Origin of the sequence: Streptosporangium sp. NPDC048047 (assembly GCF_040653115.1) — a bacterium.
Classification (GTDB): Bacteria; Actinomycetota; Actinomycetes; order Streptosporangiales; family Streptosporangiaceae; genus Streptosporangium.
This window is the reverse complement of record NZ_JBEZNH010000011.1, coordinates 57,672-115,133: the sequence shown is the minus strand read 5'-3', so window position 1 is coordinate 115,133 and position 57,462 is coordinate 57,672. Positions and strand designations below refer to the sequence as shown.

The window sequence follows — 57,462 nt, the reverse complement described above, 5'->3', positions numbered from 1 at the left end:
CCCACCTGTGGGAGCACGAGACCGGCTTCGGCGCGGGCGGCCCACGCCCGTTCTGACCGGCGCGGCCGTCCCCCGGGGCGCCTCCCCGAACGCCGCCCGTTCCGACCGGCGTCCCTGTCCCGCCCGGCCCGCGACACGCCCCGGCGGGGACACCGTCCGTGACGGCCCGGGGCGGTTCCGCCCGTGTCAGGGCCGCCCCACCGGGCAGATCTGCCGGTGTGAGGCGGCGACCGGCAGGAGGGGCCGATGATGTTCGTGGGGACCTCCGGCTGGCAGTACGCCGACTGGCGCGGGGAGCTGTACCCTCCGGGGCTGCCCCAGCGGCTCTGGCTGGAGCGCTACGCCGAGTGCTTCGCCACCGTCGAGAACAACAACTGCTTCTACCGGCTCCCCGCCCGTGAGACGTTCGAGGACTGGGCGGCGCGCACCCCCGCCGGGTTCGTCATGGCGATCAAGGCGAGCCGCTTCCTCACCCACGTCAAACGGCTCAAGGACCCCGAGGAGCCGGTCGGGCGCATGCTGGCGGCGGCCGGCGGCCTGGGCGACAGGCTCGGCCCCGTCCTGCTGCAGCTCCCGCCCACGCTGCGGGCCGACCCCGAACGTCTGGACGCGTGCCTGCGGGCCTTCCCGGCCGGGGTGCGCGTCGCCGTCGAGCCGCGCCACCCGTCCTGGTGGACCGAGTCCGTACGGGATGTCCTGTCGGCGCACGGCGCGGCGCTGTGCTGGGCCGACCGGCTGGGCCGGCCCCTCTCCCCGCTGTGGCGCACCGCCGACTGGGGGTATCTGCGCCTCCACGAGGGGCGCGCCCACCCTCGGCCGTCCTACGGCGACGCCGCGCTCCGCTCCTGGCTGCGCCGCCTGGAGCGGACGTGGGGCCGCGACCGCGACGTCCACGTGTACTTCAACAACGACCCCGGCGGCGCCGCCGTACGGAACGCGATACGCTACGCGGCGCTCGCGCGGGCCGGAGGATGGCCCGTGAGCCGCGCCCCCGGTGGTGTCCGCGACATCCCCGCCGGGGCGCGGGACGACGCCACCGGAGACGACGGCACCGGAGACGGGAGAGATCATGACCACACCCACGGGTGACGGAATCATCGACGTCGAGAAGGCCCGCGTGGACACGCCGGGCTGCGCGTCCGTCGCGCACCTCAACAACGCGGGGGCGGCGCTGCCGCCCGCCCCGGTGCTCGACGCGGTGAACGGGCACCTGCGGCTGGAGGCCGTCACCGGCGGTTACGAGGCGGCCGACCAGGCCCGGGAGCTGACCGAGGGGTTCTACGACGCGGTGGCCGGGCTGATCGGCGCCCACCGCGACGAGATCGCCTACGTGGAGAACGCCACCCGCGCCTGGGACATGGCGTTCTACGCGATCCCGTTCGCCCCCGGCGACCGGATCCTCACCACGACCAGCGAGTACGCCAGCAACGCCATCGCCTTCCACCAGGTGGCGAAGTCGCGCGGGGCGAGCGTTGAGACGCTGCCCGACGACGGCGACGGGCAGCTGTCCCTCGACGCGCTCGCCGCGGAGCTGGCCCGGGGCGGGGTGCGGCTCGTCGCGATCAACCACGTGCCGACGCACAACGGCCTGGTCAACCCGGCCGCCGAGGTGGGCCGACTGTGCCGGGGGGCGGGCGTGCCGTTCCTGCTGGACGCCTGCCAGTCGGTGGGCCAGCTCGCCGTGGACGTCACGGAGATCGGCTGCGACATGCTGTCGGCGACCGGGCGCAAGTTCCTGCGCGGCCCGCGCGGGACCGGATTCCTGTACGTGCGGCGCGACCTCGTCGGGGAGCTGGAGCCGCCCTTCCTCGACCTCCACTCGGCCGAGTGGACCGCCCCTGACCGCTACGAGATCCGCGGCGACGCCCGCCGGTTCGAGACGTGGGAGCGCTACGTCGCGGGCCAGATCGGGCTGGGCGTCGCCGCCGGCTACGCCGCCGCCCTGGGCGTCGCGGCCGTCGAGGAGCGGGTGACCGGCCTGGCCGCCCGCCTGCGCGATGAGCTCGCGGCGACGCCCGGCGTGACGGTGCTGGACCGCGGCGCCCGCCGCTGCGGCATCGTCACGTTCACCGTCGCGGGCCACGAGTCGGCCGGGGTGAAGGGCGTCCTGCGGGAGCGTGGGATCAACGTCAGCGTGACCGACCGGGCCCACCAGCGTCTCGACCCGAACGCCGTGCCGGCCGCGGTGCGCGCCTCGGTGCACTACTACAACACCGACGAGGAGCTCGACGCCCTGGTCTCCGCCGTCCGGGGGCTCGCGACGCGACACTGAACACTGTCCGTGTCGGAACCGTCACAGCGGGGATAACCGGGAAGGAGTCCGCCGATCCCGGCGCCGTGACGTTCCAGGGGGAGATATGGCTGCTCGAAGTGCCGGACCGGCCGCCGTGGCGATGGCCGCGCTGCTGACGGTCGCCCTGCTCGGCGGGTGCGGCGGCGACCGGCGGCCGGCCGCCCTGCCGCCCGAGGCCCCGGTGGTCGCCACCTCGTCGGCCGCGGCCGCTCCGCCGCCGCAGGCGGGCCCCGAGCTCGAGTACGACGGGGAGTGCCCCGCCGGGGCCAACGCCAGGCCGTTCGCCAAGACGCGCTTCGCGCTGCACGCGGGCCTCGCGCTGGGGGCGTTCTACCGCTACATCTACCGGCCGCTGCGCAGCGGCGGGTTCAAGGCCGGGGCGGAGAAGCGCAAGCGCACCTTCGTCAAGGCCGCGGTGGCGGGCCTGTTCACCGTTCACGAGCTGAAGGTGGCCCGCGGGTTCGCGCTCGCCAACCCGGGCCTGTGCCGGAGCGTCAAGGCGGTGACCGACCGCTTCGACGCGCTGACCGCCAAGCTGCGCAACGGCACGGCCACCGAGGCCGACCTGACCGCGGGCAGGCAGGCGTTCGACCAGCTCCAGCAGGGCGCCACGCAGAACGGCTACAAGTTCAAGGAGAAGAACGTCACCGTCCCCGGCGCGAGCTGACCGGCCCGGCGCTCCCGCGCGCCGCGGGAGCGCCGTACGGGCGGGGCGGGCCCGCGCGCCGCGGAAGCGTCGTGGGAGCGCCGGACGGACAGGGCGGCCAGAGGCCGTGTGAGTGCGGCGGGATTGCGGGGGGCGCGCGCGGGGAAGCGGTTCGCCGAGGGCGTCAGGCACCGGCCTGCGCCCGACCCCCGATCCCCCACCCCCGCGGGAGCTGACACGATGCCGAGCCGACGACCGGCCAAGGGACGCCGGACCGGGAGGAACCGGGCCGTCAGGAGGAAGGGCCGGCCCGGAGGGTTCGGGTGGACCGACCTGTTCCTGTGGGGTGTGGCCGCCGTGCTCGCCTACGCCGCGCTGCGGAGCGCGCTGCCGTTCGCCCGTGCGCACCTGCCGTGGTTCACGGCGGCGGCCGTCGCCGTGCTCGCCCTGGCGGCGGCCGTGCCGGTCGTCCGGGCCCGTACGGTGGCCGCGCGGCAGCGCCGGTGGTTCGAGGCGAACCTGGAGCTGGAGCGGGTCGACGGGCTGACCGGCCCGGAGTTCGAGGCGCTCACCGCCGGGCTGCTGCGACGGGACGGCTTCCGCCGGGTCCGGGAGCTGGGCGGCTCCGGCGACCGGGGTGTGGACCTCACCGCCGTCGGACAGGACGGCCGGCGTTACGCCTTCCAGTGCAAGCGCTACGCCGGCAATGTCGGCGCCCCGGAGGTCCGCAACTTCCTGGGCGCCCTGGCCCACGCGTTCGCCGGGCACACCGGTGTGCTGGTCACCTCCGGCCGGCTGACCCGCCAGGCCCTCGCCGAGGCCGGGGAGGCGGGCCTGATCCTCGTCGAGCGCGACCGGCTGGCCGGCTGGCTGCGGGGCGAGCCCCTCCCCCACGAGCCGCTGCGGTCCGGCTGATCCGCGCGGTCAGGAGCGCAGCTCGGGGAAGTCCTCGTCGCGCCACTCCGCGGGCCGCCCGCCCGTCTGCCCGGCCTTCTCCTCCAGACCGCGCAGCTCGACCCGGCGGATCTTGCCCGACACCGTCTTCGGCAGCTCGGCGAACTCCAGGCGGCGCACCCGCTGGTACGGCGGCAGCCTCTCGCGGGCGTGGCGCAGGATGGCCAGCGCGGTCCCGCGGTCCGGCTCCCATCCGGCCGCCAGGGCGACGTACGCCTTCGGCACCGCCAGCCGCAGATCGTCCGGCGCGGGCACCACGGCCGCCTCCGCGACCGCGGGATGCTCGACGAGCACGCTCTCCAGCTCGAACGGGGAGATCTTGTAGTCGGACGACTTGAACACGTCGTCGGTGCGGCCGACGTAGAAGACGTAGCCGTCGGCGTCGCGGACGGCGACGTCGCCGGTGTGGTAGTAGCCGCCGGCGGTCGCCCCGGCGTGGCGCTCGTCGTCGCCGCGGTAGCCGGTCATCAGCGAGACGGGCCGGCGGCCGAGGTCGATGCAGATCTCCCCCTCGTCGCCGGGCCGTCCGGTGACCGGGTCGACCAGCGTGACCGGCACGCCGGGCAGGGGCAGGCCCATCGAGCCGGGCTTGACCGGCATGCCGGGGACGTTGCCGACCGACAGGGTGGTCTCGGTCTGGCCGAAGCCGTCACGCAGGGTCAGCCCCCAGTGGCGGCGGACCTGCTCGATGACCTCGGGGTTGAGCGGCTCGCCCGCCGAGACGATTTCCCGCAGCCGGCCGGGACCACCGGACAGATCAGCTTTTATCAGCATCCGCCATACCGTGGGTGGGGCGCAGAACGTCGTCACCCCCGCGTCGCGGATCCGCTCCAGCAGCGCCCTCGGGTCGAACCTCCGGTAGTCGTGGACGAAGATCGTGGCCTCGGCGATCCAGGGTGCGAAGAAGCAGCTCCAGGCGTGTTTGGCCCACCCGGGCGAGCTGATGTTGAGGTGCACGTCGCCGGGGCGCAGGCCGATCCAGTAGGCCGTCGTCAGGTGGCCCACCGGGTAGGAGACCTGGCTGTGCTCGACCAGCTTGGGCCTGCTGGTGGTGCCGGAGGTGAAGTACAGCAGCAGCGGGTCGTCCGGCGCGGTGCCCGGATGCGGCGCGGGCGGCGCCGGGGCCGCGTGGGCCTCGGAGTAGTCGGCCCAGCCCGCCGGGGCGCCGCCCACGCAGATCCTCGTGTAACCTCCGCCCACCCCGTCGAACTTGGCGGCGTCGGCGGCGTTGGCGACGACGTGCCGCACCCCGCCCCGCTCCACGCGGTCGGGCAGGTCGGCCGGGCCGAGGGCCGTGGTGGCCGGGAGGATCACCGCCCCCAGCTTCATCACCGCCAGCATCGACTCCCACAGCTCGACCTGGTTGCCGAGCATCAGCATCACCCGGTCGCCCCGGGAGACGCCGTGGGCGGCCAGGAACGCCGCGACCGCGTCGGAGCGGCGGGCCATCTCGTCGAAGGTGAGACGGGTCTCCGAACCGTCCTCCCGGACCACCCGCAGGGCCGTGCGGTCGTTGCCCCGGGCGATCGCGTCGAACCAGTCCACGGCCCAGTTGAACGGGCCCTCGAAGCGGGGCCAGGTGAACCCCGCGACCGCTCCGGCGTGGTCGCCGCCCGCGCCCAGCAGTCCGTCACGGGCCCTGCGGTAGATCTCGGTGTTGCCGGTGGCGCCCATGGCGGCGGCTCCTCTCGGCGATCGCCCATCGGTGATCACCACACGGTACGCCCGCGCCGCCGCCTCCGGCAGCCCCCGGCGGCCTTCCGTCGCCCGCCGTCGGACCGCGCCGTGTGCGTACGGCCCCGCAGAAAGACCGATTCCGCATATTCCGCGGGCCCGAAAAGGAATTTCCCGCAGATTTTCCGGCAGCCTTTCGGATTTCCATTCCGGTGCGTTATAGAAGTAAGCATCCCCTCCGACATGTGGAGCTGATGAATTCGTGACAGGACGGCCGCTTCAGCTGGACGGTCTTTCCTGGGAGCACGGAGGAAGGATCTGCGCCCTGAAGCCGGGCCACCTGTCGGTCGCGGCAGGGCGGGTCGGGGTCGTGCTGGCCGAGGACGCCGATGCCGCGGACGCCTTCGCCGACGTGCTGCTGGGCAGGGCGTGGCCGGTCCGGGGCCGGATACTGAGCGGGAGGGAGGAGGTCACGAGGGAGGAGGTCACCTCGTTACCTTCCCGGGAACGCGGAATCGCGCTGGTTCCGGCCGGGGGCGGACTGCTGCCCCATCTGACGGTCGAGCAGAACATCGTTTTCGGGCTGCACGGCCGCGACGGAAAAGGATACCGGTACGGAAAGGATTTCCTACGAGGACAGGTGCGTTTCATCACCGACCGGCTCGACCTGGACGTACCGCTCGACCGCCGGCCGTACGACCTGTCGGCGGACCAGAGGCTCTGGGTGGCGTTCGCCCGCGCGATGTGCCACTGGAGGAGGCCGAACGCGGTGCTGGTGGAGGACCGCGACGGCCGGCCGCCCTGCCATTCCGTGGTGGGCAGGAGCCTGGCCGCCTTCCCCCACCTGCCGGTCCTGGTGGTCGGCGACGAGGGCGACCGGATCGAGACGCTGGGCAGCCCCTCGGCCCGCTGGGAGGTCGTCGATGCGGATGAACCGTAGACGGGCCCTGGCCGCGCTGTCGGGGCTGGCCGCGGCCGGGCTCACCGGCTGCTCCGCCGAACGGCCCCTGCGGGTCGCGGTGGTGTGGAGCGGCTGGGAGCTGGCCCGCTTCCGCCGGGTCCTGGAGGGCGAGCCGGTGACCGTCTACTCGGCGGGCAACGACATCGCGGCGCTGCTGCGCGAGCCGGTGGCCCCGGCGGCGACCCCCGACGTGGCGATCGTGCCGCAGCCCGGCCTGATCGGCGACCCGGAGATCTGCGCCCGGCTGCAGCCGCTCGTCTCGCAGGACCCGCCGTTCTGGCGGGACCTGGTGCGCTGCGCGGACGACGGGCGGGTCAAGGGGGTCTGGTTCAAGGTCGCCCACAAGTCGCTGGTGTGGTACCGGCCGGAGTCCGTGGAGACATCGCCCGGCTCGTGGGAGGCGTGGCTGGAGCTGTGCCGGGCCCGCGCGGCCTCGGGCCGCCCCCCGCTCTCCGTGCCCGCCGCCGACGGGTGGGCGCTCACCGACTGGTTCGAGAACGTCCTCCTCGGGCTCGCCCCCGACCTGTACGGCAGGCTGCACCTGCTGGACCCGGCGGACTGGGGGGACGAGCGGGTGGCGCAGGCGTTCATCCGGCTGGCGGAGCTGTGGTCCGTCCCCGGTCTGGTCCCCGGCGGAGGGCGGCGGGCGCTGGTCACCCAGTTCCACGACGCGATCCTCGACGTCTTCCGGTACGGCCGCGCCGACATGGTCGCCGGCCCCGACTTCGCCTGGCCGGTCATCGACCGCTACCGCGTCCCGGGCCGCGAGGCCCGCTGGTTCCGTTTCCCCTGGCCCGCGGGCGGAGAACGGCCGCCCGTGCTGGCCGGCGGGGACGCCGTGGTGGCGCTGGCCTCCTCCGGGGAGCGGGGCAGGCGGTTCGTGGCGCGGCTCACCGGAGGGGAGATGCGCGGGCCGCTGGCCGCCTGGGCCGGCGCCGGGGGGTTCCTGTCCCTCGGCGCCGGGCTGCGCGACCGTGACTACCCCGTGCCGGTGCGGCCGCTGGCGCACGAGCTCCGCGAGCTCGCCGCACCCTCAGGGCCCGGCGCCTGGACGCCCGGACGATCGATCGCGTTCGACCTGTCGGACCGGCTCGGCGGCGCCCTGGCCGGCGGGGACGGCCAGGGCCTCTGGCGTGTCCTGACCGACCTGTTCGCCGCGGTCGCCGTCGGCGGCCGGGGCGCCGAGGAGGCCGCGCGGGCCGCGCACGCCGCGGCGGTGGAGGCGGCGGCCTGGCGGAGTGGAGGATCATGAGCCGCGAAGACGCCTTCCTCTTCGAGGTGGCCCCGTACTACGACATGCGCGCGCCGGCGAGGTCACCGGGCCGCGGGCGGTGGGAGGCGTGGCGGCGGCTGCTGCCCGCCATCGGGCTGGTGGTCGCCGGTCTGCTCGTCCCGCTGGCCGCGACCGTGGTGACGAGCCTCACCGGGAACGGCGGCGCGCGGGCCTACCTGGACGTCGTGAACGACGCGCAGGTCAGGACGGCTCTGCTGAACAACGCCGTCTGGCTGGTGCTCGCGCCGGTGGTCTGCGCGCTCGGGCTGGGCCTGGCCTGGCTCGCCCGGGGCGTGGGGCCGCGCCTGCGCAGGCTGTTGCCGGCCGCGCTGACGCTGCCCGTGGTGACGTCCCCGCTGACCGCGGGCGTGACCTTCCGGATGATCTTCGCGCCCGATCCCGGGCTGGGCTCGGTGAACGCCCTGCTGCCCGAGCCGGTGCTCTTCACCGGCCCCGGCTGGATCTGGCTGGTCCTGGGCCTGGCGTTCGTCTGGCAGTGGACGGGGCTGGCGTTCCTGGTCTTCCATGTGGGCCTGGCCAACCTTCCCCGGGACCTGCTGCGGGTGGCCGGGGTCTTCGGCGCGGGGCCGCTGCGCCTCCTGCGCGCCGTGGCGGCGCCCGCGCTGTTCCCCACGGCCGCGGTGGCGCTGCTGATCGTCCTCACCGCCGCCGCCCGGGTGTTCGAGCTGGTCCTGGTGGGGGCGCCGGGCTCGGTCCAGCCGGAGGTGGACGTCGCCGGGCTGCTGTGGTGGCGTCGCCGTACCGTCCTCGGGGACGGGCGGGCGGCGGCGCTGGCGGTCCTGCTGACCGTGACGGCCGTCGCGGTGGCGCTGGCCGTGCTGTGGCGGCTGCGCCATGACCTGCCAGGGGCCGAGCGTCCGTGGCGGCAGCCGTTCCAGGTTGGGCCGGCCGCCCGCCGGACGCGGCGGGCGCCGGCCTCCCGGGGAGAGGCCCGGTGGCCGCGGCGGGTGGCGGCGGGGGCGGTCACCGCGCTCTGGGCGTTCCCCTTCGTGGTCCTGCTGCTCACCTCGTTCCGGTCACCGGACGCCGCGGCCACCTCCGGGTGGTGGACCGGCGGCTACGGGCTCGGCTCGTACGGCGAGGCGTTCGACGGCGGCTTCTTCGCGGAGGCGCTGTGGGCCACGGCGCAGCGCGGGCTGCTGACCGCCTTCCTCGTCGTGCCGGCGGCGGTGCCGGCCGCCTACGCCCTGACGCACGAGGCCCTCCCCCGCCGCGCGCGGCGGGCCGTCACCGCGGCGGCGGTCGTGCTGGCCGTACTGCCGCCGCAGGCGCTGGCCGCGCCGCTGGGCAGGGCGCTGGGCGGGTCACTGGGCAGCACGTTCGTCCTCAGCCTGGTGCACGCCGCGCTGCTGCTGCCCCTGGGGGTGCTGCTGCTGCGCAACGCGTTCATGTCGGTGCCGCGGCCGGCGACGCTGGACCGCTTCGCCGACGGCCGCTCGGCGATGACCCGGGTGGTGCGGGACGGCGCCCCCGCCGTGGCGGCGGTGGCGGTGCTGTCGTTCGTGCTGGTGTGGAACGACATGGTGGTCAGCCTGCTGCTCAACTGGCCGGCCGCCGACCAGGCGCCGCTGACCATGCTGCAGGCGTCACGATATTTCACGACCTCGGCCGGGGAGCTCGCGGCGCAGGGGGTGCTGATGACGGCGGTTCCGGCGGCGCTGCTGCTGGCGACGGGCAGGTGGCTGGCGCGGGGGCTGACACAGGGGATCCGCCGATGAGGTCCCGCGGGGCACGACGCCCCCGGGACAGGGAACCCGCGGACAGGGTGGTGGAGTTCATCGGGTGGTTCGGAGGAGCCACCATCGTCGAGATCTTCTTCAACAACTTCCTGGACGCGGTCCCGCAGTGGGGAGCGCTCGGCGGGGGGATGCTGCTGTACGGCGTGGTGACCGGCGTGCGGCGGCTGCGCCGGCGCGAGCTCCCCCCGCCCCCCAGGCAGGCCCGGGGCCTCCCCAAGCCGGTCGATCCGCTGTTCGGGCGGGACGAGAAGGTCGCCGAGGTGACCGCCCAGGCCGGGAAGCACCGGATGGTCCTGGTGCGGGGCATGGCCGGGGCCGGCACCAGCGCCGTGGCCCTCGCCGCGGGATGGGACCTGGTGTCCGGCGCCGAGCCCCGGTGCGACCCCGAGCACCAGTACTACGTGGACCTGCGGGGACAGGACCGGAACCGGCCGGAGAGCGCGCGGAGCGTGGCCGAGCGCGTGCTGCGCGCGCTCGGCCGCCCGTTGCGGGCGGCGACGAACCTGGAGGCGGCGGCGCAGGAGGTCGCCGCCGCCCTGGGGGATCCCGGCCGCCTGCTGCTGCTCCTGGACAACGTCTCCCTGTGGAGCCAGGTCAGCTGGCTGCCACGGAACATGCCGAAGGGAACGATCATCGTCGCGGGCGCCCTCGACGAGGACGTGAGGTACCCGTCCCTCGGGGACGTGGCGATCGTCCAGATCGACCTCCTGGACACCGCCGCCGTCGTGGAACTGCTGCGCTCACAGGCCTCCGCCGAACGGAGCGACGCCGACCCCGAGTCGTTGCGGGAGCTGGCGGGCCAGTTCCTGGGCATGCCCCAGGTCGTGATCGGAGTCGGCCGCTGGCTCGACGAGAATCCCAAGGTCCCGATCGCCACCCTGGTGGCCGACCTGAAGAGGCAGGGGGCCCATGACCTCGTCCTCCTACGGCTGTTCAGCATGCAGGTGGCGCGGATGGACGCGGCGGTGCGGCGGCTGCTGGCGCTGCTGGCGCACGCGCCGGTCGCCGAGCTCGGCATCGACGAGATCGTCGTGCTCACCGGCGGGCCGGAACGCGACGCCGGGCAGGCCATGGAGGAGCTGTGCCGGCACGGCCTGGTGGAGAAGGTGCGGGAGTCGCGGTTCCGGGTGACGGACGCCGCCCGCCCGGCCGTACGGAGACCGGACGGGCGGGACGCGCAGGCGTGGCGACGTCTGGCCGAGCACCTCGCCGACCGGGCCGGCTTCTTCGCCGAACGGTTGCCGGATGAGGACGCCCGCGGCTGGTTCGCCCTGGAGGACAGGACGCTGCTGCAGATCCTGCGGAAGTACCGGCCGGACCGGCATGGGAGCGGCTTCCCGCGGCCGAGGGCGCTCCGGCCCGACCCGGGCGACCCTCTGTGGCGGATCGCGGACGCCCTGGAGGTGTGGTTCACCCTCGAGCAGCGTGTCGAGGAGAGGCAGGAGACCGCCCTGGCCCTGGCGAGTGCGGCGAAGTCCCTGGGTGACGTGGCGGTCCGGGCCGACGCCGAGATGCGGCTGTGCCTGATCGCCCTGATGCGCAGTGATCACGGCGCCGCCGAGAAGCACTTCCGCGAGGCCGGGAGACTGCTGCCTGACCCGGAGTCCCGGCCCGCCTGGATGCACCAGGCGGAAGGGCTGATGCTGCTGGCAAGGAGCGACGAGTACGCCATGGCGGAGTCGTCGCTGGTGCGGTACGGCCAGGCGCTTCCCGGCGGGGACACCGTCGGCCAGGCCGCCCGGAAGCACAACATCGCCGCCCTGTATCTGCGTGGGGGGCAGGTCTTCGACTTCCAGGGGCGGGAGGAGGAGGCCCGGCACCTGTACGAGGGAGCGGGCGACCTGCTCATCCGGGCCCTCGACGGCGCCGCGTCCGCGGGTGACGCGCACCTCGAGGCGCACATCCGGAGCAACCTGGCGCTCGTCCACTGGTACCGGGACCAGGGCGACGAGGCGCTGGAGGGCTGGTCGAAGGCCGCCGAGCTGTACGAACGGTCCGGCGACGAGCTCGGCCGGCTCCGCTGCCAGGTGCACCGGGCGGCGGCGCTCCGGAAGACGCACCGCGAGGAGGCCGTGGGGCTGCTGCGTTCGGCGCTGCCGCGGCTGCCGGTGATCGGGATCATCACCGCACTGGCGAACCTGCACCTCGCCTGGCTCGACCCCGCGAGCGCGCCCGCGCGGCGCGGGGCGGGGCTGGCCGCGCTGGCGCCGTGGGACGGGATCTCCGAGCCGCTCCAGGTGACCGAGATCCGCAGGCTGCTGAAGGAGCTGCCGCCCGGCCCCTGAGAGGGCCCGGAACGCCCGCCGTCCCGTTCCCGGGAGGGAGCCGGTCCGCCGCACCGGCCCTCCTCCGGCGAAGGACCGCCACCGGCGGAGGAGGAGCCCGCGGCGCCGGGTGAGGCTTTTTCCGGCCGGCCGTGAAACATTCCGGCCCGGCGCGGCAAGTAGGGGTGACCGCCCGGACGGGTCCGCCTCCGGACCCGCCGTACCCCGACCAGGCGAGGAGAACGACGATGGACGCGCTGAAGGCCGTACGGCAGGCCACCGCACCGGCCGCATCGGAGAGGTCCGCCGGAGCGCGGCGGCGGCCCGGGACGTGTCCTCGGCGGCGGGCCGGGGGCTGACGGGCGTCGCGACGAGAGCCGGAAGCCGTCTGGACGCCGATGTCGTTCGCCTCCCCCCTGTTCCTGTGGTTCTTCATGCCCGCCACGCTGCTGGCCCATCTGCTGCTCCCGCCGCGCCACCGCAACGCGGTGGTGGCCGTGGCCAGCCTGTTCTTCTACGCCTGGGGCGCCGGAGCGCACACCCCGCTGCTGCTGTCGGCCATCGCCGTCAACTACGGGGCCGGCCTCGCGCTCGGCGGGGCGCGGCTGCGGGACCGTCCCCGGGCCCGGCGCGGTGTGCTGCTGGCCGCCGCCGGATGGAACGTGGCGGTGCTCGCGGTGTGGAAGTACGCCGGCTTCGCCACCGGCCAGATCGACGCGCTGGCGGACGCGCTGGGGCTGGGTCACAGCCCGGTCGTGACCCTGGCCCTGCCGATCGGGATATCGTTCTTCACCTTCCACCATCTCTCGTACGTGGTGGACGTCTACCGCGGCAGCACGCCCGCGCAGCGGAGCCCCGTCCGGTTCATCACCTACATCGCGATGTTCCCCCAGCTCGTCGCCGGGCCGATCGTCCGTTACCACGAGATCGCCGGACAGCTCGGCGAGGTCCCCCGGGACCGCCTCGGCGACCTCGCCGAGGGCTTTCCCCGCTTCGCCCTGGGCCTGGCCAAGAAGGTGATCGTCGCCGACTCGCTCGCCGCCGTCGCGGACGCGGCGTTCGCGCACGCCGGCGGCCCCCTCAACACCCCGACGGCGTGGCTGGGCGCGTCGGCCTACGCCCTGCAGATCTACTTCGACTTCTCCGGCTACTCGGACATGGCCGTGGGGCTGGGCCTGATGTTCGGGTTCCGGCTCCCGGAGAACTTCGACCGGCCGTACTCGGCGTACTCCGTCACCGACTTCTGGCGGCGCTGGCACATGTCACTGTCGCGCTGGTTCCGCGACTACGTCTACATCCCGCTGGGCGGCAACCGCGGCGGCGCGCCGAGGACCCACCGCAACCTGCTGGTCGTCTTCGTGCTCTGCGGCTTCTGGCACGGCGCCGACTGGACCTTCCTGGTGTGGGGGCTGTACCACGGCGCCCTGCTGGTGGCCGAACGGCTGCTGGGCTGGGACCGCCCGCCGGGCGGCGCCTGCGCCCTGGTGCTGCGCCGCGGCGTGACCCTGCTGCTGGTGGTGGTCGGCTGGGTGTTCTTCCGCGCGGAGAGCATGGCCGGGGCGTGGGACATGCTGGGGGCGATGTTCACCTGGCGGCCGGGCGAGCTCGACGAGTTCGTCGCGTTCGCCGCCGGCCACCAGCGGATGGCCGTCTTCGCGCTGGCCCTGGCCGTGGTGGCGCTGCCGGCCTCGCCCGCGCTCGGCCCGCTGCTCCAGGCGGGGCGGGGACGGCTGGTACGGCCGGCACGCGCCGTGGTGACGTGGGTGGCCGCCCCCTACGCGGCGGCGCTCGTCGCCGCCGGCACCTTCAGCCCCTTCCTGTACTACCGCTTCTGACGGTTCCGGCGAGTCCCGGGTGAGGAGACACCGATGATCGCTGCACGAACCGGACCGGCGTCCTCCGCCTCCGCCGGGGAACGCCGTCCGGCAGGACGGCGGCCGGTGGCACGGCGGCCGGTGGCACGGCGGCCGAGAGTGCGGCGGCCGATGACGTTGCTGGCCGCGGTGCTGTTCTTCGGCGGGCCCGCCCTGGCCTTCGCCGCGGGCGACCGGGCCGTGGAGATCGAGAACCGGAGGCTGCCGGAGTTCCCGGCCCTGTCACGCGGCTGGGAGGCCGTTCCGGACGTGGAGGCGTGGGTGACGGCCCACCTGCCGCTTCGGCGGTACGCGGTCGGCGGCAACGCCGCCCTGTCGGAGTTCCTGTTCGGGGAGGCGCCGTCGTACGGCACGGCGGACGCCGCGGACTACCCCCGGGTGATCGAGGGGCGTGACGGCTGGCTCTACTTCGGCGACGACGTGAGAGAGGCGTGCCGGCCGCGCCGCCCCGTCGCGGAGACCCTGGACCGCCTGCGCCGCCTGGCCGGGATCGTGCGGAGATCCGGCAGGCGGTTCGTGTTCACCGTGGCCCCCGACAAGACCACGGTCAGCCCCGGCAGGCTGCCGGAACGCTTCCCCGGCCGGGACTGCCTCCGGGAGCGCAAGCGGGAGTTCTGGGCGGCGCTGCGGGCGGCCGACCCGCCCGGTCACGTGGATCTCCGGGAGCCGCTGGAGCGGGCGCAGCGGGAGTCCGGCACACCGGCGTACTGGCGGACCGACAGCCACTGGAACGAGCGTTCCGCCGGCCTGTACGGCGCGGAGCTGGCCCGGGCGCTCCAGCCCGGCCTGTCCCGGGACACCCGGCTGGTGAAGGAGGGGCGGGCGCCGCGGAACGGCGATCTGGGCGGGCTGCTGGGCATCCCCGTCGAGGAGACCGTCGACCGGTGGCGGCTGGTCCGGGACGGCGTGCGGCGGGTCCGGCAGGACGACCGGGAGCTGCCCGTGTCGTTCGGCACGGTCAACGCCTCGGACCGGGCGCCGCTGTTCCGGCCCCGGACCCTGCTCATCGGGGACTCCTTCACCCGCAACTCGCTGCCGTGGGTGCTGCCGTACTTCGCCGACGTCACCTACCTGCGCAGCGACGCGCCCGCCACGACGGGGCCGGACCGCGTCGCGGAGAAGGTGGCCCGGAGCGAGACGGTGGTGCTGGAGATCGTGGAACGCCACCTCGTGGGCGGCCGCGCCGAGATGCTGGACGACGCCGTGCTCGCCGCCCTGGAGCGGGCGCTCTGAACACCCGTTCCCCCCGCCCGGTCCCTCGCACGCTCCCCGTCCGGTCCTCCGTCCGGTCCTCCGCCGGGGCGTCCCCGGCGTGCGCGGGACACGGCCCCGGCCGTCCCGTGAAGCATTCCGGCGCGGCGCGGTAAGTACAGGTGACCGCATACGCCGAGAAAGGCCGGCATGCATGACGATCCCCCGCGAAGTCGTCGAGGTCGATGACGCGACCCTCATCGAGAGATCGCTGAACGAACCCGAGACCTTCGCCATCCTGTTCGACCGGCACGCGCCGCTCCTGCACCGCTACGCGGCCAGACGCCTGGGCCCCAGCGAGGCGGAGGACGTCGTGGCCGACACCTTCCTGGCCGCCTTCCAGCACCGGAAGGGCTACGACCGGAGCCGTTCCAACGCCCGGCCGTGGCTGTACGGCATCGCCTCCAACGTCATCGGCAGGCGGCGGCGCACCGAGCTGAGCCTCTACCGCGCCTATATCCGCAGCGGCGTGCACCCGGCGGAGGTGTCGGGTCTCCCGGTGGAGGACGGGGTCAACACCCTGGCCGTCAACCGGCCGCTGGCGCGGGCCCTGCTGGATCTCGCGCAGGCCGATCGCGACGTGCTGCTGCTCGTCGCGTGGGCCGAGCTGAGCTATCAAGAGGTGGCCGACGCGCTCGCCATCCCGCCGGGAACCGTCGCCTCCCGGCTCAACCGGGCCCGCCTCCGGATCCGCCGGGCCCTGGACGGACAAGGAGAATGACGATGGACGCGCTGAAGAGCATGTGGCAGGCCGTCCCGCCGGCCACCCCGGAGGAACTCGCCGGCGCACGGCGGCGGCTGCTCGACGGGATGCGCCCCCGGCGGCGCGTCGCCGCCGTTCCCTGGTGGCCGGTCGCGGCCGGTGTCGCGGCGGCGCTCGTCCTCATACCGTCGGTCTTCGGAACCGGGGCCCCCGCCTACGCGGTGACCAGGAGCCAGGACGGCACGATCGGGGTGGTCGTCAACGAGCTGCGCGACCCCGCCGGGCTGCAGGCCAGGCTGGGCACGGCCGGCGTCAGGGCGGACGTGACGTTCCTGGAGCCGGGCACGCTGTGCGCGACCCCCCGGTTCGCCGGCGTGGACCGCACCTACGACGGACCGGCCGCCTCGGGAGCGGACGAGCTGCGTTCGCTCGTGACCGGATCGCGCTCGTTCGACGCCGTCCGGGTGACCTCCGTACGGACGATCCGGATCTTCCCGCGGCACATCAGGCCGGGTGAGACGCTCGTGGTGGAGTTCCGCGACAACCGGGACGCGCGGGTGCCCTGGCTGCTCGGAGCCTGGCTGGCCCGGGCGGGCACGCCCGTGAAGCGGTGCGTGCCCGTCAAGGAGGTTCGCTGAGAAGGCCGCGGCGGCCCCGTCGCGGTCAGAGCGCCTTGAGGAACCGGGCGGCGATGGGCGCGGCCACCGCGCCGCCGCCTCCGCCGTGCCGGACGAACACCGCGAAGGCCACCGAGTCGCGGTAGCCGACGAACCAGGCGTGTGACGCCCCGTCACCCACCTCGGCGGTGCCCGTCTTGCCGGCGGTGCCCGGGGGCAGGCCGGCTCGCGCGGCGGTGCCCTCGGTGACCACGGACGTCATCATCGCGCGCAGCTCGGCGGCCACGCCGTCGCCCAGCGGGACGGCGGCGGGCAGGCCGGGAGCCGGCCGATCCGTCATGACGGCGGGCCGCCACACGCCGCTCGCCGCGGCGGCGGCGACCTCCGCCATGCACAGCGGGCTGGCCAGCACCGAGTTCTGGCCGATGGCGTCGGTGGTGAGCTCGTCCGGTGTCTCGGTCTCTCCCCGGCCGATCCGGCACGCGCTCAGGCCGGGCTTGACCCGGAAGCCGAACCGGTCGGCGGCCTCGGCGGACAGCCGCCCACCGCCCAGCCGCTCGTAGGTCTGCTGGGCGAACGTCGTGTTGCACGAGAACGCGAAGGCCGCGGTGAGGGTCACCGTACCGTGGTCGGCGCCGCCGTCGTTGGTGAAGGTCTTGCCGTTGGGGACGGTGTAGGTCGCAGGGCACGGCAGCGGCGCGTCCGGGACGATGCCGGTGCGCAGCAGCGCGGCGGCTGTGACGATCTTGAAGGTCGAACCGGGCGGGTAGAGGCCGGTGAAGGCCGCCTGGCCCTCGTCCAGGGTGTCCGCCACCGCGAGCACCTCGCGGCTCCGGACGTCGAGGGCCACGATCGCGGCGGGCTGGCCGACGCCGTCCAGGGCACGGGCCGCGGCGGCCTGCACGGGCCGGGAGATCGTGACGCGCCTACCGTCCTGCGAGGGCACCGGGGCGGCCAGCAGTTCGCGGCCCGAGGGCCGCTCCAGCAGGGCGGGGACCGTCACCGTGCCCTCCAGCCCGGGGACGTAGCGGTCGGCCCTGCTGCGCCTGGGGAACGGCTCACCCTCCCGGGTGAGGGTGGCGGGCCGGCGGAAGGCGGTCTCGGTGCGCTGGACGGAGCCGCCGTCCCTGAGGGACGGATGCATCGTCTCGGGGGTCCACAGCACCTTCCAGGCGTCGTCCCGCCGCGTCAGGCGGAGCACCGAGGCGAACTGCCAGGGCTCGTCGAAGCCCTCCACCTGCCGGACCCCGTGGAAGGCGAACTCGGCCGTCGTCGCGTCCTCGCGCAGCGCCTCACCGAGGGTGAGGGACAGCGAGGAGACCCGCAGGTCGCGATCGAAGTCCAGGTGCCGCGCGGTGAGGTCCGCCGGAGGGTCGGCGACCAGGGCGGTCATCGCGGTCAGGTTCCCGTTCTGCCACGCCTCGACGTACCGCGCCGCCGCCTCCTCGGGGGTGGCCGGGGCGGCGGGCGCGGAGGGCGTGGAGGGGACGGGGGTCGCGGGGACCGGGGTGGGCGACGAGGGCGGCCCGGTGGGCGCGTGGGCCTGCGGCTCCCCGGCCTGCGGCTCCCCCGCCGGCGGCTCCTCGTCGGTGAGGGTGATCTCCCTCGTGTGGTCCGGCGTCCGCGTGGGGGAGGCCCGCCCGGCGTCCGGCGCGGTCAGCAGGCCGTACACGCTGACGACGACGATCGTCACCGCCGTGCCGATCAGTGCCAGGAGCCGTTTCCTGCGCATGCCTCACCCCCTGGGGTTTCCAGGGGTGTATATCACCGGCGATCTCCCCGGGCCACCCCGCCCTTCCGGCCCCTTCCGGCCCCTTCCGGCGGGGCGTACGGCCACGACCGCCCATGGTCACACGGAGTGAATTGACAAAAAATTTTGTCTAATGGTTTCATGGTCGCATGGACGCCACCGAGATGACGCTCATGGACGATCCCGACCGCCTGCGCGTCGCCCTCACCCCCCTCCGCCGCCGCCTGCTCGGGCGGCTGCGCGAGCCGGCGTCCGCGGTCCGGCTCGCCGCCGAGTTCGACCTGCCGCGCCAGCGGGTGAACTACCACCTGCGGGTGCTGGAACAGGCCGGGCTCATCGAGCTGGTGGAGGAGCGCCCGCGGCGCGGCTTCACCGAGCGCGTCATGCGCGCCACCGCCGGCGCCTTCCTCGTCGACCCCGGACTGCTGGACCCGGACGCCGGGACCGGCGACGGCTTCGACCGCATCGCCGACCGGCACGCCGCCGAGCATCTCGTCGAGGTCGCGGCCGGCACCGTACGCGACGTCACCCGCATGGCCGCCGCGGCCGACCGCCAGGGGGTGCGGCTGCTGACGTTCACCCTGGAGGCCGAGGTGCGCTTCGCCGACCCCGGTGACGTGCATCGCTTCACCGACGCGCTCGCCGAGGCCGTCGCCCGGGTCTCGGCCGGCTTCGACACCCAGGGCGGACGCCCCTACCGCCTCCTCGCCGCGGGACACCCCGCCCCCCGCCCGCACACACAGGACCAGGGAGAAGAAGATGAACGATGAGCCGTTCTCCATCGAGATCACCGTCGCCGCGCCCGTCGGCGACGTGTGGGCCGCGCTGCGCGACCCGGAACGGATCCGGCGCTGGCACGGCTGGCTCTTCGACGGGCTGGACGAGGAGGTCGAGCTCATCTACGGCCGGGAGGCCACCGAGTCGGCCGCCGATCACCGGCTGGAGGTCCAGGGCGGCGACCGCTTCGAGCTGACCGGTCTCGGCGACCGCACGCGGCTGCGGCTGACCCGTCCCCCGCGCGGCGCGGACCCGGAGTGGGACGCCTACTACGACGAGATCACCGAGGGCTGGATCACCTTCGTCCAGCAGCTCAGGTTCGCCCTGGAGCGGCATCCGGGCCATGACCGGCGGACCGTGTTCCTCTCCGGCACGGGGGCCTCCCCGGTGCTGGAGGCGGCCGGCCTGACGGCCGTGGCCGACCTGACGCCGGGCAGCCGGTACGAGCTGACGGTCCCCGCCGGGGAGACGCTGCGCGGCGAGGTCTGGTTCCGCTCCGGCCGCCAGCTCGGGCTCACCGTCGACGGCTGGGGAGACGGCCTGCTGGTGGCCGCGCAGAACCCGCCCTCCCGGACCGGCTCCGAGGGCTCCGGTGGCACCGGCGGTTCCGGCGGTTCCGGCGGTTCCGCCCTGATGGTGCTGACGGCGTACGACCTCGACGACGCCGCGTTCTCCGGCCTGGAATCCCGCTGGGCCTCCTGGTGGGACCGGACGTTCCCGGTGGCGGCCCCGGTGTGACGCCCGCCGGGTCGCGCGTGCCCGGCCGGCTCACGCGGGCCGGGCGCCGGCTCCGCGGGCGGCGGCGACGAACGCGCGGATGAGCCCGGTGTCCTTCGTCCCGGGCGCGGTCTCCACCCCGCTCGACACGTCCACCCCCCACGGCCGGGCGGCGTCGATCGCCTCGGCCACGTTCGCCGGGTCCAGGCCGCCGGCCAGCATCCACCGACCGGTGGGGCGTCCGCGCACCGCGGCCCAGTCCCACGGCTCCCCGGAGCCGGGCCTGGGCGCGTCCACGATGAGCAGGTCCTCGCCGAGGGCGCCGCAGTGCGGGTCGGCGCTCGCGGACCCGGCCCGGACCAGGGTGAGCCCGAGGTCCCGCAGCGCGGCGAAGTCCTCACGCGGGTGGTCGCCGTGCAGCTGTACGGCGCGCACCCCCGCCTCCATCGCGGCGGCCCGTACCTCGTCCGGGGTCTCCCCGGCGAAGACCGCCACGGTCAGCACGTGCGGCGGCACCGCCGCGGCCAGCTCCCGCGCCAGGGCGGGGGTGATCCGCCGGGGACTCCTGGTGAGGACGAAGCCGACCGCGTCCGCACCCGCCTCGACGGCGGCCGCCACATGCCCGGGCTCACGCAGCCCGCAGATCTTCACGTACACCCTCGGCACCCTAGTGCACGGGCCCCGGGCCTCCCGTTCCGGCGGCGAGGAGCGGCGGAGCCGGGCCCGCCGCGGCGACGTCCCGGAGACTCCGCCCGGCCGTGAGGGGCGGGGCCGGGAGCCGTGGGCGGCCCGGTGCGTGAGGGGCGGCTCCCGGGGCCGGGAAGCCGGGGCCGCGATGTCCGGTTCGCGAGGAGCGGGCCGATCGGCCGGAGGCGGCGAGGATGAACGTCCCGTGGCCCCGGGACCTTCGCCGCTGACCCCGGCCCGCCCCGGGACGGCACGATTGAGCCGGACACGAGGAGGTCAGTGATGACGATGCAGGTGAAGGACGTCATGGGCAAGGTGGCCATCGCCGTCCGGCAGGACGCTCCGTTCGCCGAACTGGTCGCCACCATGCAGCGGTTCAAGGTCGGCGCGGTGACGGTGATCGACGCCGACCGGCGCCCGGTGGGCGTGGTGTCGGATGACGACCTCCTGCTCAAGGAGACGACCGGCAACCGGTACGGCACGGCCCTGTTCGAGGGCCGCGAGCAGCGCCGGGAGCGGCGCAAGGCCGCAGGCGCCGTCGCGGGTGAGATCATGACCAGCCCGGCGATCACCGTCACCATCGGCACGCCGGTGCGGGACGCGGCCCGGCTGATGCACACCGTCAGGATCAAGCAGCTGCCGGTGATCGACCCGGTGACCGGCAGGATGGTGGGGACCGTCCACCAGCGCGACCTGCTGAAGGTCTTCCTGCGACCGCGGCAGGACGTCCGGCGGGAGGTCACGGACGTCCTGGCCGGGCTCGGCGTGCCGGTCGAGGACGTCACCGTGGAGGTCGAGGCCGGCGTGGTCACGCTGACCGGCGAGGTCCCCCGCAGCTCGCAGGTCGCCGCGGCCTCCGCCGCCGTCCACGAGGTGGACGGGGTGGTGGACGTCAGGGGCGACCTGACCTACCAGACGGACGACCTGCTGCCCGTCCCGCCGATGTACTAGAGGCCCGCCGTGCCGGCCCCGTCTCCGTAAGACCCGTGCGCGGGCGTGAGATCGGCGGAGGAGGTCCCGGGTGGGCGGCTGATCGGCCGGGCCGCCGGGGCCGGCCGGTCAGCCGGGGCGCCTATCGGGACTCCTCGTGCTCCTTCGGGTCGCGCACGCTGGACAGGAAGGCCCTGGTCCGCTGGTGGCCCGGGTGGGCCAGGAGTTCGCGGGGCCGGCCCCGTTCGACGACCACGCCGTCGGCGAAGAAGGTCAGCCAGTCGCCGACCTCCCTGGCGAAGGCGATCTCGTGGGTGACCACGACCATCGTCATCCCCTCGACGGCCAGGCCCTTCATGACCTCCAGCACCTCGTCGACCAGCTCGGGGTCCAGGGCTGAGGTGGGTTCGTCGAACAGCATCAGCGCCGGGTTCATCGCCAGCGCCCTGGCGATGGCCACCCGCTGCTGCTGGCCGCCGGAGAGCTGGTGGGGCCGTTTGTGCGCGTGGTCGGCCAGGCCCACCCGGTCCAGGTGCTCCATGGCCAGCGCCCGCGCCCGGTCCGCGGGGGTGCCCAGGACGTGGACGGGGCCGCAGGCGACGTTCTCCAGTGCGCTGTGGTGCGCGAACAGGTTGAAGCGCTGGAACACCATGCCGATGTTCCTTCGGAAGGCGGCGAACTCGTTGGGGGTCCAGGGGTGGTACCTGCCGCCACGCAGGGTGTGGCCGACCTCCTCGCCGAGTACCCGCAGGCTGCCGCCGAGCACCGGCTCCAGGCCGTTGAGGCACCGCAGGAACGTGGACTTGCCCGAGCCCGACGGGCCGATGACGCAGCTCACCTCGCCGGAGGCGACGGTGAAGTCGACGCCGTTGAGCACCTGGACGTCGCCGTAGCCCATCCGGACGTCGGAGGCCCGCACGACCTGCTCGCCCGCCGCGTTCACGCGGCCGCCTTCGGCAGGATCCTGGCGGCCAGGCCGCCGCCGCGCACCAGCCGTACGGCCTCGGAACCGAAGCGGCGCTCCAGCCTGCTCTGCAGGAAGGTCGCGACGGCGGTCATGAGCATGTACCAGAGGCTCGCCACGATCAGCAGCTCCATGATCAGGTTGTTCGCCTTGTAGATCTGGCTGGCATTGGTCATCAGGTCGTGCCCGGCGACCACGTAGACCAGCGAGGTGGTCTTCAGCATGGAGATGAACTCGTTGCCGGTGGGCGGGATGATGATGCGCAGCGCCTGCGGCAGCACGATGACCCGCATCCGCTTGGCCGGCGTCATGCCCAGCGCGTACGCCGCCTCGGTCTGGCCGTGGTCGACGGCCTGGATCCCGGCGCGCACGGTCTCGGCGAAGTAGGCGGCCAGGTTCAGCCCCAGTCCCAGCATGGCCGAGGTGAAGCCGGTCATCACCAGGTTGGTGTCCCACTTGACGCCGATCATGGTGAACGGGACCTTGAGCACCAGCTCGGGGAACAGGAACGCCAGGTTGTACCAGAAGATGAGCTGCACGAGCACCGGCGTGCCGCGGAAGAACCAGATGTAGAACGTGGCCAGTCCGCTCAGCACCGGGTTGTGCGCCAGCCGCATGATCGCGACCAGCACGCCCAGGACCAGCCCGAGGACCGTGGCCAGGACCGAGATCTCGATGGTGACCCAGACCCCGCTCAGGATCCGCTCGTGGAACAGGTACTCGGCGACCTTGCCCCAGTCCAGGTTCGGGTTGGCCACCATGAGGTAGGCCAGCCGGGCCACGACCGCCAGCGCGACCGCCGCGGCCAGCCAGCGGCCCCAGTGCCAGGTCCGCGCGACGGGGATCGGCCTGCCCGACGCGTCGGTGATCGGTTCGGTCCGCATGGTCACTTACCGCCGTTGACCACGGCGGACTGGACGGCCAGCTTGTCGAGGTTCCACGCCGCGAGCAGCCTGCCGTACTCCCCGCTCTTGATGAGCGAGTCCAAAGCGCCCCTGACGGACTCGATGAGTTCCTTGTTGTCGGGCTTCATCCCGATGCCCCACGGGCTCTCGGTGCCTTCGAGGGCGATCGCCTCCATGGCGAGCTTGGGGTCCGCGGACTTGTAGGCGGCCACCACGTAGTCGGTGACGATGGCCTGCGCGCGGCCGTTGCCCACCTGGAGCATGGCCTCCGTGTCGCCGGGGAACTTCAGGATGTCCACCGCGGCCTTGCCGTTCTTCTTGCAGTCGGCGTCGTAGCTCTCGGCCAGCTCCATCGAGGAGCCGTTGTCGACGACGGAGACCGTCTTGCCGCAGAGGTCCTCCGGCCCGGTGACGCCGGCCGGGTTGCCGGCCTTGACCAGCATCCCCGCGCCCGCCTGCACGTAGTCGACGAAGGTGACCTGGCCCTGCCGCTCCGGGTTGTCGGTCATCGAGGAGATGACGAAGTCGTAGCGGCCGGTGAGCACGCCGGGGATCTGCGAGTTGAACTCCTCGTCGGTGATGGTCACCTTGACGCCGAGCTTCCTGGCGATGGCCCTGGCCAGGGCGGGATCGAACCCGATCGGGGTCTTGCCGTCACTGGCGAACAGCTCCATCGGCGGGTAGCCGATGGAGGAGACGACCTTCAGGCCGTCGGACTTCAGTTTCGCCGGCGCCTTGGCGGCGAGGTCCTTGTCGGGGGTGATGGCGTTGATGACGTCGGCCGCCTTCTCCTCGGCGGGGGCCTGGTCGAGGACGACGTCCTGCGCGGCGGCCGGCGCGGCGGCGGACGCGCCGTCGTCGAGGGACTGGGCGCCGCAGGCCGTGGTGGCGGCCAGCAGCGCGCCGGCGGCGAGCGCGGCGAGGATCCGAGTGTTCAAGGGGGTGCTCCTTCAGGAGTGCTGCCAGCGGACTTCGCCGCCGACGACGGTGGTCATGACCTTGGTACGCAGCACAGCGGCCGGCGACTCCACGAAGGGGTCGGTGTCCACCGCGATGAAGTCGGCGAGCTTGCCGGGTGCGAGGACGCCCTTGTGGTCCTCCTCACCCGCGGCGTAGGCCGCGCCGAGGGTGTGGGCGGTGAGGGCCTCGCCCATGCTCAGCCGCTGCTCCGGCTGCCAGCCGCCGGCGGGCGTGCCGTCGGGGCGGGTACGGGTCACCGCGGCGTACAGCGCGGCGAAGGGGTTGGGGTGCTCGACCGGGGCGTCGGAGCCGAAGGCCAGCGCGACGCCGACGTTCAGCATCCCGCGCCAGGCGTAGGAGGCCAGTTCGTGCCCGGCCAGCAGGGTGTCGACCAGGTCGATGTCGCTGGTGCAGTGCACGGGCTGCATCGAGGCGGCGATGCCCAGCCTGGCCATCCTGGCCAGGTCGCCGGGCCGCAGGTGCTGGGCGTGCTCGATGCGGTGCCGCAGCCCGGCCGTGCGGCCGAGGGCCTCGTAGGCGTCGATGACCAGGTGGTTGGCCTGGTCTCCGATGGCGTGCGTGGCCACCGCGATGCCGGCCCCGGCGGCCGTGCCGAACAGCCTGACCAGGTCCTCGTACGGCGTGACCGCGATGCCCACGTTGCCCTGCTCGCCGGCGAAGGACTCGCCCATGTGGCAGGTGTGCGAGCCCAGCGCCCCGTCACTGAAGATCTTCACGGGTCCGGTGCGGAACCAGTCGTCGCCCTGCCCGGTGCGGCGCCCCTCGGCGATGGCCGTCTCCAGATGGATCATCGGGATCGCCTTGTGCACGCGCAGCTTCAGCTCGCCGGCCTCGCGCAGCTCCAGGTAGGCGGCCCGGCAGTCCTCGCCGTCGATGTCGTGCACGCTGGTCAGGCCGAGTGCGAGCAGTTCCTCCTGCGCGGCGCGGAGCTGGTCGCGCAGGTCGGCGGAGACCATGAGGTCGCGCAGCGGGTAGGAGGCCGACTCGCGCAGGATGCCCGTGGGCTCCCCGCTCGCGTCCCTGACGATCTCACCGCCCACCGGGTCGGGGGTGTCGGCGTCGATGCCGGCCAGCCGCAGGGCCGCGGAGTTGGCCCACACCGTGTGGCCGTCCACGCTGGGCAGCGCGACCGGCAGTTCGGGGCAGACCGAGTCCAGCGCGTACCGGTCGGGCTGAGCCGGCGGGTCCCAGGTGTTGCTGTTCCACCGGCCGCCGAACAGCCAGGCGCCCGGCCTCAGCCGCGCCGCGTGCGCGGCCACCCTGGTCAGCGCTTCGTCCAGGGAGCGCACGTCGCGCAGGTCCACCGCGTCCAGGCTCTGGGCGTACTGGGCGGTGTGGATGTGGGCGTCGTAGAGCCCGGGGAGCACCGCGGCGCCCTCCAGGTCGATCGGCTCCGCTCCCCCGCCCGCGGCCCCGCGCACCTCCGCCTCCCCGCCGACGGCCAGTAGCCGCTCGCCGTCCACGGCCATGGCCTGGGCCAACGGGTTGCCGCTGTCTCCTGTGTGGATGGCGGCGTTGCGATATACGCGAATGCTCATGTGACTCTCTAGGGCTCGCTCGATGACGGTGGCCATCACTGTAGGAGTGGTGGAAAGAAGTCGGAAGCGATATAAACACGACATTCAGCACCTCTGAGCGTAAGGAGCTCTAATGCTGAAGCCGGAACACCTGCGTACTCTCCGTGAAGTCGTTGAGCTGGGGTCCTTCGCCGCCGCCGCCAACCGGCTCGGCTACACCGCGTCGGCCGTCTCCCAGCAGATGGCCACGCTGGAACGGGAGCTCGGCGTCAGGCTGTTCGCCCGCTCCGCCCACAGCGTGCTTCCCACCGGCGCCGCCGAGGTGCTGGCCAGGCAGGCCGAGACCGTGCTCGTCGACATCGAGCGCATGGTCGCCACCGTGCAGGCCGTGCACAGGAACAGCGAGCGGCAGATCCGCCTGGGCGTCTTCCCCAGCTTCACCGACGTGCTGACCGGCGTGCTGCGGCGGATGGAGCCTGAGGAACGCGCCGGCATCAGGGTCTCCGTCGCCGAGTCCTCCCAGCTCATCCCGCGTCTGGGCGCCGGCGGCGAGATGGACGCGGCGATCATCTACCAGGTGGGGAACTCCGGTCTGTCATGGCCGTCGGCACTGGGCCGGCGCTGGATCGCCGAGGACCGCTACAAACTCGTCCTCCCGCGTAGCTGGCCCGACCTGGCGCCCTACCGGGTCGAGCACCTCGTGGACCTGCCGTGGATCATGCATCACCCGGCGACCAGCGACGCCTCCATCTTCGAGGGCCTGTTCGCCCACTGGGGGCTGCATCCCCGGGTGGCCTGTCACTCCGACGACTTCAAGATCACCATAGCCATGATCGGGGCGGGGATGGGCGCGGCGCTCGTCCCCGACCTCGCGCTGCGCGGGCACGGCCCCGACATCGTGGTCGCCGACGTGCCGTGGCTGAACATCAGCCGCAGCATCTTCACCCTCGTCCACCCCGACCGCGAGACCGCCCGGCTGCAGTCCCTGCTGGACGCGCTGACGCTCTGAGCGGTCCCGCGCACTCGACGGGGCACGGCGGATCTGCCAGCATGTGCCGGATCACGGGCGCGGCCGGCGACGGACCCGGTGCGCCGATCGTCACCGCTCGGGCTCCCCCGTGGCCGGAGCGGGCGTTAGGAGATCCTTGACTGTGGAACACGAGGCGGCGATCGCCAGGTCCGCCGAGGCCATACGCCTCCACCGCGGGCACAACATCCTCATCGAGGCCGGCGCGGAGCCGGTCATCGACCGGCTCGCGCGCCGCGACCGTCCGGCGCCCGCCTCGCCGCCCGAGCTGTGGGCCTGGACGTTCGTGGTCAAGGACATGATCGACGTCGCCGGGCTCCCCACCACCCGGGGGTCCGTCCTGTACGGGAGCGAGGAGGCGCTGACCACCGCGCCGTGCGTCGAACGGCTGGAGCGCGCCGGGGCCCTCCTGGTCGGCAAGGCCAACCAGCACGAGTTCGCTTGGGGCGTCACGAGCGAGAACCCGCACTGGGGCGATGTGCGCAACCCACGCCACGAGCACCTGGCCCCCGGCGGGTCGAGCGGCGGCACGGCCGCGGCGCTCGCCGCCGGGATCGCCCGGTTCGGCCTCGGCACCGACACCGGCGGCTCGGTGCGGATCCCGGCGGCCTGCTGCGGCGTGGTCGGCCTGCGTCCCAGGGCCGGCGCCGTCTCCTCCGAGGGGGTCGCGCCCCTGGCCCCGATGTTCGACGTGGTCGGGCCGATGACCGTCTCGGTCGCCGACTGCGCGCGCGTGTGGCGGGTGCTCTCCGGAGAGGCCGTCGAGCCGCCGCGTTCGCTGTCGGGGCTGGTCGTCGGCGTCGCCGAGGGCTGCGCGCAGGCCGGGGAGTTCGCGGACCTGGGCGCCGAGGTCCGCGAGATCGCCCTGCCGTACGGGATCCTGTCCCCGTACTGGACGATCGTGGGCGCGCAGGCCCGGCGCACCCACGAGGCCACCTACCCGGCGAACGCCGCGAGCTACAGCGCGGGCGTGCGGCGGAAACTGGACGACGCCGGCGGGATCGGCCATCGGGAGTACCGCCGGGCGGTGGAGGAGCTCTCGGCCGTCCGGGCCGGATTCTCGGCGGAGACGGCCGGCGTCGACGTCCTGATCATGCCGACGCTCGGCGGTCCCGCGCCGCGGGCCGGCTGCGACGAGGCCGCCGTCCGCGGCGAGGTCGGCCGGATCACCTCCGTCGTGTCCGCGCTCGGCCTGCCCGCGCTGGCCATCGGAGACCTGCAGGTGGTGGGGCGCAGCGAGGCCGACGTGCTGCGGGCCGGCCTGTGCCGGGAGTCCCGCGGAGGCGCGATCCCCGCGCCGCGCTGAACGTCAGGCGTGCGGCGACAGGTTCCACGGGTCGATCGGGACGACGCCCGTGCAGCGGCCGGAGGGATCGAGTAGCCGCCCGTAGAGCTTCGACTGCCGCAGGACGATCTGCCGGTCGGCGATGCTCACGTACGGGAAGCGCTCCTCAAGGCGCATCACCAGCGGATGCAGGTCGGAGACCCCGTGCAGGCCGACGGTGAGGAGCATGTTGCGGGCGCCCGCGAGCGCCGCGCATGTCCGCGTCTCCGGCCAGTCGAGCAACGCCCGGCCCGTCTCCTCCAGCAGGCCGTCCGGCATCCGCAGCCACAGCACCGCCGAGGAGTGCCAGCCCGCGTGTGGGCGCGCCAGGTCGCAGCGGAAGTCGATGTCGCCGGTCGCGACCAGGCGTGACAGCCTGCGCTGCACCGTGCGCTCGGACATGCCGACGGCCTGCGCGAGCTCGGAGTAGCCGGCGCGGCCGTCGGCGAGCAGGGCCTTGAACAGCAGCCGGTCGATCTCGTCCATCTGCCCGGTGGACTCCCCCGGCCCCGGCCCCGGCCGCCTGGCCAGCGCGCCCGCGGATCGCGGCGGCAGCACCCGCAGCCGCCAGCGGCACGAGGCCTCGAAGACGCGCGTGGCGACATGGGTGCGTACCTTCGCCACGCCGGGCACCCGCGGCAGGTCTGTGAGCAGGTAGTCCGCCAGCGCGGGCATCGACGCGGCGACGGCGATCACGAACAGGTCGTGACCGGCGGTGACGTGCTGCACGGTGATGAGGTGGCCCGCCGCCGCGAGCGCGCCGGCGACCTCGACCGCCGCCCCGGCCTCACAGTCGATCTCCAGGAAGGCCATGCTCATCGCGTGCATCTGGCGCCGCCCCAGGGCGACGGTGGTCCACGCCTCCCCCGTGCCGTTCAGCCGCTGCCAGCGCCGTGCCGCCGTCACCGGGTCGGCACGGATCGCCGCCCCGACCTCCACCCAGCTCGCCCGCGGGTTGATCTGGAGGGCGTCGATGAGTTCGAGGTCGGCCTCCGACAGCAACCGCCGGGGCTCAATGCCGGAATCCTGCATGATCGGCCCTTCAATGTCACATTGCTGCGTTTAAAGACCGAATGCACCTTATACCTCGATCCTTGTGCGGGCAGCCGCCCCGGGGCCCACCCCCGGCTCACCCCGGCTCACCCCGGCTCACCGCACGGAAGAGGACGCCTCCCGATGACCCAGCTCCACGACCGCGCCCCGGCACCGGCAGGGGAGGCGGACCACCGGCGCCCGGCGAGCAGGACCCGGCTGGTCGGCGTCCTCGGCGGCATGGGCCCGGCGGCCACCGTCGACTTCTACGGCAAGCTCGTGGAGGAGACCGCGGCCACCTGCGACCAGGCACACGTGCCCGTCGTCATCTGGGGCGACCCCCGCGTCCCCGACCGCTCCCTGAACCTGCTCGGCGGCGGCGAGGACCCGACCCCGTATCTGCGGCGCGGCGTCGAGGGCCTGAAGCAGGCGGGGTGCGAGGTGCTCGCCGTGCCCTGCAACACCGCCCACGCCTTCGTCCCCCGCCTGGCGGAGGAGGCCGGGCTGGAGCTGGTGAGCATCATCGAGGTCACGGCCGACGCCCTCGCGGCCGACGGCGTCCGCGCGGCCGGAGTGCTGTCCACCTCGGGCACCCTGCACGCCGGCCTGTACGCCGGCGCTCTGCGACGGCGCGGCGTGACGGTGATCGAGCCGGACGAGCCCGGTCAGCGGCAGGTCACGGCCGCCATCGCCGCCGTCAAGGGCGGCGGCGCGCGACCGGCCCACCGGCGGGCGCTGGCGGAGCTGTCCCGTTCCCTCGCCGATCGCGGCGCGGAGCGGATCGTCACCGCGTGCACCGAGCTCGTCCTGGCCCTGGACCGCCCCCTCGTCCCCGTCCCGGTTCTCGACCCCGCCCGCCTGCTGGCCCGCCGGCTCGTCGAGATGGCGCTCGGCGCTCCGGCGGCCCGCCCCGGCGGGCCGCCGCCGCCAGGTGCCACACTTCCCATATGACGCAGAAGGAGCCCCGTTCCCTGATGCCCAACATGCGGCTGGACGAGCTGCTGGCGGAACTCCAGGTGCGGCTGGAGGCGGTGCTGGCCACCCGCGACCGTGTGCACGCCCTCCTGGAGGCGGTCGTGTCGGTGGGCAGCGACCTGGACCTGGAGACGGTGCTGCGGCGGATCGTGGAGACCGCCACCACACTGGTCGACGCCGGCTACGGCGCGCTGGGCGTCATCGGGGAGGAGAGCACCCTCGTGCAGTTCGTCCCCGTGGGGCTGAGCGAGGAGGAGATCGCCCGGATCGAGCACTGGCCGCACGGCCTGGGCCTGCTGGGCCTGCTGATCAAGGAGCCGCAGACGCTGCGCCTGGCCGACCTGTCCCGGCACCCGGAGTCCTATGGTTTCCCGCCCGGCCATCCGCCGATGGGCTCCTTCCTGGGGGTGCCGGTACGGGTTCGCGAGGAGGTGTTCGGCAACCTCTACCTCACCGAGAAGCGCGGCGGCGGGGAGTTCGACGAGGAGGACGAGGCGATCGTGGTGGCCCTGGCCACCGCGGCCGGCGTCGCCATCGAGAACGCCCGCCTGTACGAGGAGACCCGCCGCCGGGAGGTCTGGCTGCAGGCGTCCTCCGACGTCACCACGGCCCTGCTGTCGGGCGCCGAGCCCACCGAGGTGCTCACGCTGGTGGCTCGCCGGGCCCGGGAGATGGCCGGCGCCGACGTCGTGGCGGTCCTGCTCCCCGGCCCCTCCGGCGAGACGCTGCGGTGGGAGATCAGCGACGGCGCTCCCGGCGTCCGGCCCGCCGGGGCCGAGCTCCCCGTCTCCGGGACCCTCGCCGGCCGGGCCTTCCTCAGCGGCGAGCCGGTGACGGCGAGCGAACGCGACGCCGCCGACGCCTCCTTCATCGCCGACGCCGCCGCCGGTTTCACCCTCGGCGGGGAGACTCCGATCGGCCCGGTGGCCGCCGTGCCGCTGGGCCGGGCCGGGGCCGTCCGCGGGGTGCTGAAGCTCGGCAAGCGCACCGGCCGGATCCCGTTCAGCACCGGCGAGCTGCACACCCTGCGGTCCTTCGCCGGTCAGGCGGCGCTCGCCCTGGAGCTGGCCGAGGCCCGGCGGGACGCCGAACGCCTGGGGCTGCTGGAGGATCGCGACCGCATCGCCAAGGACCTGCACGACGTCGTCATCCAGCGGCTCTTCGCCGTCGCAATGACGCTGATGAGCATCGTCCGCCTCGTCGAGCACCCCGAGGCGGCCTCCCGGCTGCGGCACGGGATCGACGAGCTGGACGAGACCATCCGGCAGATCCGCTCCACCATCTTCGCCCTGCAGGCCCCCCGCGACGCCGCCCCCGGTCTGCGCGCGCAGGTCGTGGAGCTGGTGGAGGGGGCCCGCGGGCACCTGGGGTTCATGCCGGGCCTGCGCCTGGAGGGCCGGCTCGACAACGGGGTGCCGGCCCCGGTCGCCGAGCAGCTCACCGCCGTGCTGCGCGAGGCCCTGTCCAACCTCGTGCGCCACGCGAGGGCCTCCAGGGCCGACGTGCTGGTCGAGGCGGCCGGTGACGGGCTGCTCCTCAGCGTCCGGGACGACGGCGTGGGGCTGTCCGGTGAGGGCAGGCGCAGCGGCCTGCGCAACATGGAGGACCGCGCCCGGCAGCTCGGCGGTTCCTTCGAGGCGGGCGCGGCCCCCGGCGGCGGAACCCTGCTGACCTGGCGCGTGCCGCTCGGCGGCTGACGACGGCCCGAGGATCCAGTGGCCGGATCCTCGGGCCGTCGGCCCGATATCCGTACGAGCGGTGTCCTGGGTCTTCATCCGCCCTGGGCCGGCCGTCCGGCATGGAAGCCGTGTCCGAGGAGACTCGGCCGGACATGTCCTCAGCGATGCGCCCATCCACCTTCTGCTGATCATAAATGGACCAACCCGCAGTTTCAGCGAGCAAAGGTGGGCGCGCCACCTCCAGGCACTGACATGAGAGCACGTAGAACGAAACCCGTCTCGTGTGGAGAGAGGGGTTTTCATGCTCACACCTTTGATCGCAAAAATCACGAAGAGGCGACCTGCCAGGTCACCCGCCATATCTCTCGCAGACCGTCGCCGGTCCCGCGCTCGCCGTCTCATGACGGCGGCGGTGGTCGTCACGGCGGGAATGGCGGCCGCCAGAACATTGCCCGCCTCATTTGCGGCGGCCCCTCCGGCGGGAGAGTTCGCCTATGTCGTCAACAGCGGTTCGGCCGATGTCTCAGTGATCAGCACTTCGACCGACACCGTCACCGCCACCACCCCCGTCGGCGGCATTCCCGTCCAGGTGGCGGTCACCCCGGATGGAACCCGCGCATACGTCGCCTCCTACAGAGGAGGACCGGGCACCGTCTCAGTGATCGATACGGCCACCAACACGGTCATCGCCACCATCCCGCCCGCCACCCCCGGCGACTACGCGGCCTACGTGGCGGTCAGCCCGAACGGAACCCGTGCCTACGTCACCTATCAGGGATCGAACAAGGTCTCGGTTCTCAACACCTCGACCAACGCCGTCGTCACCACCGTCCCCGTCGGCACCCGCCCCGGCCGGATGGCAGTCACCCCGGACGGAACCCGCGTTTACCTGGTGAACGAAGGATCGAACAACGTATCTGTGATCAACACGGCGACCAACGCCGTCACCGCCACCGTCCCCGTCGGCACCGAGCCTTTCGAAGTGAGGCTGAACCGCAGCGGCACCCGCGCCTACATCGTCAACCGGGGAGGGAACAGCCTGTCCGTGATCAACACGGCGACGAACGCGGTCACCGCCACCGTTCCCGTAGGGAATTTCCCCGTCCAGGCCGCGGTCACCCCCGACGAGAGGCGCGTTTATGTCGCCAACCAGAATTCGAACACCGTGTCGGTTATCAGTGCGACCACGAACGCCGTGATAGGTACCGTATCCGCCAGCAGTCCCACCTGGGTGGCGGTCGCGCCGAACGGGACCCGCGCCTACGTCGTCAATCAGGGGGCGGATACCGTATCGGTGATCAATACGTCCACGAATTCGATCGTCGCCACGATCCCCGTCGGCAGCCGGCCGTTCCAGGTGGCACTGACACCGGACGGGGCCCGTGCCTACGTCAGCAACATCGCGTCGGACAGTGTTTCCGTGATCGATGCGGCGAGCGGCACCGTCGTCGCCACCGTCCCTGTCGGCGACTCTCCGTCGTGGATGGCTCTCGCCCAGCTCCAGGGACCGACGCCGAGCCCCACTCCCACGCCGAGCCCCACTCCCACGCCGAGCCCCACTCCCGCACCGTCATGTTTCAACATCCGAGTCTGCGTCATGCCCGGATGATGACCAGGAGGCGGCTCGGAAACGCTCGCCGGGTCGAGCGCGCGCAGCCCCCGAAGAGGGCGCCCGTCCCGGCGGACGCCCTCTTCGAATCCGACCGTCTCCGGCAACCGCCCCCCGGCTCGCCTGATCCGTCCAGGATGGCCGGTCTTCCGTCCCGCCTCACCGGTCCTGTCGCCGATGAAGGATGAAGTACGTCCGGCTGTCAGCGCAGGCCGTCGAAGAGGTTCTCCTCGCGGTCCGGGGCGGGGACGCGGCTGAAGACGCGGATGAACGCCTCGTGGGAGAAGGCCCGGTGCTGGGCGTCGGCGGGCATGCGCAGCAGGAAGATGTTCTCGCCCTGGCTGGCGTGCGCCTCCAGCGCCTTGCGCTTGCGCTCGACGTAGGGGGCGACGTCCACCATGGCGGTGATCTGCTCCTCGGGGACGCCGAAGTCGTCGGGCAGCTCGAAGCCCTCCGGTGCCGCACCGGTCGAGCGGAGGAACTCGAACAGCTCGGCGATCCGCTCGCGGGGAACGGCGGTGTAGTAGAGCTTGGCGGGGACGCCGCTCGCCTCGGCCGCCGCCACGGTGATCCGGTGGGCCTGGATGTGGTCGGGGTGACCGTACCCGCCGTTCTCGTCGTAGGTGACCACGACCTGCGGACGGTAACGTTCCATCAGCTCGGCCAGCCGCGCGGCGGCCCGTTCGACGGGGACGTTGGCGAAGGCGTCCGGCGCCTGGTTGGCGGCCCAGCCCTCCATACCGGAGTCGCGGTAGCCGAGCAGCTCCAGGTGGTCGATCCCGAGGTGGGCCACGGACTCGCGCAGCTCCGCCAGGCGCAGGGCGCTCACCTCCGACTCGTCGTGGCCGTCCTCGCCGGGCTTGATCCCTCCGGGGGCGTCGCCCTGCTCGCCGTTGGTGCAGGTGACCAGGACGGTGCGGACGCCCTCGTCCGCGCACCTGGCCAGGATGCCGCCGGTCCCGAGCACCTCGTCGTCGGGATGGGCGTGCACGGCCATCAGCGTCAGCTGGTCCATCAGTCTTCGACCCTTCCGTCTTCCGTCACAGGTGGCCCGCGTGGCCGGGGGCGGCTTTTCTGTCTTTTTCCGGCCTTTTCCGAGTCCTTTGCGGGCCCGGACCACTCTACGGCGGCGCGCGACGGCACGCGGGACCGCGGATCCCCCGGAAGGATCTTCGGGGAGGACCCGGCGCCGCCTTCCCGGAGGGCTTCCGGTGCCGCCCGCCGCGGACCCTCAGGAAGAGCCCTGGGGACCGCCGGGCTCGGCGCAGAAGACCACGCCGTCACCGGGGTCCACGGCGACCTCGGCGCGCGCCGCGGGGACGAACGCCGACCGTCCGGCTTCCAGCCGCAGGCCGCCCGCCGTCGCCGTTCCCCGGGTGCACAGCAGGATCCGGGGCAGGCCGCCCGTCAGCCGGGTGACACCGCCCGCCCCCTCGCCTCCCGCCGGCCGCGCGTCCCCGTCCCGCCTACCGTCCCCGTCCCGTCCGCCGTCCCCGTCCCGTCCGCCGTTCCCGTCCGGTCCGCCGTTCCCCGGTCGCTCGGTGCGCGCCTCGATCCGGCGCAGCCGGAACTCCGGCGCCGGGGTGGGATAGAGCCCGCCGGGGCCCGCCTCGACCGCCGCCGGGGCCGCCCCCGGGTCGGTGACGCGCAGCAGCTCCGGCACATTGAGGGGCTTGGGGGTGAGCCCGGCCCGCATGACGTTGTCGGAGGCTCCCATGATCTCCACGCCGAACCCCCTGAGGTAGCAGTGAAGCACGCCGGCCCCCAGGAAGAGCGCCTGCCCGGGGGCCAGCTCGTGACGTCGCAGCAGGAGCGGGGCCAGGCAGGCGGGGTCGCCGGGGTACAGGCGGGCCAGCCGCGCGACCAGCGCGTAGTCGGGGTGGTGCACGGCCGAGGCCGCCCAGGCGATCCGCTCGGCCGCCTCCCGCCGCTCCAGCAGCGCCGCCAGGGCGTCGAGGAGGGATCCGGCGGCGAGCAGCTCCGTCACCTCCCGTAGTTCGCGGACGCCCAGCCGCCCGACGAGCATCGCGGCCTGGCCTCCGTCGCGGAACCCGGCCAGCGCGGTGAACGGCGTGATCGCGCACACCAGCTCCGGTTTCGGCCAGGGGTCGCCGTAGACACCCCGCGCGTGGCCGTGGGCGGCCTGCTCGGCGGTCGGGTGGACCTGCAGGGACAGCGGCCGGTCGACGGCGATGAGCTTCATCAGGTACGGCAGGCGGCCGCCGTACCGGTCCGCGGTCGCAGCTCCCAGGACGCCGGCCGGGTCGGCGGCGGCGAGTTCGGCCAGCGAGCGCCCGTCGCCGTCCAGCCGCGAGGGCCCGGCGGGGTGGGCGCCGAGCCACATCTCCGCTTCGGGGCCGGGCGCGGGGACCGGCCTGCCGGTGAGCGCGGCGATGTCGGTCCGCGAGCCCCAGGCGTAGTCCTTGACGGGGTTGGCCAGCAGGTGCACGTGATCTCCTCCGGTCAGGGGGCCGGGGGGCGCAGGGGCAGGACGAGGGCGGCGGCGCCGAGCAGGCCGGCGTCGCGGCCCAGGGAGGTGGCGTCCACCCGCAGGCGGCGTGTGAAGCCGAGCCCGGCGTTCTCCGCCACCGCCTGCCGGAGCGGGCCGAACAGCACCGGCCCGGCGGCGGCCACGCCCCCGCCGACGACGACGCGGTCGAGGTCGAGCAGGGCGGCGGCGGTGTGGAAGGCGGTGGCCAGCGCGTCGGCGGCGCGGCTGAAGGCGGCCTGCGCGATCTCGGATCCGGCGCGGGCGCTCGCGGCGAGCGCGCGGGCGTCCGCCCCGGTCCAGCCGCCCGCGCGGGCCCAGCGGACCATGGCGGGCCCGCTGGCGACGGTCTCCACGCACCCGGACGCGCCGCACGGACAGGGATCGCCGCCGGGATCGACGGTGATGTGACCGATGTGCCCGGCGTTGCCGGTCGGACCGAGGTACGGCACGCCGTCCAGGACGAAGCCGCCGCCGACGCCGGTGGAGACCACCACGCCCAGCACCGCGCGGGATCCGGGCCGCCACGGCTCCTCCCCCGGTCCGGACGCCGCCCCGGCCGCCGTCCCCGGCACTCCCGGTGATCCCGGTGCCGCCCCGGCCGCCGTCCCCGGCGGCGTCCCGGCCGCCGCTCCGGGCTCCTCCGGCGTCCCGGGGTCCGCCGGGAAGGTCCCCCGCCACCACTCCCCCAGTGCCATGCACTGGGCGTCGCCGGCCAGCCGTACCGGCCGGCCGGGCAGCATCCGGCCGACGGCGCCGGCCAGGGGGAAGTCCCGCCAGCGGGGGATGTTGACCGGGCTGACCGTCCCGGCGCGCACGTCCAGGGGGCCGGCCGAGCCGATGCCGACCCCCTCGATCGCGTCGGCCGGCACCCGGGCGGTTATCTGCTCGACGACCTGGGCGAGCGCCCGGTCCGGCGAGCCGGCGCCGCTCAGCGGCACCTCGGCGCGGGCGGTCATGCCGCCGTCGGCGGTGACGGCCGCGGCGGCGAACTTGGTGCCGCCGATGTCCAGGGCGAGGACGGTCACCGGCGGGGCTCGTTCACGCAGCGCAGCACCGGGAAGGCGGTCAGCGCGGCCGGGTCGGGGAGGTTCCCGGCGGTGACGTGGAAGACCGCGCTCTCCCCCGGCAGCAGCGTCACCGGCAGGTCGTCCACCCGGGCGCCGGGGTCGAGCCGGTCGGGGAAGAGCGCCAGTTCGCGCAGGACGGTCCGGGCGGTGACCGTCACTCGGTAGCCGTCCCCGGCCGGTTCGGCGCGCGCGTCCCACGCCGCCTCGGGGAAGGCCACCCGGGTGTCCTCGTCGTAGAAGGACACCGCGCGCGTCTCGCCCAGGCGGGCGACGAGCAGTTCGGCGGCCGGGTCGCCGGGGTCCGCCACGGCGGCGGGCAGCGGGAGGCGGGTGACGGAGCGGGGGGCGACGGTCACCCCGGCGGTCTCCTCGGCCAGCACCTTCCCGGAGACGTCGTGCCGGACCAGCGACAGCTCGCCGTGCCACGGTTCGGCCGAGTCGTTGACCAGCGCGACCTCGCCGTCGATGACGGCGAGCAGCCGGTCGGCGTAGACGCGGCGCAGCGCGTACCACAGGGGCTTGCGGCGGCCGTCGCCGTCGACGGCGGCCCAGGAGGTGACCGGCCAGCAGTCGTTGAGCTGCCAGACGACGCTGCCGGTGCAGTGCGGGGCCAGCGCGCGGAAGCGGGAGACGCCGAACTCGATGGCCCGCGCCTGGTTGAGCTGGGTCAGGTAGTGCCAGTCGTCGAAGTCCCGAGGCCGGGGCAGGTGCTCGCCCAGGCCGCGCAGCAGCTTGTCGTTGCCGTCGATCGCCTTCTGGTGGTGCAGCACCAGGGGCGCGTCGGAGGCCAGCTCGCCGCCGATCGCCCTGCGCATCGTGGCGTACGTCGCCGGGCCCTGGAATCCGAACTCGGCGGCGAAGCGGGGGCGGTAGGCGGCGTAGCGGGTGTAGTCCTCGCGGTTCCACACGTCCCAGATGTGCAGGGTGCCGCGTGAGGGGTCGTTGGGCGGCAGATCGGGGGCGCCGGAGTAGGGACTGCCGGGCCAGTAGGGCCGGGTCGGGTCGAGCTCGGCGACCACCCGCGGCAGCAGGTCGTAGTAGAAGCCCGCGCCCCAGCTCCGGCCTTCGAGCCTCTCCTGCCAGCCCCAGTCGGCGTGGCCCTCGATGTTCTCGTTGTTGCCGCACCACAGCACCAGGCTGGGGTGGCTCGCCAGCCGGGTGACGTTCTCCCTGGCCTCGGCCTCCACCTCCGAGCGGAACGGCTCCTCCTCGGGGTAGGCGGCGCAGGCGAACGGGAAGTCCTGCCAGACGAGCAGGCCGAGCTCGTCGGCCAGGTCGTAGAAGTCGTCGCTCTCGTACAGGCCGCCGCCCCAGACCCGCAGGAGGTTCACGTTCGCTCCGGCGGCCTGGGTGAGGCGCTCCCGGAGGCGCTCGCGGGTGACGCGGTTCGGGAAGCAGTCGTCGGGGATCCAGTTGACGCCGCGCACGAACACCGGCTCGCCGTTGATCCGCAGGCCGAACGCCTCGCGGTCCAGCTCGACGGCGCGGAATCCGATCCTCCGGCTCCACTCCTGGTCGCCCAGGCGCACGGTGAGGTCGTGGCGCGGCTGCCCGCCGTACCCGCGCGGCCACCACAGGTCCGGCTCGGGCACGGTGAGCGTCACCGTGGTCTCCCGCTCACCGGCCGCGAGCCACGTCTGCGCCGCGGCGCCCGCCACGGCGACGTCCAGCGTGAGCGGCTCCTCGCCGGTGCGCTCGACCCTGACGTGCACGTCCACCCGGCCGTCGGTCCCGTCGAGGGTGACCAGCGGGCGCACCTCGGCCAGCCGTGCGCCGCTCCAGCTCTCCAGTCCGATCGGCCGCCAGATCCCGGCGGTGACCACGGTCGGCCCCCAGTCCCAGCCGAAGTTGCACGCCATCTTCCGGATGAACTGGTACGGCTCGGCGTAGGCGCCCGGCCGGTCGCCCAGGGCCGTCCGCCGTTCCTCGGCGTAGTCGTAGGCGGAGCCGAACACCACGGTGAGGGTGTTGCCTCCCTCGCGCAGCAGGTGCCGTACGGGGAAGCGGTAGGAGCGGTGCTGGTTGGCGGTGACGCCGACCGTGACGCCGTTGAGGACGACCGTGGCGACGGTGTCGAGGCCCTCGCAGACGAGGTCGGTCCGCTCGTGCCCGTCCGGCGTCCAGGTGAAGGCGGTCTCGTACCGCCAGGTGGTGCGGCCGATCCAGGTGAGCCGGGTCTCGTTGTCGTCCAGGTAGGGATCGTCGATGATCCCGGCGGCCAGCAGGTCGGTGTGCACGCAGCCCGGTACGGTCGCCGGCACCCCGGCCACCCCGGCCACCCCGGCGCCGGACGGCGCGGCGGCCACCCCGGCCGTCTCGGCGCCGGGCGGTGCGGTGGTCGCCTCGGCGTCACGCGGGACGGCGGTGAGGGTCCAGCCGTCGTGCAGCGGACGGTAGATGCTCAAGCGGTTCTCCTTCTCGCGGCGGTCTCCGGCCCCCCGGGACCGCCGGACGTTCTTCTCAGCGGTCTTCGACGCGGCCCTTGAGGCGACCTTCGGCGCGGTCTTCGGGCCGGTCTTCGCCGCCGCCTTCGGGACGGTCCTCGCCGCAGCCTTCGAGCCTGGCGCACGCCACGAAGTGGTCCTCCTCGGCCTCCGCGAGGCCGCCGGTGACGGCACCGGCGGCGCCGCCGTCGTGGTAGACGCAGGAGGTGACCGGCTCGGCGTCCTCCCAGGGGTCGTGCAGGCGCGGCACGGCCGACAGCAGCTGCCGGGTGTAGGGGTGCATCGGGTTGCCGAAGACCTTGTCGGTCGTGCCCATCTCGACGACCGTCCCGTGCCGGAGCACGACGGTCCGCTCGGCCAGGTAGTTGCCCAGCGACAGGTCGTGGGTGATGTACAGCACGCCCAGCCCGCGGCCCTTGATCTCGGCGAGCAGGTTGAGCACGTCGATGCGGGTGGAGGCGTCGAGCATGCTGGTGATCTCGTCGGCGACCAGCAGCTTGAGGTCCAGCAGCAGCGCCCGGGCGATGAGGACGCGCTGGAGCTGGCCGCCGCTGAGCTGGTGGGGATACTTGCCGAGGACCTGGTCGGGGTCGAGCCGCACGTCCCGCAGGGCGGTGCGCACCCGCTCGTCCCACTCCGCGGCGGACGTCGCGGGGAAGTACGCCTCCCTGATCATCTGGAACACCCGGTCGGCCTTGAAGACCGGGTTGAACGAGCTGAAGGGGTCCTGGAAGACGCCCTGGACGTGCCGGTAGTACTCCTTGCCGGGCCGTACCGGGGCGCCGTCGAGGGTGATCGAGCCGGTGGTGACCGGGACGAGGCCGAGGATCATCTTGCCGAGGGTGCTCTTGCCGCTGCCGCTCTCGCCGATCAGCGAGACGACCTGGCCCTCCGGCACGTCGAAGCTCACCCCGCCGACCGCGGTCAGGGTCTTGCCGCCGAAGGCGCCGACCTTGTAGACCTTCGTGACGTTGTCGAGTCTGAGCATCATGCCTTCCAGCAGGCGACGAAGTGGTTGGGCGCGACCTCGGCGGCCGGCGGCTCCTCGGCGCACCGGTCGAAGGCGAGCGGGCAGCGGTCCCGGAAGCGGCACCCCTTGGGCGGGTTCAGCAGCGACGGCGGGCTGCCGGCGATGCCCGACAGCTTCCGGTCGGCGTGGCGCACGCCGACCTCGGGCAGCGAGTCGATGAGCATCCGGGTGTAGGGGTGCCGGGGCGCCTCGACGATCGTCTTGGCCGGCGCCTTCTCGGCCAGCTTCCCCGCGTACATGACCATGATCGTGTCGGCGATCTGGTAGGTCAGCGAGATGTCGTGCGTGATGAAGACCATGCTCTTGACGAACCCGTTGTCGCGGAAGCCGGCCAGCGCCTTGGCCACCGCCTTCTGGGTGGAGACGTCGAGGGCGGAGGTGACCTCGTCGGCGATGAGCAGCGAGGGGTCCAGGAGGGTGGAGACGACCATGACCACGCGCTGCTTCATGCCGCCGGACAGCTCGATCGGGTAGCGGTCCAGCACCTCGTGGGGCAGGCCGACCGCGTCCAGGCGGCCGAGCAGCTTGGCGGTGTCGGGGGTGACGCCGCGGGAGCGCAGCAGCTCGCCCACCATTTTGCCGATCTTGCGGGTCGGGTTCAGCGCGCTCATCGAGTACTGCGGGACGAGCGAGACCTGGTGGAAGCGGAAGTCGTTCATCCTCCGGTCGTCGCCGATGGGCAGCTCGACGCCGTCGAGTTCGACGGTGCCGCCGACGTGGCGCATGCGGCCGTCCATCCGGATGAGGCTCTTGCCGAGAGTGGTCTTGCCGCAGCCGGACTCCCCCGCCAAACCGAGGATCTCGGCGTCCCCCAGCTCGAAGGAGACGCCGTCCAGTGCCCGCACGTCGCCCCGCAGGGTCCGGTAGTGCACCTTCAGATCGCTTACCCGCAGGCTCATGTCTCCCTCAGCTTCGGGTTGAAGACCTCGTCGAGGCCGACGTTGGCGACGTACAGGGCTCCGACGATCGCGGTGATCGCGGCGCCCGGCGGGATGAACCACCACCACATGCCGAGCTGCATGGCGCTCCACTGGCCCGCGTTCTGCAGCATCAGGCCGAGCGAGACGCCCTCGGTGGGGCCGAGACCGATGAAGTCCAGCGACGAGGCGATCAGGATCGAGTTGCCGAACAGCAGGATGAACGTCAGCAGCAGGTAGGAGCTCATGTTCGGCGCGATCTCCCTGGTGATGATCTTCCAGGTGTTCGAGCCGCTCAGCCTGGCCAGGTCCACGAAGTCCCGGCCGCGCAGCGAGAAGGTCTGCGCCCGGATGGCCCGCGCCGCCCACGGCCACGACGTCAGGCCGATGAAGATCGCCTGCGCGGCGACGCTGCGGATGCCGAGGTAGGCGTTGATGATGAGCAGTACGGCCAGCGTCGGGATGACCAGGATGATGTTGGTCAGCATGTTCAGGATCTCGTCGACGAGCCCGCCGCGGAAACCGGCCAGGAACCCGACGACCATCCCGATGAGGGAGGCGACCACGCCGCCTAGCAGGCCCGCGGTGAAGGTGGTGCGCAGGCCGTACACGAACTGGGCGAAGACGTCCTGGCCGAAGGTGGTGGTGCCGAACCAGTACTCCGACGAGGGGCCCTGCATGGGCGGGCCGACGTACTCGTTGGGCGGGGCGGCGATGGTCAGCGGCCCGATCAGACCCAGCAGCAGCAGGACGATGATCACGGCGACGCCGGCGAGGAGCTTGCCGTTGCGCAGCGCGAAGTGCAGCGCCTCGCGGCGTCCGCTGGCCGGGGCGGCGACGTCGCGGGTGGCGACTTCCTGGAGCGCGGTCATGCCTCAGCACCCGCCATTCCCGCCCGCGTCCGAGGATCGACCACGACGTAGACGATGTCGATGATGAAGTTCGCGGCGAGGACGCCGAGGACGATGAACATGAACGTGCCCTGCAGCAGGAAGAAGTCCTGGTTCTGGATGGCCTTGAGGATGAGGCTGCCCAGACCCGGGTAGGAGAAGACGATCTCCGTCACCAGGGCGCCGGCCACCAGCACGCCGAGCTGGAGCGCCAGGCCGGTGATCTGGGGCAGCACCGCGTTGCGGAAGGCGTAGCGCCGGATCAGCCGCTGCGGCGCGCCGAGCGCGGCGAGGTAGGTGGAGTAGTCGGACTCCAGCTCATAGATGATCATGTTGCGCATGCCGATCGCCCAGCCGCCGAGCGCGACGAGGAACAGCGAGGCGAACGGCAGCACCCAGTGGTGCAGCAGGTCGAGCAGGAACTCCCCCGACCAGTTGGGCTGCATGGAGAAGCTGTAGCCGCCGGCGATCGGGAAGAGGCCCGCGACCACGCCGAATCCCCAGGCGAGCAGGACCGCCAGCCACATGTACGGCATCGCGGTCAGGACGTAGCCGATCGGCAGGACGGTGTTGTCCATCAGCTTGCGCCGGGCCGCGTACGCCCCCAGCCGGTTGCCGACGACCCAGCTCAGCAGCACCGACGGGATCATCAGCCCCAGCGTGTACGGCACGGCGCCCATGATGACGTCGCTCACCGGGGTGGGGAACACCCAGATGCTGATGCCGAAGTCGCCGTGCAGCAGCGCCCCCCAGAAGTTGAGGTACTGCCGCCACAGCGGCTGGTCGAAGCCGAAGAGACCGGTGTAGTACTGCTTCATCGCCTCGACGGCCGCGGGCTGGCTGACGTTGGCCCGGGCGACCATGCTGGCGACCGGGTCGCCGGGCATGAACCGCGGGATCATCCAGTTGACCGTGACGGCGACGACGAACGTCAGCCCGTAGACCAGCAGTTTCCTGCCGAAGTATCGACGCACGAGAGAACTCCCGAAAAGGGCCCCTCCTCCCCCCGGAAGGAGGAAAGGGGGAGGAGGGGGCGGAACCGACGGTCAGGAGGCGGGCTGGAGCTGGGTGAGCGTCTCGAAGCCGCCCAGTTCCATCCAGTTACGCCACATGGCCGGCGCGTACTTGGGAGCGTTCGGGGCCGAGGAGGGCCAGTTCTTCCAGACGCTGGTGCTCGACTGGGCCCACAGGCCGTTGTACCAGAGCGGGATGACCGGCAGCTCCTCCAGGTGGATCTTCTGGAGTTCGGCGATCTTCGCCTTCATGCCGGCGATGTCGTCGGTCTTGACCCGGTCGAGCTCCTGCACCAGCTTCCAGGCCTTCTCGTTCTCGTAGCGGCCGAAGTTGACGGTGTTCTGCAGCTTGCGGACCGGGAGCTGGAAGACGTACTCGTAGTACGTCCACGGGGTGTTGGACAGCTGGCGCTCGTTGTTGAGCACCAGGTCGAAATCTCCCTTGCCGCGCTTCTCCACCAGGGCGTTGAAGTCGGGGAAGTCGGCGGTGACGTCGATGCCGGCGGCCTTGGCGCTGGAGGCGATGACGCGGGCGGCCTCCATCCAGTCGGTCCAGCCGGACGGCACGATGAGGGTCAGCTTGATCTTCGAGCCGTCCTTGTTCTCCACCAGCCCGTCGCCGTCGCGGTCCTTGTAGCCGGCGTCGGCCAGCAGCTTCTTGGCCTTGCCGGTGTCGAAGGAGAACCCGGCCGACGACACCGTGGCCTGGTCGACGAACTGCTCCCACTGCGGCAGCAGGCCGGTGGGGCTGGAGGCCTTGACGAGGTTGCCGTAGACGCCCTCGACGATCTTCTTGGTGTCGACCGAGGAGGCGAGGGCCTTGCGGAAGGCCGCGTCGTTCATCGGCTTCTTGGTGGTGTTGGGGACCAGCCAGGCGGTGTTGGCCGAGAGCATGTACGGCGGCTCGTTGTAGAAGGAGGTGATGCCGAAGTTGCCCTTGACGAGGTTGGCCACGCCCGGCAGGAAGTTGTTGCTGAGGTCCAGGCCCTTCTGCAGCAGCATGCCCATCGCGACCTCGTTGCTGGGGGTGGCGATGTCGACGATGTACTTGGGCTTGGGCTCCATGTTCAGGGCGGTCTTGCCCCACCAGTCGTCGCGACGCTGCCAGACGACGCGGTCCTGACTGTGGCTCTTGTAGGTGTAGGCGCCGGTGCCGACGGGGTTCTCGTTGACCCCGTTGAGCACGTCCTCCTCGGACCTGCCGTTCCAGACGTGCTCGGGGACGATGGCGCGGCCGTAGAGGTTGAAATCCCATTCCTGGTAGTTGGCCTCGGAGAAGGTGAAGCGCGCGGTCTGGTCGTCCACCGCCTCGACGCTCTTCAGCCAGTCCCACATGTTGTGGAACGGGATGGTCTCCATCTTGCCGAGCTCATAGGAGTAGACGACGTCCTTGGCGGTCAGCGGCTTGCCGTCCGACCACTTCACCCCGGAGCGGAGCTTGACCTCGTAGGTCTTGTCGTCGGTCCAGCTCCCGCTCTCGGCCAGCCAGGGGACGAGCTTGGCGGCGTTGGGGTCGTAGTGGAACAGCGTCTCGTAGACCAGGCCCTTGGTGCCGGTGGCGGAGTCCCATTCGCGGATCGGGTTGAAGTTGGCCGGCGGCCCCCACTGGGAGCCGGTGGTGTAGAGCGTCTCCTTGCGGGGCAGCGAGCCGCTGTCGCCACCGCCGGGGGCCGCGGCGGGCGCGCTCGCCGCCCCGGAGCCCTGGGCGGCAGGCGTGGTACCGCCGCCACCGGAGCACGCGGCGACGGCCAGGCCCGTCGCCAGGAGCGGGAGGATGATCCGCACCCGGTTTCGCATCTGTCTCTCCTTCCTCCGCCGCCCGGCGGAGGTCTGAACGTCGTTCCAGGCCCCCGATGGATCGGCCCGCGGGAGCGTAGCCCCCGCGGGCCTCGTGGGAGCGCTCCCAGTGCGTCGCGAAAACACGCTCCCCGTCTTCGGGCCGGTGGATGGTGTCGCAACCCGCGCCACACCCGCCGACGTGCCGGCCTGCGGGCCGGACCGCTCCGGGATGCGACTGAACCGGATAAGTACCGAGAACGTAAATTCCGCGTGTCCGGCATGTCAAGAGCCGTGACTCCTTCGAGACGTCCCGCCGCGCGCCCTGTCCGCGCCCCGGCCGGGTCACGCGCGCCGAACAGCGGTGGCACCGGGCGACCCGCCGCCCGCCCACCCGTCCTGGCGGCGGTCCCACCTGTCTGTGGGCACGGGCGCGCAGGTAGTAGGGTGCGCGTGGACATCAGAACCGAACCGATTCAGTCAGGAGGGCGTCGTGAAGCGGCCGACGATCGCCGACATCGCCCGCCGGGCCGGTGTCTCCAAGGTGGCGGTCTCCTACGCGCTGAACGACCGCCCCGGGGTGTCGGAGGCCAAGCGGGCGATGATCAAGGCCATCGCCCAGGAGATCGGCTGGCGGCCCAACAGCGCCGCGCGGGCGCTGAACGGCGCGCGGGCGCGCAGCGTGGGGCTGGCCGTGTGCCGCCCGGCGCGCGTCCTCGGCATGGAGCCGTTCTTCATGGAGCTGATCAGCGGCATCGAGAGCGAGCTGTCTGCCCGCTCCTACGGGCTCATGCTGCAGGTGGTGACCGACCACGAGCAGGAGATGGAGACCTACCGCCGCTGGTGGGGCGAGGGCCGCGTCGACGGCGCCATCCTGGTCGACCTGCACTTCGCCGACCCGCGCATCCCCGAACTGGAGACGTTCGGCATGCCCGCCGTGGTGCTCGGCCACCCCTCGGAGGCGGGCTCGCTGGTCCCCGTCTGGTCCGACGACGCCGCCCCCGTCCATGAGACCGTCCGGTATCTCGCGGCGCTCGGCCACCGCCGCGTCGCCCGCGTCGCCGGGCTGCCCCGGCTGGTCCACACCGTCCTGCGCGACCGGGCGTTCACCGCCGTCTGCACGGAGCTGGGCCTGGACGACCAGGTCATCGTGCACACCGACTACACCGGCGAGGAGGGCGCCCGCGCCACCCGCCGCCTGCTCAGCTCCCCCGGACGGCCCACCGCGATCATCTACGACAACGACATCATGGCCGTCGCCGGTCTGTCCGTCGCCCAGGAGATGCGCCTGGACGTGCCCGCCGACCTGTCGATCGTGGCCTGGGACGACTCGCCCCTGTCCCAGGTCGTACGGCCGGCGCTGACCGCGCTGACCCGTGACATCCCGGCCTACGGCGCCCACGCCGCGCGCACCCTGCTCTCGCTGATCGCCGGGGAGCACGCCCCGGCGATCGAGGACGAGGCGTCCCGGCTCGCCCCCCGGGCCAGCACCGCCCCTCCCCCGCCCACGGCCTGACGCCCGCCTGTGCACCGTCCGTGCGACGGCTACGGCATGCGCGTCCGGGCGAGCCCTCGACCTGACCTGAAGGCCGCCAGGCCGCCGAACCCGGCGGGCAGAGGGTGTAAGGCGATCTCATGACGTGACCACGCTTGACCTTGACACTGTGCCAAGGTCTTCGATGACACCGAGGAGGTGGTCCCGATGGCCATGGCGAAACAGGACACGGATGGGATCCGGGCTTCGCGGGGACTGGAGGACGGCGACTCGTCGGTGCGGCTGCGGGCGGCGCTGGCGGTCGGCACGGTCCCCGACCCATCGTTCGTGGACAAGCTCATCGAACGATGCGCGATCGAGCCCGAGTTCTATGTACGTGACATGCTGACATGGGCGCTCACCCGCCACTCGGCATCGATGACGGTCCCGAAGCTCATCGACGAACTCCGTTCGGAGCGTGCGCAGGCCCGGAGCCAGGCGTTGCACACGCTGTCCAAGATCGGAGATCGGCGGGCGTGGCCCGCGATCACACGGGCGCTTCTGTCCGATGCCGACGACGAGGTGGCGCGGAGCGCCTGGCGGGCAGCGGTCGTGCTCGTACCCGAAGGTGAGGAGTCCGGGTTGGCCGCGGTGCTGGCGACACAGTTCGGACGCGGCGGGCGTGAGACGCAGCTGAGCCTCAGTCGTGCGCTGATCGCGCTCGGTGAGGTGATCACGCCGACCCTGCATGCCGCCATGACGGACCTCGATCCGCGGGTGCGCGCTCACGCGATGGCCACGGAGCGGCTGTTGCGCGACCCCGATGCCGGGTTCGAGTTCGCGATCGGGGAGGCGAAACGCATCGTGGCCCTGGGGGGCACCGGCAAGGAGGAGTGATGGGCAGTGTTGATCGGTGATGTGGCACGGCGGTCCGGGGTCAGCGCCCGCATGCTCAGGCATTACGACTCGCTCGGCCTGGTGCGGCCGACGGGTCGTACCGGGGCCGGTTATCGGGAGTACTCCGACGAGGACATCCGGCGGATCTTCCACATCGAGAGCCTGCGGTCATTGGGACTGTCGTTGCGTGAAGTCGGCCGTGCGCTCGTTGATCCCGACTTCACGCCCTCGGAGCTCGTCGACGACCTCATCCGCCAGACGCGGGAACGCATCGCAGCCGAGACGGATCTGCTCACCCGGCTCCGCCGGATCGGTGCCGCGGAACCCGCGGGCTGGGAGGACGTCCTCCAGATCGTCGCGCTCCTCCGGGACTTGGGGGCGAAGAGCGCCAGCAGGCGCCAGCGCGCGGCCCTGTCCTCGGCCGGAGAGGTTCCGGTGCCGGTGGAAGCGCTGGTCGAGGCGGCGCTGAGCGAGACGGACCCGAACGTCTCCGGAGCCCTCCGGTGGGCTCTGGCGCGATCGGGCGGCGATGGATTGGCGCTGCTGGCGGAGGGCCTCGGCTCACCAGCGGCCGAGGTACGCAAACGTGCCGTCCGGTCCATCGCCGAGATTCCGGGTGATGAGGCGACCGCGCTGCTACGGGAGACCCTCGCGGACCCCGACATCGTGGTCCGCGGGCATGCGGCTCTGGCACTCGGGGCACGCGGAGTGACCGACGCGGTCCCGACGCTCATCGACATGGTCGTCGAGGGGACGCACGACGTCGACGCGGCCGACGCGCTGAGCGCGCTGGCGAGTCGTCCCGCGTCGGCGGACCGGATCGCCGCCATGCTCATTGACCGCCTCGCCCACGGCGCCGTCGAACCGTCCGCACGTCCACGGCTGACACAGGCGCTCGCGGACATCCCGGGGGCTGAGGCATCACAAGCCCTCGCGGATCTGTCACACGACGAAGACCGTGTCGTCGCACTTACCGCAGCATACGTTCTCGGGATACGCGACGCGCGATAGCGGATCTTCCCTGGGGCGCTGTGCGCCCCGGGCAGACCCGATCCACGGAGCGGCACCGGCGCGGCCCCTTCGCCCGCAGCGGTGACCTGTCGGTGCCGTTGCCTAAGGTGTTGACTCATGGAGGCATCCGTCGAGCAGCTGGTGTACGTCCGCGAGGACGAGTACACCGTCGCCCGGATGAGCGCCGACGACGGCTCGGGCTTCGTCGCCTCGGGCCGCGCCCTGGCCGGAGCGCAGCCCGGGGAGACGCTCCGGCTCACCGGGCGGTGGGACGAGCACCCCCGGCACGGCAGGCGCTTCGTGGTCGACGGCTGCGAGCGGATCACACCGTCCGGCGTCCGGGCGATCCGCCTCTACCTCGGCTCGGGCCTGATCCGCGGCATCGGGCCGCGGCTGGCCCACGCCATCGTCGACCACTTCGGCGAGGAGACGCTGAAGATCATCGACGCCGAGCCCGAGCGGCTCCGCGAGGTCGTCAACATCGGCCCGACCCGGCAGGGCCAGATCACCGAGGCGTGGCGCGAGCAGAAGGCGATCGCCGCGCTCATGGTCGTCCTGCAGGGCTTCGGGATCAGCCCGCTGCTGGCCGCCAAGGTCTACCAGGCGTTCGGCTCCGACTCCGCCGCCATCCTGTCCGCCGACCCCTACCAGCTCATCGGCCAGGTCAGGGGGGTCGCGTTCGTCACCGCCGACAAGATCGCCCTGCAGTCGGGGGTGCCGGAGTGCAGCCCGCAGCGGATCAGGGCGGCGATCCTCGACCGGCTGGAGGCGGCGGCGGCCGGCGGCGGGCACTGCTACCTGTCGGTGACCGCCCTCGTCACCCAGACGATGGAGCTGGTCGGCCAGGACGAGGACGTCGTCCGGAGGATGGTCGACGCCCTGGTGGCCGACCGCCGGGTGGTGGTCGAGGCGTCCCTCGACGGCGCCGGCCGTACCGTCGCCTACCTCGCCTACCTCCACGACCGCGAGCTGCGGCTGACCACCCACCTGACGCGGCTCTGGCAGGCGCCCTCGGAGCTCCCCCTGCGCGCCTTCCACGAGGACCCCGCGCTGCACGAGGATCAGCGGATGGCGGTGAACATGGCGCTGACCAGTACCGTCTCGATCATCACCGGCGGTCCCGGCTGCGGCAAGAGCCACACCGTCCGCACCATCGCCCGGGTGGTGCGGGCCGCGGGCGGCTCGGTGACCCTCACCGCGCCGACCGGCAAGGCCGCCAAGCGGCTGTCGGAGCTGGTCGGCATGCCCGCGATGACCGTGCACCGGATGCTGGCCCATCGGCCCGACGAGGAGGAGGGCACGCTGTTCCAGGAGACGCCCGCGCGGGCCGACCTGATCGTGGTCGACGAGGCGTCCATGCTGGACCTGCACCTGGCCACCCGCCTGACCGCGGCCATCCCCTCCGGCAGCCACCTGCTGCTGGTCGGCGACGGCGACCAGCTCCCCAGCATCGGCCCCGGCAGCGTGCTGGCCGACCTGCTGCGCGTCGAGGAGATCCCGCGGGTACGGCTGACGCACGTCTTCCGCCAGGCCGAGGGCAGCGGGATCATCGAGGCCGCCCACCGGATCCGGGCCGGTGAGGTGCCGGCGGTCCCCGGCGGCGGCGGTTTCTGGTTCGAGGAGCTCGACGACCCCGAGCAGGTCGCCGAGCGGGTGGTCCACCTGGCGACGGTGGCGATCCCCCGCAAGCAGAAGGTGGACCCGGGCGAGGTGCAGGTGCTGTGCCCGATGCGCAGGGGCCCCACCGGCACCGTCGAGCTGGGCCGGATGATCCAGGAGCGGCTCAACCCCGCCCGCGACGGCACGGCCGAGCACTGGGCGGGCTCCACGGTCTTCCGCGTCGGCGACCGCGTCATGCCGATCCGCAACAACTACGACAAGGGCGTCTTCAACGGTGAGACCGGCACGGTCACCGAGGTCGTCCCGGAGAGCCGGATCGTCGAGATCCGCACCGACGACGGCCAGGTCGTCGAGTACGGCTTCGACGAGCTCGACGAGCTGACCCACGCCTACGCCGTCAGCGTGCACCGCTCGCAGGGCAGCGAGTACCCGTTCGTGGTGGCGCCGATCGTCGCCGAGGCCGGGGGCGTCATGCTGCGCCGCCGGCTGCTCTACACCCTGGTCACCCGGGCGAAGGCGTGGGTGGTCCTGGTCGGCCGGCGCGAGGCGCTGGAGACGGCGGTCCACCGGCTCGGCGGGCGCCGCAACACCGGCCTCGCCCGCCGCCTCGCCCTGGCGCTCCAGGGCTGACCGCCCGGTTCCTCCCGTGCGGGTCCCGGCCGAGCGGATTCCGGGCCGCACGAGTTTCGAACCGCACAAGGCTCAGGCCGCACGAGGCTCGAACCGCACGAGGTTCGGGCCGCACGGACCCCGGCCGTATGGGGTCGGGACCGCGCGAGGTCCGGAGCGGTCCGGGCCCGCCGTACGGCGTCGCCGGTTTCCGCTGGCGTGCGAATCTCGTCCCGCGGACCGGAACGAGTTGGCCCGGACGGGGGCGGCCGGGCTAACCTTGATCCGGAAAGGCCGAGAGGCGCTGCAACGGGCCAAGACCCGCCACGCTCGGTCCCCTACCTGTTCGACAAGGGCGCCTCCGACAACGGAGGTGAGCCTATGAACATGTCCTCAGCCGGCGAGAACGCCCGTGAGAACGCTCCCGGGACCGCCCGCGACACCGCTCCCGGCGCCCCCGCGGACGCCTCCGCCGGCGCCCCCGCCTCCGGCGGCGCGCCGGACGCGGCGGTGACCCGGGCGGCCGGCCGGACCCGCGCGCTGCGCGAGCTGCTGGACCGGCGGATCGCCGTGCTCGACGGGGCGTGGGGCACGATGCTGCAGGGCGCCGGGCTCACCCCCGCCGACTACCGCGGCGAGATCCTGGGCGACCACCCGCTCGACGTGACCGGCGACCCCGACCTGCTGAACCTCACCCGCCCCGACCTCGTCCTCGACGTCCACCGCCGCTACCTCGCCGCGGGCGCGGACATCACCACGACCAACACCTTCACCGCGACGAGCATCGGCCAGGCCGACTACGGCCTGCAGTCGCTGGTGCGGGAGATGAACGTGCGGGGCGCCCAGATCGCCCGTCAGGCCGCCGACGAGGCCGGAGGCCGGTTCGTGGCCGGCTCGGTCGGCCCGCTGAACGTCACGCTCTCGCTGTCGCCGCGCGTGGATGACCCCGCCTACCGGGCGGTCACGTTCGACGACGTGTACGCCGCCTACGCCGAGCAGATCGGCGCGCTGGCCGAGGGCGGCGTCGACCTGCTGCTGATCGAGACGATCTTCGACACGCTCAACGCCAAGGCCGCGGTCGCCGCGGCCCGCGACGTCGCCCCGCACCTGCCGCTGTGGATCTCGGTGACGATCGTGGACCTGAGCGGGCGCACGCTGTCGGGCCAGACCGTGGAGGCGTTCTGGACCTCGGTCGCGCACGCCGAACCCCTGGTCGTGGGGGTGAACTGCTCGCTGGGCGCCGAGGAGATGCGCCCGCACGTCGCCGAGCTGTCGCGCCTGGCCGGCACGTACGTGGCCTGCCACCCCAACGCCGGGCTGCCGAACGCCTTCGGCGGCTACGACCAGACGCCCGAGGAGACCGCCGGGCTGCTCGGCGAGTTCGCCGCGGCCGGGACGGTGAACATCGTGGGCGGCTGCTGCGGGACCACACCGGGCCACATCGAGCGGATCGCCGGCGCGGTGTCCCGGCTCGACCCGCGCCGGGTCCCGGGGCCGCCCGCGCGGACCCGTCTCAGCGGGCTGGAGCCGTTCGAGATCGGCGAGGACACCGGTTTCGTGATGATCGGCGAGCGCACCAACGTCACCGGCTCGGCGCGGTTCCGCCGCCTCATCGAGGCGGGCGACCACCAGGCCGCCGTGGACGTCGCGCTGGAGCAGGTGCGCGGCGGCGCCAACCTCCTCGACGTGAACATGGACGCCGACCTGCTCGACAGCGAGCGGGCCATGACGACGTTCCTGAACCTGATCGCGACCGAGCCGGAGGTGGCCCGCGTCCCGATCATGATCGACAGCTCGCGGTGGAGCGTGCTGGAGGCCGGGCTCAGGTGCGTGCAGGGCAAGGGCGTGGTCAACTCGATCAGCCTCAAGGAGGGCGAGGAGCCGTTCCTGGCGCAGGCGCGGCACATCCGCGACCACGGCGCCGGCGTGGTCGTCATGGCCTTCGACGAGCAGGGACAGGCCGACACCGTCGAGCGCAAGGTGGAGATCTGCGGCCGCGCCTACGACCTGCTCACGCAGAAGGCGGGCTTCCCCGCCGAGGACATCGTGTTCGACCCGAACGTCCTGGCGGTCGCCACCGGCATCTCCGAGCACAACGGCTACGCCAAGGCGTTCATCGAGGCGCTGCCGCTCATCAAGGAGCGCTGCCCCGGGGTGCGGACCAGCGGCGGCATCTCCAACCTGTCGTTCTCCTTCCGCGGCAACGACGTCGTGCGGGAGGCGATGCACTCGGCGTTCCTCTTCCACGCCGTGCGCGCCGGGCTGGACATGGGCATCGTCAACGCCGGGCAGCTCGCCGTCTACCAGGACATCCCCGCCGACCTGCTGGAGCTCGTCGAGGACGTCATCTTCGACCGGCGTCCCGACGCCACCGACCGGCTGGTCTCGTTCGCCGAGACGGTCAGCGGGAGCGGCACCCGCCGTACGGTGGACCTGTCCTGGCGCGACGCGCCGGTGGAGAAGCGCCTGGCGCACGCGCTCGTGCACGGCGTGGCCGACTTCGTCGAGGAGGACACCGAGGAGGCCCGGCGGCAGGCGGCCCGGCCCCTCGACGTGATCGAGGGCCCGCTCATGGACGGCATGAAGATCGTGGGCGACCTGTTCGGCTCGGGGAAGATGTTCCTGCCGCAGGTGGTCAAGAGCGCGCGGGTGATGAAGCGTTCGGTCGCCTACCTGGAGCCGTTCATGGAGGCGGAGAAGGAGCGGGCGCGGCTCGCGGCGGCCGAGGCCGGTGACGCGGACGCCACGGACGGGACCGCGGCGGGTGGCGCGGACGGCGCGGCTTCGGGCGAGGCCGCTTCGGGCGCCGCGGCCGGCGCCGTGACCGGCGGCACCGCGGCCCGCGCGACCCGTACGGGCGGCATGGCCGGCGACGCCGGGCGGGGCAGCGGCAAGGTGGTGCTCGCGACCGTCAAGGGCGACGTGCACGACATCGGCAAGAACATCGTGGGCGTCGTCCTGGGCTGCAACAACTACGAGGTCGTCGACCTCGGCGTGATGGCTCCCGCCTCGCTCATCCTCGACACCGCGGTCGCCGAGGGCGCCGACGCCGTCGGCCTGTCGGGGCTGATCACCCCGTCGCTGGACGAGATGACCTCGGTCGCCGCCGAGATGGAGCGCCGCGGGATGCGGCTGCCGCTGCTGATCGGCGGCGCCACGACCTCGCGCCAGCACACCGCGGTGCGCATCGCCCCCGCCTACGGCGGCTCGGTGGTCCACGTGCTCGACGCCTCCCGGGTGGTCGGCGTGGTCTCCGACCTGCTGGACCCGGGCCGCGCCGAGGAGCTGGATGTGGCCAACCGCGCCGAGCAGGAGCGGCTGCGCGAGCAGCACGCCTCCCGGGAGCGCAGCCCGATGCTGACGCTGGCGCGGGCCCGCGCCAACCCCGAGCGGGTCTCCTTCGACGACCTGCCCGTGCCCGCCTTCACCGGCGTCCGCGTCGTCGAGCCCGGCCTGGCCGAACTCCGCGAGATGATCGACTGGCAGTTCTTCTTCCTGGCCTGGGAGCTGAAGGGCAAGTATCCGGCGATCCTCGACCAGCCGGTGGCACGCGAGCTGTTCGACGACGCCAACACGCTGCTCGACGAGATCATCGCCGCGGGCACGCTGCGGGCGCGGGGCGTCTACGGCTTCTGGCCGGCCCGCTCCGAGGGCGACGACCTCGTGGTGGACACCGGTGACACCGATGACACCGCTGGCGGCGCCGTGCGGCTGCCGATGCTGCGCCAGCAGACCGCCAAGCCCGAGGGGCGGCCCAACCGGTGTCTCGCCGACTACGTGGCCCCGGCCGGTGACCACCTCGGCGGCTTCGCCGTGACCGTGCACGGCGCCGAGGAGCTCGCCGCCGGGTTCGAGGCCGACAACGACGACTACCGGTCGATCATGGTCAAGGCCCTCGCCGACCGGCTCGCCGAGGCGTTCGCCGAGTGGGTCCACCTGCGGGCCCGGCGCGAGTGGTTCGAACCGGACGCCGACCCGTCGCTCGCCGAACTGCACGCGGAGCGGTTCCGCGGCATCCGGCCCGCGTTCGGCTATCCGGCGAGCCCCGACCACAGCCAGAAGCTCGACCTGTTCGACCTGCTGGGCGCCCGGCGGATCGGCATGGACCTGACGGAGTCCTTCGCGATGACCCCGGCCGCCAGCGTCAGCGGGCTGATGTTCGCCCACCCGGCGTCGCGGTACTTCACCGTCGGGCGGCTGGGCAGGGACCAGATCGAGGACTACGCGGTACGGCGCGGCCTTCCGGTCGCCGAGATCGAGCGCTGGCTGCGCCCCAACCTCGCCTACGGCGGCTGACCCTCCGGTCCTCCTCCGGTCCTCCTCCGCGCCGCCGCCGTCCCGCCGGACGGCGGCGGCCGGACCTCGTCAGACGATCCCGCCGTTCGCGCGCACGACCTGCCCGTTGACCCAGTGCCCGGCCGGGCTCGCCAGGAAGGCGACGACCTCGGCGATGTCATCCGGGGTGCCGAGTCGTTCCAGCGGGGGCTGCTTGGCGAGCCGTTCGATCGTGGCCTCGTCCTTGCCGTCGAGGAACAGGTCGGTGGCGGTCGGGGTGAGCCAGCCCGTGCTCTACCGCCTGTTCGGTGACAAGCGAGGACTCCTCGACGCCGTCGCCGACCACGGGTACGAGCGGTACGCCGCGCTCAAGGCCGCCCAGGAGCGGACGGACGACCCGGTGGCCGACCTGCTCGCCGGCTGGGACGGCCACATGGCGTTCGCGAGGGAGAACCCGGCGCTGTACCAGCTGATGTTCACCCCCCGGCCGTGGTCCCGCTCGACCGCCCGTGACCGCGTCTTCGACCTGCCGGAGGCCACGCTCGTACGGTGCGCCGCGACGGGCGCGTTGCGGGTCGGGCCGCGGACCGCCGCCCAGCTGGTCCTGTCGGCCACCGTCGGGATCGCCCTCGACCACATCGCCAGGCCGGACCTGTTCGACGACCCCGCGCTGTCACACCGCATGCGCGACGCCGTCTTCTCGCACGTGCTCGCCGAGACGGGCGTCCAGGACGACGCGGACCCGCTGCGCACCGCCGCGCTGCGCCTGCACGCGCAGCTTCTCCTCTCCGGCACCGAAGCCCTCGAACCGGCCGAGACCACCCTCCTGCTGCGCTGGCTCGAACGCATCACCCGCCCCGGCCCGGCGTGACGGCCGCGCGTCCGCCCTCCTGGTGGAATCTCGGCGAGAAAGGCGGGAACCGCGCTCCCCGGTTGATCGTTTCAGCGTACGGTTCACCACGCAGGACGTCACAGGGAGAGGAAGCCGTGATCTTCAAGCGCATGTTGGGGGCCCTGGGGGTCGGGGGTCCGTCAGTGGACACGGTCCTGGCCACGCCGCGCGTACGGCCGGGCGGGCCGCTGCGCGGCGAGGTGCGGATCAAGGGCGGTGACTTCGACACCGACATCCAGTACGTCGCGCTGAGCCTGGTCACCCGGGTGGAGGCCGAGCACGGCGAGGGCGAGCACGTCGGGCTGATGGAGTTCCTGCGCGCCGAGGTCTCCGGGGCGTTCCGGCTGCGCGCCGGCGAGGACCGCGTCATCCCCTTCGAGCTCCCCGTCCCGTGGGAGGCGCCGATCACCGAGATCCACGGTCAGCGCCTGCACGGCATGGCGATGGGCGTGCGCACCGAGCTGGCGGTCGCCGGCGCGGTCGACAAGGGCGACATGGACCCGGTCGAGATCGAGCCGCTGCCCTCCCAGGAGGCGGTCCTGGGGGCCTTCGGCCGACTCGGCTTCCAGTTCAAGAGCGCCGACCTGGAGCAGGGCCACATCTACGGCGCCGACCAGCGGCTGCCGTTCTACCAGGAGATCGAGTTCTACCCGCCGCCCGCCTACTCGGGCCTGGTCAACGAGGTGGAGCTGACCTTCGTCTCCGGTCCCGGCGGCATGGACGTCGTCCTGGAGGCCGACCGGCGCGGCGGCTTCCACGGCTCGGGCGGCGACTCCTTCGGCCGCTGGCGCGTCGGCCACGACGAGGCCGCGCACCGTGACTGGGCCTCCGAGATCAACGGCTGGCTGGCCGCCCTGTCCCAGCACGGCCACGGCGGCGCCCACGGACACGCCGGGCACCATGACCCCTACGCACACGGCGGCCATCACGACCCGTACGCCCACGGCGGGCACCACGGTCATCACGGCGGGCCCGGCCTCGGGGCCGTCGCCGCGGCGGGCGCGGCCGGGCTGGTCGGCGGTTTCGTGGCGGCCGAGATCGTCGACGAGATCGGCGACGCCTTCGAGGGCGACGACGACGGCGGTGACTTCGGCGGCGGCGACTGGGGCGACGACTGATCCGGGCCCCGGCCCCGGCTGACGACCGGGGCCGGGGCCGGTCCGGCACCGTTGCCCCGCCCGCTCATCCGTTCCGTGTGCTCCGGTCGTCCAGCCAGGCACGCCAGGGGTGGGCACCGTGCTCGATCGCCAGCGCCTCGTTCAGCCAGCACCGCTGCACGGCGGTCAACGCGGGCAGCGCCTCGGCGAAGTCCGCCTCGTCCTTGGCCCGCCGCCCCCTGGCCTTGTAGAGCAGCTGAACATCCAGAGCCAGCCGGCGGAAACCGTCGTCGGCGACGGTGAGGGAGTCCAGTGGACGGCGGATGCGTCCGTCGCGGCGGTAGACCCATTCGTCTCCGTCGGACTCGTCCAGCATCAGCTGGAAGCGCCAAGGGCCTCCGGCGTGTTCGCGCACCCATACGTCGTGTGCATCGACCGGCAGGGTCTCCCCGACCGGCCAGGGCCGCAGGGTGCCCGGCGGGTCGGCGACGTGACAGTCCCAGCCGGACAGCACGCGACGGATCGCGTGCTGGTCGCGGCGCAGCAGGCCGATGTCGACGTCGGCGTGCTCCCGCCAGGACCGGCCGGCTGCCAGTTCCACGGCGTAGCCTCCACCGACCCACCAGGGCGCGGCCGATTCCCGGAACAGCCGGACGGCCTCCGTCAGGGGCACCGGCTCCCATGAGTCCTCGACGTGTGTCATCCGGCCATCCTTCCCGATCACCCCGGAGCGATGAAGGCGGTCGGGGAGCCGGCCGACCGCGAAGGTCATGAGGCGATCGGTGAGGTGACCGATCCCGGATGGCGGACCGGCC

The 57,462-nt window shown here is 73.1% G+C and carries 46 protein-coding genes and 1 pseudogene (1 of these 47 cut by a window edge); 28 read left to right on the top strand and 19 right to left on the bottom strand.

From position 1 onward, the window contains the following. The 5 genes from AB0D67_RS12715 to AB0D67_RS12695 all read left to right on the top strand — a co-directional run. A protein-coding gene (locus AB0D67_RS12715) for a hypothetical protein (RefSeq protein WP_362933105.1) crosses the window boundary here: on the top strand, positions 1 to 56 show its end. 175 nt of this gene lie to the left of the window's left edge; the window shows 56 of its 231 coding nt (coding positions 176-231); its start codon lies off the left edge, out of view; it ends in the stop codon at positions 54 to 56. A gap of 190 nt (positions 57 to 246) precedes the next feature. Further along, a complete protein-coding gene (locus AB0D67_RS12710; protein WP_362933102.1) occupies positions 247 to 1,089 on the top strand; it encodes a DUF72 domain-containing protein in 843 nt (280 codons plus the stop codon). Continuing rightward, entirely contained in the window at positions 1,070 to 2,272 is a 1,203-nt protein-coding gene (locus AB0D67_RS12705; protein ID WP_362933099.1) for an aminotransferase class V-fold PLP-dependent enzyme, read from the top strand. Before AB0D67_RS12710 ends, AB0D67_RS12705 begins: the two co-directional genes overlap by 20 nt. Positions 2,273 to 2,357: 85 nt before the next feature. After that, a complete protein-coding gene (locus AB0D67_RS12700) occupies positions 2,358 to 2,960 on the top strand; it encodes a hypothetical protein (protein ID WP_362933096.1) in 603 nt (200 codons plus the stop codon). A 219-nt stretch (positions 2,961 to 3,179) separates the two neighbouring features. Beyond that, positions 3,180 to 3,854: a restriction endonuclease gene (locus AB0D67_RS12695; protein ID WP_362933093.1), complete on the top strand. Its 675-nt coding sequence runs from the start codon at positions 3,180 to 3,182 to the stop codon at positions 3,852 to 3,854. 9 nt (positions 3,855 to 3,863) lie between these two features. Here the strand turns inward: AB0D67_RS12695 and AB0D67_RS12690 are convergent, their stop codons facing one another. Further along, positions 3,864 to 5,567: an AMP-binding protein gene (locus AB0D67_RS12690; RefSeq protein WP_362933090.1), complete on the bottom strand. Its 1,704-nt coding sequence runs from the start codon at positions 5,565 to 5,567 to the stop codon at positions 3,864 to 3,866. Positions 5,568 to 5,829: 262 nt separating this feature from the next. On the opposite strand from AB0D67_RS12690, the gene AB0D67_RS12685 reads away from it, so the two are divergent. From AB0D67_RS12685 to AB0D67_RS12650, 8 genes are all read left to right on the top strand, one after another. Further along, the gene (locus tag AB0D67_RS12685) at positions 5,830 to 6,507 is read left to right on the top strand and encodes a hypothetical protein (RefSeq protein WP_362933087.1); all 678 of its coding nucleotides are present in this window, start codon (positions 5,830 to 5,832) and stop codon (positions 6,505 to 6,507) included. Further along, a complete protein-coding gene (locus AB0D67_RS12680; protein WP_362933084.1) occupies positions 6,497 to 7,780 on the top strand; it encodes a hypothetical protein in 1,284 nt (427 codons plus the stop codon). Before AB0D67_RS12685 ends, AB0D67_RS12680 begins: the two co-directional genes overlap by 11 nt. Next, the gene (locus AB0D67_RS12675; RefSeq protein ID WP_362933081.1) at positions 7,777 to 9,540 is read left to right on the top strand and encodes an ABC transporter permease subunit; all 1,764 of its coding nucleotides are present in this window, start codon (positions 7,777 to 7,779) and stop codon (positions 9,538 to 9,540) included. The genes AB0D67_RS12680 and AB0D67_RS12675 overlap by 4 nt, the downstream gene beginning before the upstream one ends. Before the next feature lie 50 nt (positions 9,541 to 9,590). Further along, a complete protein-coding gene (locus AB0D67_RS12670) occupies positions 9,591 to 11,846 on the top strand; it encodes a tetratricopeptide repeat protein (protein ID WP_362933078.1) in 2,256 nt (751 codons plus the stop codon). Positions 11,847 to 12,223: 377 nt separating this feature from the next. Beyond that, positions 12,224 to 13,660 (top strand): MBOAT family protein, encoded by a 1,437-nt coding sequence (locus AB0D67_RS12665; protein ID WP_362933075.1) that lies wholly within the window; start codon positions 12,224 to 12,226, stop codon positions 13,658 to 13,660. A 150-nt stretch (positions 13,661 to 13,810) separates the two neighbouring features. Further along, a complete protein-coding gene (locus AB0D67_RS12660) occupies positions 13,811 to 14,932 on the top strand; it encodes a hypothetical protein (protein ID WP_362933072.1) in 1,122 nt (373 codons plus the stop codon). Between the two features lie 172 nt (positions 14,933 to 15,104). Further along, entirely contained in the window at positions 15,105 to 15,671 is a 567-nt protein-coding gene (locus AB0D67_RS12655) for an RNA polymerase sigma factor (protein ID WP_362933069.1), read from the top strand. A 2-nt stretch (positions 15,672 to 15,673) separates the two neighbouring features. Continuing rightward, positions 15,674 to 16,291, top strand: a complete 618-nt coding sequence (locus AB0D67_RS12650) for a hypothetical protein (protein WP_362933066.1) — start codon at positions 15,674 to 15,676, stop codon at positions 16,289 to 16,291. A gap of 25 nt (positions 16,292 to 16,316) precedes the next feature. Here the strand turns inward: AB0D67_RS12650 and AB0D67_RS12645 are convergent, their stop codons facing one another. After that, positions 16,317 to 18,002 (bottom strand): penicillin-binding transpeptidase domain-containing protein, encoded by a 1,686-nt coding sequence (locus AB0D67_RS12645; protein ID WP_362933063.1) that lies wholly within the window; start codon positions 18,000 to 18,002, stop codon positions 16,317 to 16,319. Positions 18,003 to 18,169: 167 nt separating this feature from the next. On the opposite strand from AB0D67_RS12645, the gene AB0D67_RS12640 reads away from it, so the two are divergent. Together AB0D67_RS12640 and AB0D67_RS12635 are read left to right on the top strand one after the other, a co-directional pair. Then, positions 18,170 to 18,790 (top strand): helix-turn-helix domain-containing protein, encoded by a 621-nt coding sequence (locus tag AB0D67_RS12640; protein WP_362933060.1) that lies wholly within the window; start codon positions 18,170 to 18,172, stop codon positions 18,788 to 18,790. Next, positions 18,780 to 19,535 carry an SRPBCC domain-containing protein gene (locus AB0D67_RS12635; RefSeq protein ID WP_362933057.1) on the top strand — a complete coding sequence of 252 codons (756 nt, stop codon included), beginning with the start codon at positions 18,780 to 18,782 and terminating at the stop codon, positions 19,533 to 19,535. Before AB0D67_RS12640 ends, AB0D67_RS12635 begins: the two co-directional genes overlap by 11 nt. 30 nt (positions 19,536 to 19,565) lie before the next feature. Here AB0D67_RS12635 and AB0D67_RS12630 read toward each other — a convergent pair whose 3' ends face one another. Continuing rightward, on the bottom strand, positions 19,566 to 20,171 hold the full coding sequence (locus AB0D67_RS12630; protein ID WP_362933054.1) for a phosphoribosylanthranilate isomerase: 606 nt from the start codon (positions 20,169 to 20,171) through the stop codon (positions 19,566 to 19,568). Positions 20,172 to 20,483: 312 nt separating this feature from the next. Between AB0D67_RS12630 and AB0D67_RS12625 the strand changes: the two genes are divergently transcribed. Then, entirely contained in the window at positions 20,484 to 21,152 is a 669-nt protein-coding gene (locus tag AB0D67_RS12625) for a CBS domain-containing protein (RefSeq protein WP_362933051.1), read from the top strand. A 121-nt stretch (positions 21,153 to 21,273) separates the two neighbouring features. Here AB0D67_RS12625 and AB0D67_RS12620 read toward each other — a convergent pair whose 3' ends face one another. Genes AB0D67_RS12620 through AB0D67_RS12605 form a run of 4 tightly spaced genes read right to left on the bottom strand, consistent with a single transcriptional unit; the run spans position 21,274 to position 25,519 of the window. Beyond that, the gene (locus tag AB0D67_RS12620; protein WP_362933048.1) at positions 21,274 to 22,074 is read right to left on the bottom strand and encodes an amino acid ABC transporter ATP-binding protein; all 801 of its coding nucleotides are present in this window, start codon (positions 22,072 to 22,074) and stop codon (positions 21,274 to 21,276) included. Next, the gene (locus AB0D67_RS12615; RefSeq protein ID WP_362933045.1) at positions 22,071 to 22,979 is read right to left on the bottom strand and encodes an amino acid ABC transporter permease; all 909 of its coding nucleotides are present in this window, start codon (positions 22,977 to 22,979) and stop codon (positions 22,071 to 22,073) included. The genes AB0D67_RS12620 and AB0D67_RS12615 overlap by 4 nt, the downstream gene beginning before the upstream one ends. Positions 22,980 to 22,981: 2 nt before the next feature. Continuing rightward, positions 22,982 to 23,938 carry an ABC transporter substrate-binding protein gene (locus tag AB0D67_RS12610; protein WP_362933042.1) on the bottom strand — a complete coding sequence of 319 codons (957 nt, stop codon included), beginning with the start codon at positions 23,936 to 23,938 and terminating at the stop codon, positions 22,982 to 22,984. A 12-nt stretch (positions 23,939 to 23,950) separates the two neighbouring features. Beyond that, positions 23,951 to 25,519, bottom strand: coding sequence for an amidohydrolase (locus AB0D67_RS12605; protein ID WP_362933039.1), 1,569 nt, complete (start codon positions 25,517 to 25,519; stop codon positions 23,951 to 23,953). A 112-nt stretch (positions 25,520 to 25,631) separates the two neighbouring features. Here AB0D67_RS12605 and AB0D67_RS12600 point away from each other — a divergent pair, with 112 nt between their 5' ends. After that, positions 25,632 to 26,507, top strand: a complete 876-nt coding sequence (locus AB0D67_RS12600) for a LysR family transcriptional regulator (protein WP_362933036.1) — start codon at positions 25,632 to 25,634, stop codon at positions 26,505 to 26,507. 142 nt (positions 26,508 to 26,649) lie between these two features. Beyond that, complete coding sequence (locus tag AB0D67_RS12595; RefSeq protein ID WP_362933344.1) at positions 26,650 to 27,831, top strand: amidase; 1,182 nt, start codon at positions 26,650 to 26,652, stop codon at positions 27,829 to 27,831. A 3-nt stretch (positions 27,832 to 27,834) separates the two neighbouring features. On the opposite strand, the gene AB0D67_RS12590 is transcribed toward AB0D67_RS12595, so the two are convergent. Beyond that, entirely contained in the window at positions 27,835 to 28,881 is a 1,047-nt protein-coding gene (locus AB0D67_RS12590) for an Lrp/AsnC family transcriptional regulator (protein WP_362933033.1), read from the bottom strand. 144 nt (positions 28,882 to 29,025) lie between these two features. Here AB0D67_RS12590 and AB0D67_RS12585 point away from each other — a divergent pair, with 144 nt between their 5' ends. From AB0D67_RS12585 to AB0D67_RS12575, 3 genes are all read left to right on the top strand, one after another. Beyond that, positions 29,026 to 29,832, top strand: a complete 807-nt coding sequence (locus AB0D67_RS12585; RefSeq protein ID WP_362933030.1) for an amino acid racemase — start codon at positions 29,026 to 29,028, stop codon at positions 29,830 to 29,832. Beyond that, on the top strand, positions 29,829 to 31,553 hold the full coding sequence (locus AB0D67_RS12580; RefSeq protein ID WP_362933027.1) for a GAF domain-containing protein: 1,725 nt from the start codon (positions 29,829 to 29,831) through the stop codon (positions 31,551 to 31,553). The genes AB0D67_RS12585 and AB0D67_RS12580 overlap by 4 nt, the downstream gene beginning before the upstream one ends. A 382-nt stretch (positions 31,554 to 31,935) precedes the next feature. Continuing rightward, positions 31,936 to 33,144 carry a beta-propeller fold lactonase family protein gene (locus AB0D67_RS12575; RefSeq protein ID WP_362933024.1) on the top strand — a complete coding sequence of 403 codons (1,209 nt, stop codon included), beginning with the start codon at positions 31,936 to 31,938 and terminating at the stop codon, positions 33,142 to 33,144. Between the two features lie 202 nt (positions 33,145 to 33,346). On the opposite strand, the gene AB0D67_RS12570 is transcribed toward AB0D67_RS12575, so the two are convergent. The 9 genes from AB0D67_RS12570 to AB0D67_RS12530 form a co-directional block, all read right to left on the bottom strand. After that, positions 33,347 to 34,159 (bottom strand): PIG-L family deacetylase, encoded by an 813-nt coding sequence (locus tag AB0D67_RS12570; RefSeq protein ID WP_362933021.1) that lies wholly within the window; start codon positions 34,157 to 34,159, stop codon positions 33,347 to 33,349. 216 nt (positions 34,160 to 34,375) lie between these two features. Next, on the bottom strand, positions 34,376 to 35,593 hold the full coding sequence (manA, locus tag AB0D67_RS12565) for a mannose-6-phosphate isomerase, class I (RefSeq protein ID WP_362933018.1): 1,218 nt from the start codon (positions 35,591 to 35,593) through the stop codon (positions 34,376 to 34,378). 14 nt (positions 35,594 to 35,607) lie between these two features. After that, positions 35,608 to 36,660: an ROK family protein gene (locus AB0D67_RS12560; protein WP_362933015.1), complete on the bottom strand. Its 1,053-nt coding sequence runs from the start codon at positions 36,658 to 36,660 to the stop codon at positions 35,608 to 35,610. Beyond that, entirely contained in the window at positions 36,657 to 39,107 is a 2,451-nt protein-coding gene (locus AB0D67_RS12555) for a glycoside hydrolase family 2 protein (protein WP_362933012.1), read from the bottom strand. The genes AB0D67_RS12560 and AB0D67_RS12555 overlap by 4 nt, the downstream gene beginning before the upstream one ends. A 55-nt stretch (positions 39,108 to 39,162) precedes the next feature. After that, positions 39,163 to 40,134, bottom strand: coding sequence for an ATP-binding cassette domain-containing protein (locus tag AB0D67_RS12550; protein WP_362933341.1), 972 nt, complete (start codon positions 40,132 to 40,134; stop codon positions 39,163 to 39,165). Then, positions 40,134 to 41,075 (bottom strand): ABC transporter ATP-binding protein, encoded by a 942-nt coding sequence (locus AB0D67_RS12545; protein ID WP_362933009.1) that lies wholly within the window; start codon positions 41,073 to 41,075, stop codon positions 40,134 to 40,136. The genes AB0D67_RS12550 and AB0D67_RS12545 overlap by 1 nt, the downstream gene beginning before the upstream one ends. Next, positions 41,072 to 41,965 (bottom strand): ABC transporter permease, encoded by an 894-nt coding sequence (locus AB0D67_RS12540; RefSeq protein WP_362933006.1) that lies wholly within the window; start codon positions 41,963 to 41,965, stop codon positions 41,072 to 41,074. The genes AB0D67_RS12545 and AB0D67_RS12540 overlap by 4 nt, the downstream gene beginning before the upstream one ends. Then, positions 41,962 to 42,957, bottom strand: coding sequence for an ABC transporter permease (locus AB0D67_RS12535; protein WP_362933003.1), 996 nt, complete (start codon positions 42,955 to 42,957; stop codon positions 41,962 to 41,964). Before AB0D67_RS12535 ends, AB0D67_RS12540 begins: the two co-directional genes overlap by 4 nt. Before the next feature lie 72 nt (positions 42,958 to 43,029). Further along, positions 43,030 to 44,793, bottom strand: coding sequence for an ABC transporter substrate-binding protein (locus tag AB0D67_RS12530; protein WP_362933000.1), 1,764 nt, complete (start codon positions 44,791 to 44,793; stop codon positions 43,030 to 43,032). Positions 44,794 to 45,265: 472 nt separating this feature from the next. Between AB0D67_RS12530 and AB0D67_RS12525 the strand changes: the two genes are divergently transcribed. From AB0D67_RS12525 to metH, 5 genes are all read left to right on the top strand, one after another. Continuing rightward, the gene (locus AB0D67_RS12525) at positions 45,266 to 46,288 is read left to right on the top strand and encodes a LacI family DNA-binding transcriptional regulator (protein ID WP_362932997.1); all 1,023 of its coding nucleotides are present in this window, start codon (positions 45,266 to 45,268) and stop codon (positions 46,286 to 46,288) included. Between the two features lie 186 nt (positions 46,289 to 46,474). Continuing rightward, the gene (locus tag AB0D67_RS12520; RefSeq protein WP_362932994.1) at positions 46,475 to 47,143 is read left to right on the top strand and encodes a HEAT repeat domain-containing protein; all 669 of its coding nucleotides are present in this window, start codon (positions 46,475 to 46,477) and stop codon (positions 47,141 to 47,143) included. 6 nt (positions 47,144 to 47,149) lie between these two features. Beyond that, entirely contained in the window at positions 47,150 to 48,154 is a 1,005-nt protein-coding gene (locus AB0D67_RS12515) for a HEAT repeat domain-containing protein (protein ID WP_362932991.1), read from the top strand. 117 nt (positions 48,155 to 48,271) lie between these two features. Then, the gene (locus AB0D67_RS12510) at positions 48,272 to 50,404 is read left to right on the top strand and encodes an ATP-dependent RecD-like DNA helicase (protein ID WP_362932988.1); all 2,133 of its coding nucleotides are present in this window, start codon (positions 48,272 to 48,274) and stop codon (positions 50,402 to 50,404) included. Between the two features lie 360 nt (positions 50,405 to 50,764). Continuing rightward, positions 50,765 to 54,679, top strand: coding sequence for a methionine synthase (metH, locus tag AB0D67_RS12505; protein ID WP_362932985.1), 3,915 nt, complete (start codon positions 50,765 to 50,767; stop codon positions 54,677 to 54,679). Positions 54,680 to 54,748: 69 nt separating this feature from the next. On the opposite strand, the pseudogene AB0D67_RS12500 reads toward metH, so the two are convergent. Continuing rightward, positions 54,749 to 54,934 (bottom strand): annotated as a pseudogene (locus AB0D67_RS12500) (SDR family oxidoreductase); the annotation flags it as partial. On the opposite strand from AB0D67_RS12500, the gene AB0D67_RS12495 reads away from it, so the two are divergent. Continuing rightward, positions 54,924 to 55,529, top strand: coding sequence for a TetR/AcrR family transcriptional regulator (locus AB0D67_RS12495; protein WP_362932982.1), 606 nt, complete (start codon positions 54,924 to 54,926; stop codon positions 55,527 to 55,529). The pseudogene AB0D67_RS12500 and the gene AB0D67_RS12495 overlap by 11 nt on opposite strands. A 131-nt stretch (positions 55,530 to 55,660) precedes the next feature. After that, positions 55,661 to 56,668 (top strand): sporulation protein, encoded by a 1,008-nt coding sequence (locus tag AB0D67_RS12490; protein ID WP_362933338.1) that lies wholly within the window; start codon positions 55,661 to 55,663, stop codon positions 56,666 to 56,668. 64 nt (positions 56,669 to 56,732) lie between these two features. On the opposite strand, the gene AB0D67_RS12485 is transcribed toward AB0D67_RS12490, so the two are convergent. Continuing rightward, on the bottom strand, positions 56,733 to 57,350 hold the full coding sequence (locus AB0D67_RS12485; RefSeq protein WP_362932979.1) for an amino acid transporter: 618 nt from the start codon (positions 57,348 to 57,350) through the stop codon (positions 56,733 to 56,735). Between the last annotated feature and the right edge of the window lie 112 nt (positions 57,351 to 57,462).

Bases quoted from the DNA above. Each gene is read 5' to 3' on its own strand.
- AB0D67_RS12710 (WP_362933102.1), top strand. From the start codon at position 247: ATGATGTTCGTGGGGACCTCCGGCTGGCAGTACGCCGACTGGCGCGGG.
- AB0D67_RS12705 (WP_362933099.1), top strand. From the start codon at position 1,070: ATGACCACACCCACGGGTGACGGAATCATCGACGTCGAGAAGGCCCGC.
- AB0D67_RS12700 (WP_362933096.1), top strand. From the start codon at position 2,358: ATGGCTGCTCGAAGTGCCGGACCGGCCGCCGTGGCGATGGCCGCGCTG.
- AB0D67_RS12695 (WP_362933093.1), top strand. From the start codon at position 3,180: ATGCCGAGCCGACGACCGGCCAAGGGACGCCGGACCGGGAGGAACCGG.
- AB0D67_RS12690 (WP_362933090.1), bottom strand. From the start codon at position 5,567: ATGGGCGCCACCGGCAACACCGAGATCTACCGCAGGGCCCGTGACGGA.
- AB0D67_RS12680 (WP_362933084.1), top strand. From the start codon at position 6,497: ATGAACCGTAGACGGGCCCTGGCCGCGCTGTCGGGGCTGGCCGCGGCC.
- AB0D67_RS12675 (WP_362933081.1), top strand. From the start codon at position 7,777: ATGAGCCGCGAAGACGCCTTCCTCTTCGAGGTGGCCCCGTACTACGAC.
- AB0D67_RS12665 (WP_362933075.1), top strand. From the start codon at position 12,224: ATGTCGTTCGCCTCCCCCCTGTTCCTGTGGTTCTTCATGCCCGCCACG.
- AB0D67_RS12660 (WP_362933072.1), top strand. From the start codon at position 13,811: ATGACGTTGCTGGCCGCGGTGCTGTTCTTCGGCGGGCCCGCCCTGGCC.
- AB0D67_RS12655 (WP_362933069.1), top strand. From the start codon at position 15,105: ATGACGATCCCCCGCGAAGTCGTCGAGGTCGATGACGCGACCCTCATC.
- AB0D67_RS12650 (WP_362933066.1), top strand. From the start codon at position 15,674: ATGGACGCGCTGAAGAGCATGTGGCAGGCCGTCCCGCCGGCCACCCCG.
- AB0D67_RS12645 (WP_362933063.1), bottom strand. From the start codon at position 18,002: ATGCGCAGGAAACGGCTCCTGGCACTGATCGGCACGGCGGTGACGATC.
- AB0D67_RS12640 (WP_362933060.1), top strand. From the start codon at position 18,170: ATGGACGCCACCGAGATGACGCTCATGGACGATCCCGACCGCCTGCGC.
- AB0D67_RS12635 (WP_362933057.1), top strand. From the start codon at position 18,780: ATGAACGATGAGCCGTTCTCCATCGAGATCACCGTCGCCGCGCCCGTC.
- AB0D67_RS12625 (WP_362933051.1), top strand. From the start codon at position 20,484: ATGACGATGCAGGTGAAGGACGTCATGGGCAAGGTGGCCATCGCCGTC.
- AB0D67_RS12615 (WP_362933045.1), bottom strand. From the start codon at position 22,979: ATGCGGACCGAACCGATCACCGACGCGTCGGGCAGGCCGATCCCCGTC.
- AB0D67_RS12605 (WP_362933039.1), bottom strand. From the start codon at position 25,519: ATGAGCATTCGCGTATATCGCAACGCCGCCATCCACACAGGAGACAGC.
- AB0D67_RS12600 (WP_362933036.1), top strand. From the start codon at position 25,632: ATGCTGAAGCCGGAACACCTGCGTACTCTCCGTGAAGTCGTTGAGCTG.
- AB0D67_RS12590 (WP_362933033.1), bottom strand. From the start codon at position 28,881: ATGCAGGATTCCGGCATTGAGCCCCGGCGGTTGCTGTCGGAGGCCGAC.
- AB0D67_RS12585 (WP_362933030.1), top strand. From the start codon at position 29,026: ATGACCCAGCTCCACGACCGCGCCCCGGCACCGGCAGGGGAGGCGGAC.
- AB0D67_RS12580 (WP_362933027.1), top strand. From the start codon at position 29,829: ATGACGCAGAAGGAGCCCCGTTCCCTGATGCCCAACATGCGGCTGGAC.
- AB0D67_RS12575 (WP_362933024.1), top strand. From the start codon at position 31,936: ATGACGGCGGCGGTGGTCGTCACGGCGGGAATGGCGGCCGCCAGAACA.
- AB0D67_RS12570 (WP_362933021.1), bottom strand. From the start codon at position 34,159: ATGGACCAGCTGACGCTGATGGCCGTGCACGCCCATCCCGACGACGAG.
- AB0D67_RS12550 (WP_362933341.1), bottom strand. From the start codon at position 40,134: ATGCTCAGACTCGACAACGTCACGAAGGTCTACAAGGTCGGCGCCTTC.
- AB0D67_RS12545 (WP_362933009.1), bottom strand. From the start codon at position 41,075: ATGAGCCTGCGGGTAAGCGATCTGAAGGTGCACTACCGGACCCTGCGG.
- AB0D67_RS12540 (WP_362933006.1), bottom strand. From the start codon at position 41,965: ATGACCGCGCTCCAGGAAGTCGCCACCCGCGACGTCGCCGCCCCGGCC.
- AB0D67_RS12530 (WP_362933000.1), bottom strand. From the start codon at position 44,793: ATGCGAAACCGGGTGCGGATCATCCTCCCGCTCCTGGCGACGGGCCTG.
- AB0D67_RS12520 (WP_362932994.1), top strand. From the start codon at position 46,475: ATGGCCATGGCGAAACAGGACACGGATGGGATCCGGGCTTCGCGGGGA.
- AB0D67_RS12510 (WP_362932988.1), top strand. From the start codon at position 48,272: ATGGAGGCATCCGTCGAGCAGCTGGTGTACGTCCGCGAGGACGAGTAC.
- metH (WP_362932985.1), top strand. From the start codon at position 50,765: ATGAACATGTCCTCAGCCGGCGAGAACGCCCGTGAGAACGCTCCCGGG.
- AB0D67_RS12490 (WP_362933338.1), top strand. From the start codon at position 55,661: ATGTTGGGGGCCCTGGGGGTCGGGGGTCCGTCAGTGGACACGGTCCTG.
- AB0D67_RS12485 (WP_362932979.1), bottom strand. From the start codon at position 57,350: ATGACACACGTCGAGGACTCATGGGAGCCGGTGCCCCTGACGGAGGCC.